This window comes from Thalassospira sp. MCCC 1A02491, assembly GCF_001613785.1.
In the GTDB taxonomy this organism is placed as follows: Bacteria; Pseudomonadota; Alphaproteobacteria; order Rhodospirillales; family Thalassospiraceae; genus Thalassospira; species Thalassospira povalilytica.
Genome location: NZ_LPVX01000032.1, coordinates 1 through 57,671, shown reverse-complemented (window position 1 = coordinate 57,671; position 57,671 = coordinate 1). Strand labels below are relative to the sequence as shown.

General features: G+C 54.8%; 52 protein-coding genes, 1 tRNA gene and 1 CRISPR repeat array (1 of these 54 running past the window's edge). Of the genes, 33 read left to right on the top strand and 20 right to left on the bottom strand.

Translation table 11 applies throughout. The features are described 5' to 3' along the window. From smc to AUQ42_RS14375, 7 genes are all read left to right on the top strand, one after another. Window positions 1-1,915, top strand: the 3' portion of a protein-coding gene (smc, locus tag AUQ42_RS14405) for a chromosome segregation protein SMC (protein WP_068519790.1). It extends 1,619 nt beyond the left edge of the window; only the last 1,915 of its 3,534 coding nucleotides appear in the window; its start codon lies off the left edge, out of view; its stop codon occupies window positions 1,913-1,915. A gap of 109 nt (window positions 1,916-2,024) precedes the next feature. Continuing rightward, on the top strand, window positions 2,025-3,356 hold the full coding sequence (locus tag AUQ42_RS14400) for a bifunctional 2-polyprenyl-6-hydroxyphenol methylase/3-demethylubiquinol 3-O-methyltransferase UbiG (RefSeq protein ID WP_068519789.1): 1,332 nt from the start codon (window positions 2,025-2,027) through the stop codon (window positions 3,354-3,356). Between the two features lie 442 nt (window positions 3,357-3,798). Then, window positions 3,799-4,152 carry an AtpZ/AtpI family protein gene (locus AUQ42_RS16025; RefSeq protein ID WP_068519788.1) on the top strand — a complete coding sequence of 118 codons (354 nt, stop codon included), beginning with the start codon at window positions 3,799-3,801 and terminating at the stop codon, window positions 4,150-4,152. 34 nt (window positions 4,153-4,186) lie between these two features. After that, window positions 4,187-4,909 carry a F0F1 ATP synthase subunit A gene (locus AUQ42_RS14390; RefSeq protein WP_068519787.1) on the top strand — a complete coding sequence of 241 codons (723 nt, stop codon included), beginning with the start codon at window positions 4,187-4,189 and terminating at the stop codon, window positions 4,907-4,909. Window positions 4,910-4,969: 60 nt separating this feature from the next. Further along, complete coding sequence (locus tag AUQ42_RS14385) at window positions 4,970-5,194, top strand: ATP synthase subunit C family protein (RefSeq protein ID WP_033068123.1); 225 nt, start codon at window positions 4,970-4,972, stop codon at window positions 5,192-5,194. A gap of 74 nt (window positions 5,195-5,268) precedes the next feature. Next, the gene (locus AUQ42_RS14380; RefSeq protein WP_068519786.1) at window positions 5,269-5,754 is read left to right on the top strand and encodes a hypothetical protein; all 486 of its coding nucleotides are present in this window, start codon (window positions 5,269-5,271) and stop codon (window positions 5,752-5,754) included. A 4-nt stretch (window positions 5,755-5,758) separates the two neighbouring features. Then, window positions 5,759-6,262: a F0F1 ATP synthase subunit B gene (locus AUQ42_RS14375; protein WP_068519785.1), complete on the top strand. Its 504-nt coding sequence runs from the start codon at window positions 5,759-5,761 to the stop codon at window positions 6,260-6,262. A 150-nt stretch (window positions 6,263-6,412) separates the two neighbouring features. On the opposite strand, the gene AUQ42_RS14370 is transcribed toward AUQ42_RS14375, so the two are convergent. Next, window positions 6,413-7,369 carry a glutathione S-transferase family protein gene (locus AUQ42_RS14370; protein ID WP_068519784.1) on the bottom strand — a complete coding sequence of 319 codons (957 nt, stop codon included), beginning with the start codon at window positions 7,367-7,369 and terminating at the stop codon, window positions 6,413-6,415. Between the two features lie 176 nt (window positions 7,370-7,545). On the opposite strand from AUQ42_RS14370, the gene AUQ42_RS14365 reads away from it, so the two are divergent. Beyond that, window positions 7,546-8,511 carry a LysR family transcriptional regulator gene (locus AUQ42_RS14365; RefSeq protein ID WP_068519783.1) on the top strand — a complete coding sequence of 322 codons (966 nt, stop codon included), beginning with the start codon at window positions 7,546-7,548 and terminating at the stop codon, window positions 8,509-8,511. A 180-nt stretch (window positions 8,512-8,691) separates the two neighbouring features. Here AUQ42_RS14365 and AUQ42_RS14360 read toward each other — a convergent pair whose 3' ends face one another. From AUQ42_RS14360 to AUQ42_RS14345, 4 genes are read right to left on the bottom strand one after another with little or no spacing between them, the layout of a single operon-like run. Next, entirely contained in the window at window positions 8,692-10,767 is a 2,076-nt protein-coding gene (locus AUQ42_RS14360) for a hypothetical protein (RefSeq protein WP_068519782.1), read from the bottom strand. Beyond that, window positions 10,764-13,478: a DUF4159 domain-containing protein gene (locus AUQ42_RS14355; RefSeq protein ID WP_068519781.1), complete on the bottom strand. Its 2,715-nt coding sequence runs from the start codon at window positions 13,476-13,478 to the stop codon at window positions 10,764-10,766. Before AUQ42_RS14355 ends, AUQ42_RS14360 begins: the two co-directional genes overlap by 4 nt. Next, on the bottom strand, window positions 13,475-14,428 hold the full coding sequence (locus AUQ42_RS14350) for a DUF58 domain-containing protein (RefSeq protein WP_068519780.1): 954 nt from the start codon (window positions 14,426-14,428) through the stop codon (window positions 13,475-13,477). Before AUQ42_RS14350 ends, AUQ42_RS14355 begins: the two co-directional genes overlap by 4 nt. Beyond that, window positions 14,429-15,469: a MoxR family ATPase gene (locus AUQ42_RS14345; RefSeq protein WP_068519779.1), complete on the bottom strand. Its 1,041-nt coding sequence runs from the start codon at window positions 15,467-15,469 to the stop codon at window positions 14,429-14,431. It lies immediately after the preceding gene. An 11-nt stretch (window positions 15,470-15,480) separates the two neighbouring features. Between AUQ42_RS14345 and AUQ42_RS14340 the strand changes: the two genes are divergently transcribed. From AUQ42_RS14340 to AUQ42_RS14320, 5 genes are all read left to right on the top strand, one after another. Then, the gene (locus AUQ42_RS14340) at window positions 15,481-16,164 is read left to right on the top strand and encodes a DUF1285 domain-containing protein (protein ID WP_228196122.1); all 684 of its coding nucleotides are present in this window, start codon (window positions 15,481-15,483) and stop codon (window positions 16,162-16,164) included. Continuing rightward, the gene (locus tag AUQ42_RS14335) at window positions 16,161-16,805 is read left to right on the top strand and encodes a CoA pyrophosphatase (protein ID WP_068519777.1); all 645 of its coding nucleotides are present in this window, start codon (window positions 16,161-16,163) and stop codon (window positions 16,803-16,805) included. The genes AUQ42_RS14340 and AUQ42_RS14335 overlap by 4 nt, the downstream gene beginning before the upstream one ends. Window positions 16,806-16,843: 38 nt before the next feature. Continuing rightward, window positions 16,844-17,131: a hypothetical protein gene (locus AUQ42_RS14330; protein ID WP_068519776.1), complete on the top strand. Its 288-nt coding sequence runs from the start codon at window positions 16,844-16,846 to the stop codon at window positions 17,129-17,131. A 73-nt stretch (window positions 17,132-17,204) separates the two neighbouring features. Further along, complete coding sequence (locus tag AUQ42_RS14325) at window positions 17,205-18,524, top strand: CCA tRNA nucleotidyltransferase (RefSeq protein WP_068519775.1); 1,320 nt, start codon at window positions 17,205-17,207, stop codon at window positions 18,522-18,524. Further along, the gene (locus tag AUQ42_RS14320) at window positions 18,521-19,171 is read left to right on the top strand and encodes a GDSL-type esterase/lipase family protein (RefSeq protein WP_068519774.1); all 651 of its coding nucleotides are present in this window, start codon (window positions 18,521-18,523) and stop codon (window positions 19,169-19,171) included. Before AUQ42_RS14325 ends, AUQ42_RS14320 begins: the two co-directional genes overlap by 4 nt. Window positions 19,172-19,192: 21 nt before the next feature. On the opposite strand, the gene AUQ42_RS14315 is transcribed toward AUQ42_RS14320, so the two are convergent. The 5 genes from AUQ42_RS14315 to AUQ42_RS15945 form a co-directional block, all read right to left on the bottom strand. Beyond that, window positions 19,193-19,546 (bottom strand): hypothetical protein, encoded by a 354-nt coding sequence (locus AUQ42_RS14315; protein WP_068519773.1) that lies wholly within the window; start codon window positions 19,544-19,546, stop codon window positions 19,193-19,195. 139 nt (window positions 19,547-19,685) lie between these two features. Further along, on the bottom strand, window positions 19,686-21,524 hold the full coding sequence (locus tag AUQ42_RS14310; RefSeq protein WP_068519772.1) for a GGDEF domain-containing protein: 1,839 nt from the start codon (window positions 21,522-21,524) through the stop codon (window positions 19,686-19,688). Between the two features lie 213 nt (window positions 21,525-21,737). After that, the gene (gene xerD, locus AUQ42_RS14305; protein ID WP_068519771.1) at window positions 21,738-22,688 is read right to left on the bottom strand and encodes a site-specific tyrosine recombinase XerD; all 951 of its coding nucleotides are present in this window, start codon (window positions 22,686-22,688) and stop codon (window positions 21,738-21,740) included. A gap of 12 nt (window positions 22,689-22,700) precedes the next feature. After that, window positions 22,701-24,758 (bottom strand): antifreeze glycopeptide, encoded by a 2,058-nt coding sequence (locus tag AUQ42_RS14300; protein ID WP_068519770.1) that lies wholly within the window; start codon window positions 24,756-24,758, stop codon window positions 22,701-22,703. Window position 24,759: 1 nt separating this feature from the next. Next, complete coding sequence (locus AUQ42_RS15945) at window positions 24,760-24,897, bottom strand: hypothetical protein (protein ID WP_170310220.1); 138 nt, start codon at window positions 24,895-24,897, stop codon at window positions 24,760-24,762. A 431-nt stretch (window positions 24,898-25,328) separates the two neighbouring features. Here AUQ42_RS15945 and AUQ42_RS14295 point away from each other — a divergent pair, with 431 nt between their 5' ends. The 6 genes from AUQ42_RS14295 (at window position 25,329) to AUQ42_RS14270 (ending at window position 31,441) form a co-directional block, all read left to right on the top strand. Next, window positions 25,329-25,940, top strand: coding sequence for a shikimate kinase (locus AUQ42_RS14295; protein ID WP_068519769.1), 612 nt, complete (start codon window positions 25,329-25,331; stop codon window positions 25,938-25,940). A 2-nt stretch (window positions 25,941-25,942) separates the two neighbouring features. Further along, a complete protein-coding gene (aroB, locus tag AUQ42_RS14290; protein ID WP_082817882.1) occupies window positions 25,943-27,058 on the top strand; it encodes a 3-dehydroquinate synthase in 1,116 nt (371 codons plus the stop codon). A gap of 163 nt (window positions 27,059-27,221) precedes the next feature. Next, on the top strand, window positions 27,222-28,496 hold the full coding sequence (locus tag AUQ42_RS14285) for an HlyC/CorC family transporter (RefSeq protein WP_068519767.1): 1,275 nt from the start codon (window positions 27,222-27,224) through the stop codon (window positions 28,494-28,496). Window positions 28,497-28,727: 231 nt separating this feature from the next. Further along, window positions 28,728-29,177 (top strand): CBS domain-containing protein, encoded by a 450-nt coding sequence (locus AUQ42_RS14280; RefSeq protein ID WP_068519766.1) that lies wholly within the window; start codon window positions 28,728-28,730, stop codon window positions 29,175-29,177. 174 nt (window positions 29,178-29,351) lie between these two features. Beyond that, the gene (locus AUQ42_RS14275; RefSeq protein WP_068519765.1) at window positions 29,352-29,939 is read left to right on the top strand and encodes a DUF2889 domain-containing protein; all 588 of its coding nucleotides are present in this window, start codon (window positions 29,352-29,354) and stop codon (window positions 29,937-29,939) included. A 122-nt stretch (window positions 29,940-30,061) separates the two neighbouring features. After that, window positions 30,062-31,441, top strand: a complete 1,380-nt coding sequence (locus tag AUQ42_RS14270; protein ID WP_068519764.1) for a transporter substrate-binding domain-containing protein — start codon at window positions 30,062-30,064, stop codon at window positions 31,439-31,441. 25 nt (window positions 31,442-31,466) lie between these two features. Here AUQ42_RS14270 and AUQ42_RS14265 read toward each other — a convergent pair whose 3' ends face one another. The 3 genes from AUQ42_RS14265 to AUQ42_RS14255 all read right to left on the bottom strand — a co-directional run bounded on the left by AUQ42_RS14265 (window position 31,467) and on the right by AUQ42_RS14255 (window position 33,748). Continuing rightward, entirely contained in the window at window positions 31,467-32,057 is a 591-nt protein-coding gene (locus AUQ42_RS14265; protein WP_068519763.1) for a cytochrome c, read from the bottom strand. After that, window positions 32,057-33,310 (bottom strand): sorbosone dehydrogenase family protein, encoded by a 1,254-nt coding sequence (locus tag AUQ42_RS14260; RefSeq protein WP_068519762.1) that lies wholly within the window; start codon window positions 33,308-33,310, stop codon window positions 32,057-32,059. Before AUQ42_RS14260 ends, AUQ42_RS14265 begins: the two co-directional genes overlap by 1 nt. Window positions 33,311-33,451: 141 nt before the next feature. Beyond that, window positions 33,452-33,748, bottom strand: coding sequence for a BolA family transcriptional regulator (locus tag AUQ42_RS14255; protein WP_068519761.1), 297 nt, complete (start codon window positions 33,746-33,748; stop codon window positions 33,452-33,454). Between the two features lie 159 nt (window positions 33,749-33,907). Between AUQ42_RS14255 and AUQ42_RS14250 the strand changes: the two genes are divergently transcribed. From AUQ42_RS14250 to gluQRS, 4 genes are all read left to right on the top strand, one after another. Continuing rightward, window positions 33,908-34,552 (top strand): J domain-containing protein, encoded by a 645-nt coding sequence (locus AUQ42_RS14250; RefSeq protein ID WP_068519760.1) that lies wholly within the window; start codon window positions 33,908-33,910, stop codon window positions 34,550-34,552. A gap of 211 nt (window positions 34,553-34,763) precedes the next feature. Next, entirely contained in the window at window positions 34,764-35,771 is a 1,008-nt protein-coding gene (gene cobS, locus AUQ42_RS14245) for a cobaltochelatase subunit CobS (protein ID WP_068519759.1), read from the top strand. Window positions 35,772-35,822: 51 nt separating this feature from the next. Next, window positions 35,823-37,748 carry a cobaltochelatase subunit CobT gene (gene cobT, locus AUQ42_RS14240; protein WP_068519758.1) on the top strand — a complete coding sequence of 642 codons (1,926 nt, stop codon included), beginning with the start codon at window positions 35,823-35,825 and terminating at the stop codon, window positions 37,746-37,748. A gap of 18 nt (window positions 37,749-37,766) precedes the next feature. Further along, window positions 37,767-38,606 carry a tRNA glutamyl-Q(34) synthetase GluQRS gene (gene gluQRS, locus AUQ42_RS14235; RefSeq protein ID WP_068519757.1) on the top strand — a complete coding sequence of 280 codons (840 nt, stop codon included), beginning with the start codon at window positions 37,767-37,769 and terminating at the stop codon, window positions 38,604-38,606. Here gluQRS and AUQ42_RS14230 read toward each other — a convergent pair. Then, window positions 38,597-39,532 (bottom strand): LysR family transcriptional regulator, encoded by a 936-nt coding sequence (locus tag AUQ42_RS14230; RefSeq protein WP_068519756.1) that lies wholly within the window; start codon window positions 39,530-39,532, stop codon window positions 38,597-38,599. The genes gluQRS and AUQ42_RS14230 overlap by 10 nt on opposite strands. 102 nt (window positions 39,533-39,634) lie before the next feature. On the opposite strand from AUQ42_RS14230, the gene AUQ42_RS14225 reads away from it, so the two are divergent. Together AUQ42_RS14225 and AUQ42_RS14220 are read left to right on the top strand one after the other, a co-directional pair. Beyond that, a complete protein-coding gene (locus tag AUQ42_RS14225) occupies window positions 39,635-40,234 on the top strand; it encodes a short chain dehydrogenase (RefSeq protein ID WP_068520000.1) in 600 nt (199 codons plus the stop codon). 180 nt (window positions 40,235-40,414) lie between these two features. Next, a complete protein-coding gene (locus AUQ42_RS14220) occupies window positions 40,415-42,499 on the top strand; it encodes a bifunctional diguanylate cyclase/phosphodiesterase (protein WP_068519755.1) in 2,085 nt (694 codons plus the stop codon). Between the two features lie 118 nt (window positions 42,500-42,617). Here AUQ42_RS14220 and AUQ42_RS14215 read toward each other — a convergent pair whose 3' ends face one another. Both AUQ42_RS14215 and AUQ42_RS14210 read right to left on the bottom strand, forming a co-directional pair. Further along, a complete protein-coding gene (locus tag AUQ42_RS14215; protein ID WP_068519754.1) occupies window positions 42,618-42,806 on the bottom strand; it encodes a hypothetical protein in 189 nt (62 codons plus the stop codon). Between the two features lie 82 nt (window positions 42,807-42,888). Continuing rightward, complete coding sequence (locus AUQ42_RS14210) at window positions 42,889-43,227, bottom strand: hypothetical protein (RefSeq protein WP_068519753.1); 339 nt, start codon at window positions 43,225-43,227, stop codon at window positions 42,889-42,891. Window positions 43,228-43,313: 86 nt separating this feature from the next. On the opposite strand from AUQ42_RS14210, the gene rpmB reads away from it, so the two are divergent. Both rpmB and AUQ42_RS14200 read left to right on the top strand, forming a co-directional pair. Further along, window positions 43,314-43,607: a 50S ribosomal protein L28 gene (gene rpmB / locus AUQ42_RS14205; RefSeq protein WP_008889909.1), complete on the top strand. Its 294-nt coding sequence runs from the start codon at window positions 43,314-43,316 to the stop codon at window positions 43,605-43,607. 374 nt (window positions 43,608-43,981) lie between these two features. Next, a complete protein-coding gene (locus tag AUQ42_RS14200) occupies window positions 43,982-44,548 on the top strand; it encodes an HNH endonuclease (RefSeq protein ID WP_068519752.1) in 567 nt (188 codons plus the stop codon). Window positions 44,549-44,647: 99 nt separating this feature from the next. On the opposite strand, the gene AUQ42_RS14195 is transcribed toward AUQ42_RS14200, so the two are convergent. From AUQ42_RS14195 to AUQ42_RS14180, 4 genes are all read right to left on the bottom strand, one after another. Beyond that, the gene (locus AUQ42_RS14195) at window positions 44,648-46,804 is read right to left on the bottom strand and encodes a TonB-dependent siderophore receptor (RefSeq protein ID WP_197460862.1); all 2,157 of its coding nucleotides are present in this window, start codon (window positions 46,802-46,804) and stop codon (window positions 44,648-44,650) included. 167 nt (window positions 46,805-46,971) lie between these two features. After that, window positions 46,972-47,859: an AraC family transcriptional regulator gene (locus tag AUQ42_RS14190; RefSeq protein WP_068519750.1), complete on the bottom strand. Its 888-nt coding sequence runs from the start codon at window positions 47,857-47,859 to the stop codon at window positions 46,972-46,974. 297 nt (window positions 47,860-48,156) lie between these two features. Beyond that, window positions 48,157-48,663 (bottom strand): disulfide bond formation protein B, encoded by a 507-nt coding sequence (locus AUQ42_RS14185; protein ID WP_068519749.1) that lies wholly within the window; start codon window positions 48,661-48,663, stop codon window positions 48,157-48,159. A 43-nt stretch (window positions 48,664-48,706) separates the two neighbouring features. Then, window positions 48,707-49,294, bottom strand: coding sequence for a YqaA family protein (locus tag AUQ42_RS14180; RefSeq protein WP_068519748.1), 588 nt, complete (start codon window positions 49,292-49,294; stop codon window positions 48,707-48,709). A gap of 217 nt (window positions 49,295-49,511) precedes the next feature. Here AUQ42_RS14180 and AUQ42_RS14175 point away from each other — a divergent pair. From AUQ42_RS14175 to cas2, 6 genes are all read left to right on the top strand, one after another. Beyond that, window positions 49,512-49,597 (top strand) — tRNA-Leu (locus tag AUQ42_RS14175). A gap of 527 nt (window positions 49,598-50,124) precedes the next feature. After that, window positions 50,125-51,132 carry a replication protein RepA gene (locus AUQ42_RS14170; RefSeq protein WP_197460861.1) on the top strand — a complete coding sequence of 336 codons (1,008 nt, stop codon included), beginning with the start codon at window positions 50,125-50,127 and terminating at the stop codon, window positions 51,130-51,132. A gap of 11 nt (window positions 51,133-51,143) precedes the next feature. After that, window positions 51,144-51,434: a helix-turn-helix domain-containing protein gene (locus AUQ42_RS14165; RefSeq protein WP_156480889.1), complete on the top strand. Its 291-nt coding sequence runs from the start codon at window positions 51,144-51,146 to the stop codon at window positions 51,432-51,434. Window positions 51,435-52,531: 1,097 nt separating this feature from the next. Beyond that, window positions 52,532-55,684, top strand: coding sequence for a type II CRISPR RNA-guided endonuclease Cas9 (cas9, locus tag AUQ42_RS14160; RefSeq protein WP_068519745.1), 3,153 nt, complete (start codon window positions 52,532-52,534; stop codon window positions 55,682-55,684). After that, the gene (gene cas1, locus AUQ42_RS14155; RefSeq protein ID WP_197460860.1) at window positions 55,684-56,586 is read left to right on the top strand and encodes a type II CRISPR-associated endonuclease Cas1; all 903 of its coding nucleotides are present in this window, start codon (window positions 55,684-55,686) and stop codon (window positions 56,584-56,586) included. The genes cas9 and cas1 overlap by 1 nt, the downstream gene beginning before the upstream one ends. A 22-nt stretch (window positions 56,587-56,608) precedes the next feature. Next, the gene (gene cas2, locus AUQ42_RS14150) at window positions 56,609-56,917 is read left to right on the top strand and encodes a CRISPR-associated endonuclease Cas2 (protein ID WP_231856780.1); all 309 of its coding nucleotides are present in this window, start codon (window positions 56,609-56,611) and stop codon (window positions 56,915-56,917) included. A 74-nt stretch (window positions 56,918-56,991) separates the two neighbouring features. Continuing rightward, a CRISPR array of direct repeats spans window positions 56,992-57,620; the repeat unit is 36 nt; unit sequence GTTTTAGCAGAAGAGAGATTGTGGTCCAACCGCAAC. Window positions 57,621-57,671: the final 51 nt, after the last annotated feature.

The window sequence follows — 57,671 nt, the reverse complement described above, 5'->3', positions numbered from 1 at the left end:
CGAAGATCTTGATGCGCCCGATGCCGCCGATGCGCCGATGCATTGGTCAGCGATTGATCCGGCAACCGATGATCCGGCCTTGCCCGATGGTGTGACCGCACTTGCCAAATTTGTCGAAGCCCCGGCACTTTTGAACCGCCGTCTTTGGCAGATCGGGATTGTTGACGATGATGCCACGGGTAACTTCCTGTCCAAGAATTTGAAAGTCGGGCAGCGGCTGGTGTCGCGCGAAGGGGCGCTTTGGCGTTGGGACGGGTATCGCATTCTGGCCGGGGCCGAATTGCCCGCAGCAGTGCGTTTGCGCCAACGCAATCGGCTTGAAGAATTGCGCGGCGAACTTGAAGAAGCCGATGCCGTGGTCGAAGCCGCACATGAGCGTTCGGAAATTGCGACTGAAAATGTCGAACGGCTTGATGAAGAAATCGAAGCCGCCCGCACCGCCGAACAGGAAGCCCACCGTGCAGTGCGCGAGGCCGAAGGAACGCTGTCGCGTGCACGTGAGGAAATCGCCAATATCAAACGCGACGCCAGCGCCATTGAAAGCCGCCTGCAAAACGCCGAAGAAGCCGAGAAGCGCGCCAAGCAAGACCTTGATGAAGTTATCGCCGAACAGGAAGAACTGTCAGCACTGCCTGAAGAAAGCAGCGAAGGTCTGATGGAAATCAAGGCCGAGCTGATCGAACAGCGTGCCAATCTTTCCGATGCCCGTGCCGATCAGATGGAAGCAAGAAGCATGCTGGAACGCATGCAAAGTGCAATGTCGGGCCGGCGCAAGCGTCTTGAATTTGTTGAAAACGAAATTGCGACCTGGAACGAACGTGCGTCAGGGGCGGGGGAACGTGTTGCCGAATTGCGCGCCCGTCAGGAAGAAGCCCGCATGGAGATCGAGGAGCTTGAACTCAAGCCCGAAGAGATCGAAGAACGCCGTGCGATCCTGTCGGACCGGATCGAACTGGCCGATCAGACCCGCAAGGACGCGGCCGACGAATTGCAAAAGGCCGAAAATGCCCAGCGCGAAGCCGACCATAATCTTAAGGAAGCTGAACAGAAACTGGCCGAAGCCCGCGAGGGTCGCGTGCGCTGCGAGGCCTTGCTTGAACAGGCCGAACAACATCGCCGCGATTTGATCGAGCGTATCCGTGAACGCGTCAATGCAACGCCAGACCAGCTGGTTGAACTTGGCCAGATTGATCTGACCAAGGAACTCCCGGCCGAGGCCGATATCGAAGCCCGCCTGCAACGCCAGTCGCGCGAACGCGAAAATCTTGGGGCGGTGAACCTGCGTGCCGAAGTCGAACTGGCAGAATTGCAGGAACAGAAAGACACCATGGTGTCGGAACGCGATGATTTGATTGCTGCCATTGAAAAGTTGCGCAATGGCATCAATCAGCTCAATCGTGAAGCACGTGCACGTCTCAAGACGGCGTTTGACGAAGTCGACAAACATTTCCAGCAATTGTTTGTCCGCCTGTTTGGTGGCGGTGGTGCGCATCTGATGCTGACCGAGGCCGACGATCCGCTTGAAGCCGGGCTTGAAATCATGGCATCCCCGCCGGGCAAGAAGCTTCAGCATCTGTCGCTGTTGTCTGGTGGTGAACAGGCCCTGACCGCGGTTGCCTTGCTGTTTGCAGTGTTCCTGACCAACCCGGCCCCGATCTGCGTGCTTGACGAAGTTGACGCACCGCTTGATGACGCCAACGTTGACCGTTTCTGTAAACTGCTCGAAGCAATTGGCCGTCATGCCAATACCCGCTTCCTGGTCATTACGCACCACCGTATGACCATGGCCCGCATGAACCGTCTGTTCGGGGTGACGATGGCCGAACGCGGGGTGTCGTCGCTGGTATCGGTCGATCTGCATCAGGCCGAAGTCTATTCGAAAAAAGAACAGACCGAGCTTGATTTCACGAGCTGATGATCGTGCCCGTGAACACCATCCAGTGATTAGATTATCGGAAATTAATGAACTGATAGGACCGTCAATGTTACACCGGCATTGAAATTCAATGACGGTGAATAGATTGATGTCCCAGAAAGTGCGCGAACTTTACGAACAGTTTCCCTATCCGCTGCGCGACCCGCAGGAGGAAAAAGACCGTTTGTTGATGCCGCCGCTTGATACCCTGTCGCGCGTCAATCATTACTGCTTTGGCGGGATAAAGGTGATTGATGCATCTTTCCGCGCCCTTGTTGCCGGGGGCGGAACGGGCGATGCGATGATCTGGCTTGCCGAACAGCTGCGCGACGTTGGTGGATCGGTGACCTATCTTGAGCCGTCCGAGGCAAGCACCCGGGTCGCACGCGCCCGTGCCGAGGCCCGCGGTCTTGAAAATGTCATCTATGTCAACGCGACCATTTCCGAATTCGCCGCCTCAAAACCCGACCGGTTTGACTACATCAATTGCGCCGGGGTTCTCCATCATCTTGAAGACCCGCAGGAAGGGCTTCGTGATCTGGCGTCGGTTCTTACGCCCGATGGTGCGATGGGGGTGATGGTTTATGGTGAACATGGGCGTCTTGCCGTGACCGAATGGCGCAAAATGATCGAACCGCTTCTGAACAACAAGGACCTGTCCGAACAGCTTGCCATGACCCGCAAGCTGCTTGGCAATTTGCCCGAAGACAACATGTTGCTCAAGATGGGGGGCGGTCCGGGTTTTATCAAAGGCTTGCTTGAAAACGATCCCGAAATTGTCGATTTGCTGTTGCATCCCGTTGAATGTGCCTACGACGTGCACGGGGTCTATGACTTTGCTGCGTCCGCTGATCTTCATGTTGCGGCCTTCACCGGATTTTTCGGTTTTGGTGGCACGGGAAAGGCGCATTATGCGATCGGCAATCTGGTGCGTGATCCGGCTTTGTTGCGCGAACTGTCGGCGATGCCGCTTCGTGATCAGCAGGCATTTTGTGAACGATATAGCGGTGCGATGCCGCTTCATGCTTTTTACCTGACCCGGGATGATCGCGCCCAGGCGGCTGAAATGCTGCCAGATGGGGATCTTGCGCCTTATTTCTTTGTCAAACCGACCCCGTCCTTCTTTGATGATCTTGTTGCCCTGGCCGGGCAGCCCGTTCTGATCGAAGATGGCAGCGGCAACGCCGTCGACCTGACGGGGGGACCTGATCTGGCGCGGCTTTTGGCGGTCTTTGATGGCAAGAACACGGTCGCCGATCTTGTCCGGATCTTGCGCGATGACATCCTTGATAAACAGCCGATCGATATGAATTCGATTGCCATCAACACGCTTGGCGCTGTGTGGGCACTGTTTCACAAGTTCGACTGGATGCTGGCCAGCAGGCCGGATGGTTGGCAAAAAGCCGAAAGTGAACGCCAGCTGACGGTTCGTAAGCAATAGGCACGCCGGTACTGATTCCCGATTGCGATATGCTGGCGGCGTGAATCGACCAACCTGCGGTGCAATTGGTCGTCAAAACAGACGCCAAGGTCGTAAAATATCGACCAAAAAAGGTGAAAATCACCGGCCTGTGTGAAATTAGATCACATTGCAACCGGTTGTGCAGTTTCAGGCCAAACACATGATAACCAAGGGAAACTGCCGGTTGTAGCTGGCGTGATTGCCAAAGCCCGGGAAAATTCGTCTGCGACTATTGCCTAAGTGCAAAAGTGTTTTCCTTCACATAATTCAGTATAACTTATTGTAATAAAAAGAATTATTGGCGTTTTGACCCTCCTTCACAGGCGGGGTTTTACAGCTTGACAGCCCATGGGGTGCTAAGTATGTTGCCCGCGCATTTCCTTGCGACGTTTGCAAGGTTGCCAAAGCGGGGTTCACGACAATGAGCGATGACAAAGATCGCGCTTCATTAGAAGAGCTTGAAAGCAAGCTGGCAGCTGTAGCAGGCAAACGCGAAGAGAAGCACGGCCCGAACCGGGCGACTGGCAAACCATCCCAGGGGATGGCACTTGGCATGAGAATTTCGGCGGAAATGATCGCTGCTGTTCTTGTTGGCTTGTTGATCGGCTGGGCGCTGGATCGGGTGCTTGATACGACGCCTTGGCTGCTTGTTCTGTTTGTCTTTCTCGGGGCAGGTGCCGGAGGCTTGAACGCTTATCGTGTTGCCAAGGGCTATGACAGTGCTGTCGGGCTTGGTCGTGCGATGAGGGAGCACAAGCAGGGGGACGGGAAATAATCCCGAAGCCTTATAATATTGAGCGAGGATTACGGTGGCTGGACCGCTAGAGCAGTTTGAAATCAAGCCCTTGGCCGAGCTTTCGCTTGGCGGCATTGATATTTCCTTCACCAACTCCGCACTTTGGATGGTATTCGCAGCCGTTCTCGTAACGTGCTTTATGACGCTGTCCATGCGTCGCGGTGCATTGGTCCCGGGTCGCTGGCAGGGTGCTGCCGAGGTGATGTACGAATTCGTCGCCAATATGCTCAAAGATAACGTCGGAAGCGCGGGTCGCAAGTACTTCCCGTTCATTTTCACGTTGTTCATGTTTGTCATGTTCGGGAACCTGCTTGGCATGATCCCGCACAGCTTTACTTTCACGAGCCACATCGCGGTTAACTTCGCGCTGGCTCTGGTGATCTTCATCGGTGTGACGATCATCGGCTTCATGCGTCATGGCACGCATTACCTTCGGATGTTCTTCCCTGAAGGTGCGCCGATTGCGACCGCGATCATTCTGGTCCCGATTGAAATCATCTCCTATTTCTCTCGTCCGTTCAGCCTGGCTATCCGACTGTTTGCAAACATGACCGTCGGCCACATCATGCTGAAAGTTATCGGTGGGTTCGTCGGCCTGATTGGCATTCTCGGCGTGCTTCCGTTTGCTCTGCTGACGGGGATTACTGTTCTGGAGTTCGGCATTGCTGCGCTTCAGGCTTATGTGTTCACAATTCTCACCTGCATCTATCTCCATGATGCAATCCACATGCACTGATGTGTGTGGTTTGGTGTGATCTCTTCTGATTGCCTTTAAGAAATTCGAAAGGGTGAAGTTATGGAACTCGATGCTGCTAAGATGATCGGTGCTGGCCTGGCTGCTATTGGCATGATTGGTGCCGGTATTGGTGTTGGTAACATCTGGTCGAGCCTGATTGCGACTGTTGGCCGTAACCCGGCTGCAAAAGGCGACGTTGAACTGTATGGCTGGATCGGCTTTGCTGTTACCGAAGCTATTGCACTGTTCGCACTCGTCGTTGCGCTGATCGTTCTGTTCGTCTAATCGGCGCCTTTTGAGCGAATACACGGCCCGGCGAGGGACCCCCTCGCCGGTGTCGTTGAATTCGGGAGTAGGCTATGCCGCAGTTTGATATTGCGACGTTCTCTGCACAGATCTTCTGGCTGTTCGTCATTTTCGCCGTCTTGTATTTCCTGATGTCGAAAATCGCGCTGCCGAAAGTTGGTGAAGTGCTTGAGCGCCGTCAGAAAACCATCGAAGACAACCTTGGCAAGGCACGGGCGTTGAAAGACGAAACCGATGCCGCCATCGCGAAATACGAGGCTGCTTTGGCAGAAGCTCGTGATGCCGCCCAGGCAGACATTCGCGAAGCGTCGGAAAAGGCTGCTGCAGAGCAAGCCAAAAAAACCGAAGCAATGGTCAAGAAGCTGTCTAAAAAGACATCTGATGCCGAAAAGGCAATTGCGGATGCCAAAACGGACGCGCTGACCGGTGTTGCAGAAGCAGCTTCGGAAATCGCCCGCGAAGCAACCGAAAAACTTATCGGTGTCAAGGTTCAGGCCAAAACTGCCGACAAGGCTGTTTCGGCGATTGTAGGAGAGTAAGACAATGGCAACCCAAGAGGTTACTTTCCTTACCGATCCATACACCTGGACTACGCTTTCTTTCGTCCTGGTCGCCGGTTTTGGCGGTTTCAAGGCTGTTAAGGGCATCTCGAGCGCACTTGATAAACGTGCTCAGAAGATCTCTGACGAGCTGGACGAAGCTCAGCGTCTTCGCGAAGAAGCCCAGGAGCTTCTGGCCAATTATCAGGCCAAACAGCGCGAAGCCCTGAAGGAAGCTGACGAGATCCGCGCGCATGCCAAGGCAGAAGCCGACCGTATGCTTGAAAGCGCCCAGGCTGAGCTCAAAGCGGCACTCAAACGCCGTGAACAGCAGGCTCTGGAACGTATCTCCAACCTTGAAAGCCAGGCCATTGCCGAAGTTCGTGCGCATGTCGCCGAAATCGCAGCAAAGGCAACCACCGCCCTTGTTACTGACAAGGTTTCCGGTGCCAAGGCAGACGAGTTGGTGAACAACGCGATTGCGGAAATCAAAGGTCGCCTGAACTAAGAGTTTCCGTTTTCGGAAATTGAAAACCCCGCAAGCATTGCTTGCGGGGTTTTTGTTTGTCCGGATGCCGGCGACTTATCAAATCGCGGCTCGGTATCGTTGTGGTCGGGCCGGCAGGGGGCGGGGTTCAACGTTCAGGTGACCGGGACCTTAAAAGCAGTCGCGATCATGGGGACCATCAAAATCAAGATCAGGACCGACCGGCACCACCCCGGATGGGTTAACGGACGGGTGGCTTTGGTAATAGTGGTTCTTGATATGGTCGAAATGCACTGTCTGGCGGACACCGGGATGCTGATAAAGCGCCTTGGTGTAATTCCAGAGATTGGGATATTCATGCAGCATCTTGCGATTGCATTTGAAATGCCCGTGATAGACCGCATCAAACCGCAACAGGGTCGGGAACAGCCGCCAATCGGCTTCTGTCAGCTTCTCGCCCGCAAGGTAGGGCTGTTGACCCAACCGGTCTTCAAGCCAGTCCAGCGTGTCAAAAAGGGTGGTGACGGCCTCTTCATAGGCCGACTGGCTGGTGGCGAAGCCCGATTTGTAAACCCCGTTATTCACATCGTGATAAACCCGGTCATTGACCGCATCAATTTCACTGCGCAGATCTTCGGGGTAATAATCGCCTTCCTTGGCGCCATGGCCATCAAAGGCGGTATTGAGCATGCGGATGATTTCTGATGACTCGTTACTGACAATACGGCCCGATTTCTTATCCCACAGGACTGGCACGGTGACCTTGCCAGTGTAGTCGGGCTTGGCTGCGGTATAGACCTGATGAAGCAGCGCATGGTTGCCCAGATCATCGATGAAACCGTCTTCTGGTGAAAATTGCCAGCCGTCATCGCCCATATGCCAATGCACGACCGAGACCGAAATCATGTCTTCAAGGCCCTTGATCGCACGAAAGATCAGGGTGCGATGTGCCCACGGGCAGGCATAGGAAACATAGAGATGATAGCGCCCGGGCTCGGCCGGGAATTCGGCATCGGGATCGACCGACAGCCAATTGCGAAATGCTGAATCCTGCCGGTTGAATTTACCGTTGCGGTTCTTGGCAAGCAGGGACTCCGTTTGCCAGACGCCGTCTACCAGTTGGCCCATTTCTCTCTCCGATTTTTTGGTTTGCCGGTGACCGATCGGGTCATATCAGGCAGACCGGAAATTTTGCTGTTTCAGCTATTGTTGCCATTTCCGCGTTGAAGACAATCCGCTGTTGTGAGATTTATTTGTTTCCCAATACGCAACAGTCGGGTTGCTATACGATCAGGAGTATCATCATGTTGATCGGTAATCTGGACGGAATGACCGTTTTCGCCCGTGTCGTCGAAGAAAGCAGTTTTTCCGGTGCGGCGCGCAAGCTTGGCATGTCGAAATCTGCTGTCAGCAAGCACGTGACCAAGCTTGAAGACAGTCTTGGTATCCGGTTGCTTAATCGTACCACCCGTCGTCTTAGCCTGACCGATGCCGGATCAACTTTCTATCAGCATTGTGCACGCGTCGTCGAAGAAATCGAAACGGCCGAACATGCACTGACTGATTTGCGCGGTACGCCGCGCGGCACTCTTCGTATTTCTGCGCCGCTGACATTTGGCCAGATGTATTTGCCGCAACTGGTGACCGAATTCATGGAAATGTATCCGGGGCTGCATGTGGATATTCATCTGGCCGACCATATGGTCGATCTGGTGGCCGAAGGGTTCGACATGGCGATCCGTATCACCCGGCTTAAGGATTCGAGCATGATCGCGCGCAAGCTTGCCGATTATACCGGGCATGTGGTTGCTGCACCGGCCTATCTTGAACAGTTTGGCGAACCCAAAACGCCCCAGGAACTGGCTGATCACAAGACCCTGGCCTATACCAATGTTGCCAGCCCGAATATCTGGGATTTCGAAGGGCCGGACGGTCCTGTTACGGTGCGGGTCAATCCGGTCATGTCGTGTAACAATGGTGAATTCACCTCGATCGCGGCCATTCGCGGGCTTGGCATTGCGCGCGAACCGGAATTCATTGTCGCCGAAGCACTAAGCGAAGGTCGCCTTGTCCGAATTCTCAAGGATTACGACCCGCTTAACAATGGCGGGATCTATGCCGTTTATCCGGAACGTCGCCATCTGCCCAGCAAGGTCCGTGTCTTTATCGATTTTCTGGTCGAGAAATTCCGCGGCGGCTTGTGCAATTTCCATCAGGCCGCCTGTCACGAATATAAACAGGGCCGCGGCCGTCAACGTCCCGCACCGTAACGGAAGCAGGCCTGTAAACACGGGCAAGCAACGGATCAGAAGGCGTGCAACATGGCAATCATCTGTGCGTCGGGGGCAGGGCATTGCAATCAGTGCGGTCCGTGACCGGGGCCGGAAGGCACGTATTGAATTGTCACATTGCGATACGTGATCGTGCGATCAGATGTGGCGACCGGCGGCCTAGTTGCTTTCGACCCGCCATCCCAACAGACAAATCCCCCCGATCAAAAGCGCGATTACAGGCAGCGGCAACATATTGGTGATGCCGCCAATGACGGTTTTGTAGCTGTCGGTTTCAACAAATCCGGCCCAGTTGCTGCCATGCCGGACACGGTCATCGGGCACCTGGCGGAAATCAGGAAGGCCGTCTTCGATCCGACCGATAAAGCCGTCATTCGCCGCGACAATATCGGCCAGAAGTTCCGGTGTTGAATTGGTGTTCTGGGTTTCAGGTGTCAGAACATCGCGGTCAACATGCAAGGCGGTTTGCCGCCGGTCATTGCGGTCGCGTACCCCCACCCGGATCAGACCGCGTTCGGCAATTGGAACCGTTGCCTGCCATGACTGATCGGGAAGCTGTTCGAACCGGGCATTGATCTGTTCACCTGTTTCCGGGTTGATGACATTGGCCATTTCCGGTGCCGCACCGATTTTACGCCAGTTCAGAATAAGGCTTTCGCCATCCGGGCTACGCGTTGTGGTGACGGTGTTTTCATCAAGGGCGGGCTCCTTCATCAGCCAGTGGGACAGGCGGCGCAAAAGTTCGGCCACCGGTCCGCCCCCGTCATGCCCGCGCTGCCACAACCACATCTGATCGGTACTCAGCATCGCGACCCGGCCTTCTTCGACCCGTTGCAAGGTCAAAAGCGGCATTTCATCGGTCCCGGTCAAAAGGGTCATAGCATCGGGGTCCGACACCCGGGTTTCGATCTGACGATACCAGCGGCCCCATTTGGGGGGCGTGGTCGGCGACCCGGCAATCGCGGCAGTTACCGGATGCAACCGGCCGGCCGCATTGACGCGCGGGACAAAGGGTTGTTCAACGATCCGTCCGGTTGCCTCGGCAGGCATCAGCTTGTCAAGCGCTGTGCTTGAAAGGCCATCCGGGCCGATATATTCGGGGCCGGCAACAACCAGTGCCGCCCCGCCCCAACGGACGTAATCCACCACCTTTTCAAGATAGTGGGGCGGTAAAACACCACGCATCTGATAACGGTCAAAAATGATCAGATCAAATTGCCGCAGACGGACTTCAAACAGGTCACGGATCGGAAACGGGATCAGGGCAAGTTCATTGATCGGGGTGTCATCGCCCTTTTCAGGGGGGCGCAAAATGGTGAAATGCACAAGATCAACACCTGGGTCCGCGCGCAATAGATTGCGCCATGCACGTTCCCCCGGATGGGGTTCGCCCGACAGCAACAACACCCGTAACCGGTCACGCACGCCGGTGGTTTCCAGGATCAGGCGATTGTTGCTTTTGTCGGTTTCTTCGTGGGCATCTTCCATGCGCAATTCTGCCAGAACCGAACCGGCATGCGGTACCGGAATGCTGACCCGGCTTTGTTCATTGGCCGGAAGAAGAATTTCGTCTTCGGTGCCGTCTTCCAGAAGCATCCGAACCGGAATTGCCGTTCCCGGCGGAAGGTCATGGTCAATGGCCTCAATCATGAATTCGGCCTGTTTGCCAACAATGCCGTAATCGGCACTTTGGCGAATGACCAGACGCCGGTCGCGTTCATCGCGCGCCCCGCTGATCAGGACATGCAACGGCGCGCCAAGGTCAAGACGGGTCGGGACATCATGGACCTGACCGTCGGTGATCATCATCACCCCGCCAAGACGTTCACGCGGAATGCCGCCCAAAAGCCGGTCGAGAACGGCAAACATCCGGGTGTCGGTTTCACCGCTGATTTCTTCGATGCGCAGTTCGACCGACGGGTCATCTGCGAAACGGTTCCTGATTTCGGCGATGGCGGCATCGGTTTGTGCCGCGCGGTTTGCGATGCGCTGACTGGCGGTTCTGTCGACCAGAACCAGTATAATGTCGCTAAGCTTTTCGCTTTCGCGGTCGGTAAATTGCGGTGCAAGCAATGCCAGCAACACCAGAACCATCACAATGGCCCGCCAAACCGTGCCGCGCAACCGCAACAGGGTAAATAGAATGATTGCCGCCAGACACAGCAATGCCAGACCTTGCAGCAGGGTGACGTCAAGCAACGGTGCAATCTGGAAATTCTGCCATCCCTGTTTCATCGGCCAAGCCTTTCAAGGATGGCGGGCAGGTGAACCTGATCGCCCTTGTAACTGCCCGTCAGCGCATACATCACAAGATTGATGCCAAAACGCACGGCCAGTTCGCGCTGGCGCGGGGCGATGTCTTCGGTGCGGATTTCATCGCGGCCTTCCGGGATCATCCAGGCCGATGCCCAGTCATTGCCGCCAAACAATACCGACGCCACCCCGTCCAGGCGCTGATTGGGCCGCGCATCAAGCCATAACGGCGCTGAAAACCGGCCATAGGCATGATCGAGCAAATAGAAACTGCGAAACAGGATATGGTCGCCCGGCGCCCGATCAAGAAGCGGAACTTCCAACCCGGCCAGCAAGCGTCGCAGACGGGCGGGCTGAACTTCGCGGTCACGGCTGTCGATCAGGATCATGCCACCATTATTCAGATAGCGGTTCAACCGTTCGCGCGCGCGTTCGGAAAACGCGGCCTGTCCATCAACAAGCGGCCAATAGATCAGCGGATAGAAACTGAGCTCGTCGGTTTCCGGATCAACCCCGTCCACCGTGTTAAGGTCCGCGGCACTGCGCCGGCGCAAATATTCCGTAAGGCCGGTCATCCCCGCAAGGCTAAGCCGATCGACCGGGGCAACACCGGTCTTGAGATAGGCAAGCCGCGGTTGCAGGGCGGCTTCCTGAACCGATGCCGCATGCCCGGTCCCGGTTGTTGCCAGAAGCATGGCAGTTGCAACACCGGAAATCCCGACGACCAGCAAGATGGTGGTAAATGCATTGCGTTTGCTGTTCCGGCGCAAGCTTAGATGATGAAGGGCAAGCAGGATCAACGCATCAGCCAGCAACAGCAAAAGTGCCCCCAACAGGCACAATGCCGCAAGGTCGACCTGATCCTGACTTGTGATCTTGCGCGTGGTGACCCCGGATGGCCAAACCACGGTATCGGCGATATTGGTCAATGACGGGCCAAGGTTAAGCGCAACGGCCTGTCCGTTTTCCCCATAGATGCCCGGCGGATGACGGGGATTGGGTACTGGCAGTGGTGAGCGCACCGGTAAAACCAGCGCATCAGGCTGATGGGTTTGCCCGAACCCGTCCAGAACCGATTGCGGCGGAAGGCTTGTGCTCAGCTCCGCATCGTTCCGGTTGCTTGGACTGGCAAGCGGCAGGATCTTTTGCCAAAGTTCAACAAACAGCCCCGACATCGGAAGGTTCGACCAGTCCGCCCATGGCGTTACATGAAACAGAACCACCCGGCCCGAATTGCGTGCTGCACTGGTGATCAACGGGGTTCCGTCTGTCAGGCGGGCCCATGTTTTGCCAAGGATATCGGGGTCCGGTTCGGCAAGAAGCTGACGGTTGACCGTGATGTCGCTTGGAATGGTGATGCCGTAAAACGGGCTGTTATCGGGGAAATCAAGCAGCCGTTTGGGTTTTTCCCACGACATCGACCCGCCAAAATCACGGTTGCCCAGCCGCAAGGTCACCGGAAGGAATTCATTGCCGATTTCAGTGGAACTGTCACCGGCAAAGCGCACCAGCATCCCCCCGTCATTGACCCAGCGTTCAAGGGTTTCAAACTGGCTGCCAAGACCCGAAATCGGCCCGGTTGCCACCAGAATATCGACCTTCTGTTCAAGCAACTGGCCAAGCGGGGCATATGTAACATCGGCATAGGGCGACAAGGCCCGATCAAGGAAGAAATACTGATCGGACAATACGCCGGGACTGTCGCCCGAACTGACAATCACACCAACCCGCCGTTGTTGCCATCGTGCCCCGGTCTGATACATGGTCGCGGCACTTTCAATGCCTTCGATGCCGACTGCCTGAATGGCATTGGCGATGTCGCTTGGCAAAAAGATCGCAATGTCGCTTTGATCGGTATTCGCGGCAAGCTCCGCACTGTGGCGCAAAAGAACCGTTCCCCGATCCCCGCGCGCCAGAAGATTGACCACACGCGGGGTATCGCTGCGATCATGGGCGATGGTTGCAACCATTCCGGTGCGCGACCGGGTCAAAGCCCGAATGGCGATCCGGTCAGTGCGCGGCGGTGAAATGACGGTGATTGGCGCAACATCAAGAAGTTCCCTGGCAATGTCGGCTTTGCCCGGGCTGTTCATATTATCGGTCAGCCACAAAATACTGCCGATGGCATTGGTCATTTCAGGATTTTCGGAAATCAGGTCCGACAGGGCGGCATAATCGGAATTCCAAGGGCGCGGATGCAGCCGGTCAATCAGGTTTTCCGTTCCTTGTGACGATATCGGTCCGACAATTTCCGGCAATTTCCAGGTGGATGCCCCGGCGGCCTCGGTGGCGGTTTGCGCCAGATAGACGGTCTGCAAATCAAACCGGGCCTGATTGGCAATCTGTTGCAGGGCGGTGCGGTATTGCGTCCAGTTCGCGGCACTTTCCCAACCGTTATCGGCAATGATCAGAATGGCCCCGTCATTGGCGGCAAAGTCATTGCGGTTCATGACCGGGCGGGCGGCTGCAACAATCAGCAAGGTCAGAATGATACAGCGTAAAATGGTCTGCCAGATCGGTGCGCGCTGAATGTCACGGCGCTGGCTTTTAAGGCCGCGCAACAGACGTGCGGCCGGAAAGATCACATTTTTGGGCGCGCGCGGGGCCGACCGGATCAAAAGCCAGACAATCGGCAAAACCATAAGGCCCGCCAGCATCGCCGGATGCAGGAATGTGATGGCCGCAAGGCTCATGACGTCTCCTGCTGGTTATGGCGATGCAGGGTCGGGCGTCCCCGGCCGTTCGATCCGCTTTGATTTTGCCGTTCGCTAAGATGCTGATACAGCGCAAGCAATGTCGGGCTTGCACTTTCCGATGTGACATGCCGGTCATAAAGCCAGTCATTGTGGCGTGCCGCATCGCGCACCGACGCCCGCCATTTTTGCGCCCGTTGTCTGAAGCCATCGGCGATGTCTTCAAAACGTTCGCTGCGATAGATCATCTGATCTTCGGTATCAAACAGATTGATCCGCCCGCGAAATGGCGGGGATATTTCGGCCGGATCAAGAATTTGGACCAAGGCACCGTCATTCTGGTACTGGCCCAGACGGCGGATCACATTGCCGGTTTTTTCCCCCTGATCGGAAAATTCCAGAAAATCACCAAGCAACAGGATTGAATGTTTGCGACCGGCATGAATGGTTCCGCCCTGTTCGGCAATACTGTGCGGGGTTGCCAGCATCGCATGGGCAAGTTTTTCAAGATGTTCGGCCGATGTGATGCGGGTGCGTTCGCCATCAAATGTGCCAACGGTTTCGCCATTGCGAATCAGAAGGTCTGCCAGGGCGATCGAAATGATCAGGGTACGTTCGGCTTTGCTGGGGATCTTGTCACTTGATGACCAGTACATGGATGGCGATAAAACCGGCCAGATCCAGTAATTGTGGCTGGCCTGCCATTCGGTCTGGCGGATAAAGGTATGATCGCTGCGTGCGGATCGCCGCCAGTCGATCTGGTTGGTCGGGTCACCGGGGACATAGGGCCGGAATTGCCAGAAATCACTGCCCGGGCCGACTTTGCGATTGCCGTGCAGGCCGCTGCGCAAACTGATGGCAGTGCGACGCGACTCATCAATCAGCTGGGGCAGCCGGGCGGCAAGTGAACGTGCGGCAGCAACATGATCATGCACGGCAGTGACGGCCAATTATGGTTTCTCCTGCAAGTGGGCAAGCGCATCGGTAATCAGGCCCTTGGCGGTGAAGCCTTCGGCACGGGCCCCATAGGTCAGGCCAAATCGATGACGCAGGACCGGGACGGCCAGTTCTTCGATATCTTCGAGTGACGGTGCAAACCGGCCAAACAGCATCGCACGTGCCCGACATGCCAGCGAAAGCGCCTGTGCCGCACGTGTGCCCGGACCCCAGGCGACATTGTCGCGAATATCGGCAATCGATGTGCTTTCGGGGCGGCATTCGCGACACAGCGCGATGATGGTATCAAGTACCCGGTCGGGCATCGGCAAGCGGCGGACAAAATCCTGTGCCTCGACCAGATCGTCGGCCTGAAGAACCTGCCGCGGGCGGGTGGGATAGCGTCCGGTGGTCTCGGTCACGATTTTGCGTTCTTCATCCGCATTCGGATATCCCAGCCGCACTTCAAGCAGGAAGCGGTCAAGTTGTGCTTCGGGCAGCGGATATGTGCCTTCCTGTTCAAGCGGGTTCTGGGTTGCGACCACGTGGAACGGTTCGGGAAGCTTGTGACTGTATCCGGCAACCGATACTTCGCGTTCCTGCATCGCCTGCAACAGGGCGGACTGGGTGCGCGGGCTGGCACGGTTGATTTCATCGGCCAGAAGCAACTGGCAAAATACCGGTCCCTTGATAAAGCGGAAGGCACGTTTGCCGTCGGCCCCTTCTTCAAGGACTTCGGAACCCAGAATATCGGCCGGCATCAAATCCGGGGTGAACTGAACACGTTTGTCCAGAAGCCCCAGAACCTTGCCCAATGTGTGGGCCAGCAATGATTTGCCAAGCCCCGGCGCACCGACCATCAGGACATGGCCACCTGATAAAATGCCGATAAGTGTTTGCTCTACGGCGTCATTCTGCCCAAATATAATGGATGAAACCATTTTGCGGGCTTCGGCCAGCCGCGCGACGCATTCGTCCAGGCGAGCGGCGTCGCGTTCCAGACTGCTATCTTGGGAAAAACCCATTTCTTCGGGGAAACGTGGCGCGTTTGTCATGATGCGAAACTTTGCTTCCTTTGTTGCAGCGTGGATGTCAGCAGATCGAAGAACGCAGATGGGATCACATAAACCTTACGGGAACACGTCTGGCTCGGGATCAACTGTACAGCATGACTGATAACCAACAAACCATCGATCTCGCCGAAAAATTGTGGTCGCGCCTGCGCGGGGGTAAACCTGGTAACGGCCGACATCCGCAAATCTGCGGCGATATTCCTATGTCTATAGGTCGGGATGGAACCTGGTTCTATCAAGGTGGTCCGATTGGTCGAATTGAACTGGTGAAACTTTTTTCATCTGTGTTGCAACGTGACGATGAAGGCGGCCATTGGCTGGTCACCCCGGCCGAAATGGCCCGGATCGACGTCGAAGATGTCGCCTTTATCGCGGTCGAGTTGCAAAATGATGGCAACGGCACCGATCAGGTCATCCGTTTTCGCACCAATATCGACCAGTGGGTCGATCTGGACGCGGATCATCCGTTACGCGTTGAACATGATCCTGAAACCGGTGAACCGTCGCCCTATATCGGGCTGGAACGCGGACTTGAAGCGCGCCTGAACCGCGCGGTATTTTATCAACTGGTTGAACTGGCTGATGAAATTAAAGATCCCGACAGTAATATGGTACGTATCGGTGTTTACAGTCATGGTCAGTTCTTCGAAATTGGCCGGATGGAGACGGTTGAATGAACCCGGATGATATCATAGCTGCCCTCAGGGCCCCACAGACCGACATTCTGCAACGGCGCGGTGATCATGCCGTGGATTATCCCGGATCGAAATCACGTGCGCGTGCCTTTGCCGAAGGCGAACTGGTGTCGCGCCCGGCTGCTGTTTTGGTGCCGCTGGTCAAACGCGATGCCGGTTTGCAGGTAATCCTGACCAGACGCACCGACCATCTTAGTGATCATGCCGGCCAGATCAGTTTTCCCGGCGGACGTCAGGAACAGGAAGACGCAACTCTTGAAGAAACGGCCCTTCGCGAAACCGAAGAAGAAATTGGTCTGGCACGCCGCCATATCGATCTGATCGGTCGTATTGACGATTACTATACGGTGACCGGCTATCAGGTGACTCCGGTGATCGGACTGGTGACGCCGCCTTTTGATCTGACGCCGGATGATCATGAAGTGGCCGAAGTGTTCGAAGTACCCCTTGAATTCATCCTCAATCCCAGAAATCAGAAATTGCAGACCGTCACGTTTGAAGGCACGCGCCGACGGTATTTTGCAATCCCGTATCGGGAATATTACATCTGGGGGGCGACCGCCGGGATGCTGGTGAATTTCAGTGAAGTGATCCGTGCCAACGCACCAAGCGTGCAATTATAAGCCAAGCGACCAACGCCAAGTGTTCGGGACGAAATAACATGTTGCGACAAATCATCCAGATCGGCCTGCCATTGATCCTGCCCTTTGTGATTTACGGGCTGTGGCTGAAATGGGCGCGCGCAAAGGCCATCCGTGAAGGCCACGATATCATTCCGCCCTGGAACAAGGGCCCGTGGCTTTTGCTGTTCGGGGCCGGGGTCGCCTTGACGGCGGCGATTTTGATTTTCACCGCATTGGGGACTGGTGCGCCACCCGATTCCATTTATCATGCCCCGGTATTGCGCGACGGTGTTGTCGAACCCGGCTATTTCGAGCCGAAAAAATAACACCTGTCTGACAGACAACCGTCTGCCCTTATTTCAGATTACACTCCGTAAACGGTGAAAGCCCAAACGTGCGATGACGGCACTTGAACCAACCGGAAGATTGCAGCCATACGGGATCATGGTTGCCGATGATACTGCCCGCGTTTTTGACGCCATCGCCCAGCATGGCGGTCAGGCGCGCTATGTCGGCGGAATTGTCCGCGATGCGTTGCTCAAACGTGATTTGCATGACGTTGATATCGCCTGTGACCTTAAACCCGAAGAAACCGTGATCGCCCTTGAAAAGGACGGCATCCGGGTTGTTCCGACCGGGCTCAAACATGGGACAATTACCGCGATCACCGATGCCGGTTCCTATGAAATCACCACATTGCGGGTCGATGTCGAAACCAATGGCCGCCACGCCGAGGTCGCCTTTACCGACAGCTGGTTTGCCGATGCCAAGCGGCGCGATTTTACCTTTAACGCCATCTACTGCGACCCGGACGGCACGGTTTATGACCCGTTTGACGGGGAAACCGACCTGCGCGAAGGGCGGGTACGCTTTATCGGCGTTGCCGAAAACCGCATCGCCGAGGATTATCTGCGTATTTTGCGCTTTTTCCGGTTTCAGGCATGGTTCGGGCGGCCCCCGATCGATCCGGTAGGGGCAGAAGCCTGTCGCAAGGGCGCGCAGGGACTGCTTGATATTTCGGCGGAACGCATCCGCGATGAATTGTTCAAACTGCTGCGCGCCAAAAGCCCGGCCGGCACGGTTGGCGACATGATCGGTTTTGGCATCTTGCCGACGATCTTGCCGCAACTTGCCCGCACCGACTGTTTGCGGATCATGCAATGGCTTGACAGTACGGCACTTGCTGTACCGGCCATTCGTCCCGATCCTTTGCGCCGCTTGGCGTCCCTGTTCGTCACGGGTGACAATGGTGCGGATGACAATCTTGAAGCCGCCGAACAGCTTGCCCGCGCCTTGCGTCTGTCCAACGAACAAACGGAACGGTTTGCGGCGATGGTTTCCCATGCGCCGCTGATTGATCCGAACATGTCGGATGATGACATTCGCCGCGATCTTTATCGCATCGGTGCGGATGCATTTCGGGATGCGGTGTTGCTGGCTTGGAGTACGCGCGCATCCGTGCCACCACGTTGTTCGCGTCAGGAAAACGAAGAATGGAAAAGCCTGATTGATGCGGCAACAAATTGGCAGCCGGTAAAATTGCCGATACAAGGGCGCGACATTCTTGCCGCCGGGCTTGCCCCGGCGGGACCCCGGATCGGCGACCTTTTGAAACAGGCCGAAAATTATTGGCTTGATCATGGTTTTGCGCCCGGTCCGGACGACTTGATGGCATATCTTGCCAGTCTTTCCAAAGCTGGCGAACAGGAGACGCAATGAGCACAGGCGCAATCGGACATCGCATTTGCTGTTTTGGAGACAGTCTGGTCAATGGTGTGCGCGACGGGGAAAAGGGCGGCTGGCCGATGCGTCTTGGCCGTCGGTTGCTTGACGAGGCCAAACGCGAAGTCACGATCTATAATCTTGGCATTCGTGCGGAAACCACCGATGGCCTAAAGGCGCGCTGGAAGTTCGAGGCCGAGCTTCGCATGGTGCCCGAATTCCCGACAGTTCTGATGTTCAGCTTTGGTGTCAATGATGCCAATCATGCCGAAGATCGCGGCGAAGAAACCACGATGCGGGTTTCACCGGCGAAATCTGCTGGGAATGCTGCCGAAATCATCGGTGCCGCAGCCGAGCTTGCCCCGACTTTGTGGATCGGTCCGCAGGCCGTGATCAATGGCAGCAAATCAAGCCAGGAAATCAATGAACGTCTTGAAGGTCTGAACCAGATTTATCTGGAAACCGCGCGCGGGTTTGATGTGCCCTATCTTGATCTGTTCCAACGAACACTTGAAGACGAAACCTGGCAGCGTGCCCTGCGTCGCGGGGATGGCTATCACCCGGACAAGGCCGGTTATGACCGGCTTGCTGAAATGATCTGGGATTGGGATGGCTGGAAACGGGCCGTCGGACTGATCGAATAGGGCCCGATGGGCCAAGCCCGGTCAGGCAAGAATATTGATATATTGACCACGTCCGGCCGCGTTGTTGGCACTGGCGGAATTTGCTGAACCGCTTTTGCCGTAACCCGACGGATCGAATTGGTCGATATAGTTCTCAAGGACGGTGTCCTGTGCGCCTTCCTTGACGAACCGTTGCTGTTCGTTGCGGTCGCGCTCATAGGCCTGAACGGCACGGTCAATTTCCTGATCCGATGTCAAAGCCGCACGGCTTGTGCGTTCAACAGCTTGATTCTGTTGCTGAAGTTCCTGTTCGGACTGCTGACGTTGTACAATCGGACTGGTCGGACGGACCGGAATTGCCGTTTGCAGATCAGAGGATGAGGAAACGCTGACCATTGATGCGGAATGCTCGTTCAGTATCGTTGATGTTGTCTTCTTTGATCGGAATATTACCCATCAATCTGATAAATTGAAGCGTTAATTTGTAGTTGGATTGTAATGCCAACCGGGAATGTGGCCGGTTGGGGATTGCGGCTTATTTCCCGCTGACCGGAATGGGGGCGCAGGGGGCGTCATAAATGCCGCTGGCAAAGCGGTTTTCGCTGTTTTTTGCAATCGCCTTAAGCTTTGCGGCCTCGACCGAAATGTGATCAAGGGTGATGTCGGTGCGTTCCGGGGGAATGCGCACAAGGGCGGCACTGACACTCATAAGATCAAACCGGGTGACATTATTGTCGCGCCCCTTGCCGATCAGATATCCGCGATCTCGGGTTTCCTGGTCATAGAAACTTTTGATCTGGGCATCGAACATGGCCTGGGCACGCTGGACGGCTTCGACCGCGACTTCGAAATCGATCGACTGGACATAGGCAAAGAAATCATCGCCGCCAATATGGCCGACAAACCAGTCATTCTGACTAAGCACCTTGCCCAGGATATCCTTGAACAAAAGGATCGCGCGGTCCCCTTGGCGGAATCCATAGCGGTCATTGAACGGTTTGAAATTGTCAAAATCGAAATAGACGGCAAATCGCCGTTTGCGCGGCTGTGACAGGGCATGGGCGGCATAGCGGTAAATCGCGCTGTTGCCGGGCAAACGGGTAAGCGGGTTTTCATCGCGCGCATTCAGGGTGTTGCGTTCATTGACCGCGCGCAACAGCGCACTTTGATCCAGCACACCGAGATAGCGGCCATTTTCCGTCAGGATCACACCATCAAGCGCATTGGTCGCAACAAAGGTTTCCAGAAGTTCTGACAGGCTGGTGCGAATGTCGGCAACCGGACAGCGGCGCAGAAACCGTTTGATATTGGCGCGATTGGCCGGGTTTTGCAGCAACTCGCGCCCGAACGGGGTATAGATGAAAGCCTTGAATTCGGAATCGCGCACAACCCCCATCGGTTCGCCATCCTGATTGACCACCGGAACTAGGGTGATGTCGGGGTTCTGCTGAAAATAGGTCAGGATATCGACCGGGTTGATGTCACTGGGGATGGCTGGCGTATCAAGAAGATAGGATCGCACAACATCATCGTCGCGATCAGACTGGCGGCGGGTATCGGCCGCGATGTCGGCTGCGACCTGAACCAGATCGGTGCGGTCGGGAAGATCGGTCGACGGACGGGCGATAAAGAAGCCCTGTACCAGATCACAGCCAAGCCGCCGGCAGCACAGGAATTCTTCGCGGGTTTCAACGCCTTCGGCAACGACCTGGGCTGCGATCATATGGGCAAAGGCCGTGATCTGGGTGACAAACAGTTCCTTGCGCCGGTCGCGATCAATGCCGTCGATAAAGAACCGGTCGATCTTGATGATATCCGGTTCGCATTCATAGAGCGCGCGCAATTGGGCAAAGCCGCTGCCGTAATCGTCAATGGCGATCTTGAACCCCTGACTGCGATAGCGCACCAGAATATCCTTGAGATAGGCGGCATTGCTGATTTCGTGGCGTTCGGAAATCTCAAGAAAGATCGTATCGCGTTCAAGACCGGCATCGGCCAGAAGTGCAGCCGTCTGGCCGGGTTGGTAATCTTCGGTTTTTACGACGCGATTGTCGAAATTGTAAAACAGCTTCAGACGTTTTGCGTCAGGCATGCGTGCGAATTTCTGAATGGCCTTGGCACGCAGCAACATATCGACACTGTGCAGGTTTCCGGTATCCCACGCGGTATCAAACAGGGCCTGAATGGATGGAAAACCGGCATCCTCCCAGCGGCGCAACAATGCCTCATATCCGAAAACATGACCCGTATGCGGGCTGACAATGGGCTGGAACGCAAAGTCGACTTTTTCAACGACCTGCTGCCAGTTGCGCAGCATGACCGGTTTGGTCTTGGGTCGATCCGATATCAATTCATCTTCTGCATCAAACGCCAATGCAGTTCCCCGATCTTCAAAAATGGCCTGAATTCCCGGATTGAAGGAGTCACATTAATATTTGATCATGCTCGTAGCTCAGGTTCGACAACAACTTGATGACAGTTAGATTACGAATATGTGACATCCGCAGAAAACGTCCGTTTTTTTGTCAAATAATCGACTTTTGCCTATGCAAAGGTATTAGACAAATCAGGTGATTCCGACCCCGGATCAGGTCGCATTGACGCGCGCAAGCGGATGATGTTCCTGCACCAGCCCGCGAAGCCGGGACTCGAGAACATGGGTGTAAATCTGTGTTGTCGAAATATCGGAATGGCCCAGCATCTTTTGCAGGGACCGCAAATCGGCCCCGTTGGCCAGAAGATGGCTGGCAAAGGAATGGCGCAACACGTGCGGCGATACACGTGACGGCGCAATTCCGGCTTCAATCGCCAGATCCTTGATCATTTTCAGAAACATCTGACGCGTGAGATGCCCGGTTTTACCGCGCGATGGAAATAAGTATGAGGATTGCCCGGGCCGGTCGGCATGGCCGGTTGATTTGTCTGATGGAATGAAGGCATCGCGCACATCAAGATAATCGCGCAGCGCATCGCGCGCCGGATCAGACAGCGGTACAAGCCGTTCCTTGCTGCCCTTGCCCCGGACAACCAGCATCCGCGGATCGCGGGCCGCAGCGGCAAAGGGCAGTTCGACCAGTTCGGAAACACGCATGCCTGTCGCATACATCAGTTCCACCATCGCCAGAAGACGCTTGCCCTTGATGCCCGGATGATCAGATGCGGTGGCAATCAGGCGGTCGATTTCGTCAATCGACAGGAATTTGGGCAATGTCTGGCCCTGTTGCGGGCTTTCGATATTTGATGACGGGTCGTCATTGCGATACCCGTCCGAATACAGGAATTTGTGAAACTGGCGTACGGCCGACAGACGCCGTGCCTGTGTCCGCGGGGCAAGCCCGGCCGCGCCGAGTTGGGACATATAACGCCGTACATCCGCATCACTTGCGCGGACAGGATCGGATTTTCCCGCCGACAGTGATGCTGCGTAATCTTCAAGATCACGGCGATAGGCATCAAGCGTGTGCGCACTGGCGCCACGCTCTGCTGCCATCATTTCAAGAAAGGCTGATATCAGCGAACTTGTCGGTGCCTTGGCCATGGCCGGGTTCCATTACTGATCAAATGACAGCAACAGTTCAGTCGCAAGATGCTGGGCATCACTATGCAGTCCAACCATTTCAAGGGCGGCAACCGTATCTGCCAGAACCTTGGGATCGGCATTCGGGGCATTGGCAATTTGCTGTGCCTGAATGGCCATGGCGACGGTTTTGGCCTTGTGCTGTGCGCTTGCTGAGGCCGCCAGATTATGGGCAACCGCACTGCTGATCGTCAGGCGGTCCTCGGCATAGGGCGCACTCAGAAGACTGTCCCAAAGCCCGGCGGGAACTTCGATCCCGAAGCCTTCAAACAGGGTGTAAACCAGTTCGGCATAGCGTTTTGCCGCGGCCTGATCACCGCGCGCGGCCTGCATTTCCTGCCATTCGACCATTCGTGCCCGGTGACGGGCAAGGGCAGCAGCCCGATCGGTTGCCTTCTGAATGTCTTCGGGGGACGTCGAATTGGGCATCACGGTTGCCGATGCCATCGAACTTGCAGGTGCAACCGCACCGCCCAGACCAAAGCTTTGGGTGGTCATCTGCGGGTTGGACCCGGTGGCGTCAAGGCCGAATGGCGCGTTGGATTCTGCTTGGGAAACCTGTTCCGATGCGGGGATGGCCCCGGTTTCTTCAAGTCTGGAAATGGCAAGAACCGGATAAAGCATGCTAAGCCGCGATGCGATGTCATTGCCCGGATTGGCACCATTTTTCGCCACAGAAAGCCAGTTGGCAGCGCGTTCCAGGCTGTTTGCCGCCAAGGATGCCTTAAGTGCGGCGACCGCAAACCATGAAAAATCACCATTGACCGGAATGTCAGCCAGCAATGGTGCGCTCAGTCGGGCGGCCTGCATGAAATCGCCTTCGATCTGGGCGGTGTCATACAGGGCGGCAAGAATTTCGGCGCGTGCCGCAGGCACGTCACTTTGGGCCGCAGCCTGATAGAGTTTGGCATATTGCCGCGCCTGGATGCCTTCGGGGGCATCATCAAGGGCATTTTCAAGCGCACCGGCATCGAAACTGACCGAACCATAGATTTCGCCAAGTTTGGCTGCATCAATCAAACCGAGGCTTTCGGCCTTGCGCGCGGCTTCAAGGCGAACATCGGTCGGGGTGGCATCGGCATTGGCAATGCCGATGATGGCCGTCGGGTTACCTGATTCAAGCTGGCTGGTCGGGATGGCCTGTTTGGCAATTGCCAGAAGGGCCAGATCGATCGGGCGCAATTCTTCAAGAAGGTCGGGTTTGACCGCCGTGCCGCTTCGAATGGCCGCAACCAGCCCAAAGAAGGTCGCGTCCTTTTCCCCGTCCATTTCACGAACAAGATCGACCGAAAACGCAGCAGCGGTCGGATCATTGGCATAAAATGCGCACATCGCCGCCGCTTTAAGCCAGAACATCTGGTCATAGCTTGCGCTATAACTTTCAATCGCAGCGCAGGCTTCATCAAGACGTGCCCCGATCATCAGAGCATTGACCTCGGCCTCGGCAAGCAATTCACCGCGCCCCCCTTGTGGAGTGGCGCGAACAAGTTCAATCGCCTCGTCAAGTGCGCCCATATTGATCAGCTTGGCGACGCGGGCATCAAGCAGGCTGATATCCCTGGAATCTTGTGGCAGGGCCGCCGCAGACAGCAACAGACGGACCTGAAGGTCGCGTGCAGCATGGGTTGCCGGTGTGGCAGGCAAGTCGGAAATCAGCTTGGCCGCGGATTTGCGGGTCGCCCCGTTCCACATGTCAATGCCCAGTCCGCCGCGCGAACGGTCAAGGGTCCCGACCGCCTCGGCATCAACAGCACCAAGTGACAGTGACTGAACCGCGTTCGGATCGGACGGGAAGGGCGATGGTTGCGTCCCGGTTGCCGGGGCACCAAAACCGCCCTGGGATACCGTGCCAGTGTCCGGGGAAGATGCCGGATCAGAAGATCGTTGTTCTGCGTCCCGTTCTGCTTCCTGTTTGAGAAACAGCGGCACAGGGGCCGATGTCTGGGCATGCGCAGAAGAGGCGATAACACCCGTTCCCGTCATCATGGCCAGTAAACAGGTCTGTATCAGCAGGCGGGAACGCAACGTCATCTTAGTTGAACCTCGAATTCGGGATGGTTTCTTCGATTTGGGTGGTCGGTGCCGGAATGTCCCAGGTCACAAGGAACGTCGCACCGCCAACAATCACAGCGATGACCAGCAACAGGATGATGCGCGATAAGATTCTCATTTTAATCCAGACTTCGAAGCGTTTAAGCAAATGACGCAGCTACCAGTATGGCCACGAAAATCAAAGATGCAAGAAACGGAAAGTAAGGGCCGATCATTTGTTCTCATGACCGCCTGACCAGCCTGCATCAAAGATATTTTCCCACCGGTTTTCTTCGCGCCGTGGCGTTATCAAACCGCGTGGATGGCATTTCAATCCGGCAACTTCAAGGCAGTATAGGGCGCTGTTCCTCACAGAGGGTTAATAAACGCCCCGCAACATCATTAGCCAAAATGCGCAGTCAACATCTTCGATATGACGAAGAACGCAAAATCGACGGATGTTTTTTGTCGTCGATCATGTGCGGTTTGCTTGCGTTCGGGGTTCAGCTGCCCTAAAGAATTGGGTAATTTGTATATCAACCGATTGAACTACAGGACTGCAAACCGAACATGGACAGCAACATTGCCGAGTCGGGTTTGCACGAAGACGTGATCGCCAAAATCCGTAACGGCCTTAAGGGCCGGACACTGGTTTTCATCGGGCTTATGGGGGCTGGAAAAAGCTGCATCGGCCGGATGGTTGCCAAGGAACTGAAACTGGATTTTGTCGATGCCGACCGCGAAATCGAAGAAGCCGCCGGCTGCTCGATTGCCGATATCTTCAAGCTGTATGGCGAAGAGGCATTTCGCGATGGTGAGGAACGTGTAATAGCCCGTTTGCTTGATGGCGAACCGATTGTGTTGGCAACCGGTGGCGGCGCGTTTATTCGCGAACGTACCCGCGACCTTATTCTTGAAAAATCCATATCTGTCTGGCTGCGTGCCGATCTTGAATTGCTGCTGCATCGAACAAGTGGCCGGACCCACCGTCCGTTGCTCAATAGCGGCGACCCGCGCGAGATTCTGGCGAACCTGATCGAAACGCGTTACCCGGTCTATGCCGGGGCAGACATTGTTTTTGACTGTGATGAATCTTCAAAGGAAGCCACCCGGGACGCCGTTCTCGAACTGTTGGCGAAATCCTTTGACGATGACGGTCAACTTATCAAGACAGGAACCTGAGAGTGAGCAATCACGACACCCTTCGCGTCGAACTTGGCGCGCGCAGCTATGACATCCTTGTTGGCAGCAACCTTTTGGCCGATACCGCCAAATATCTCGCACCGTTCGTCAAAAAGGCCGGTGTTGTCGTGATCAGTGATGCTGTGGTGGCCAAACATCATCTGGCAACGGTTCTGACATCGCTTGACGGAGCAGGGATTGCGCATCGTGAAGTCATCGTGCCGTCGGGTGAAAAATCCAAAAGCTTTGCCGTGTTCGAAGATGTCGTCGAACAGATCCTGGCTATGGGGATCGAACGATCGACCCTGATCATCGCCCTTGGTGGCGGTGTTGTCGGTGATCTTGCCGGTTATGTTGCCGCATCACTGCTGCGCGGGCTTGATTTCGTCCAGATCCCGACGACCCTTCTGTCGCAGGTCGACAGTTCGGTTGGTGGCAAAACCGGGATCAATTCCAAATCGGGCAAGAACCTTGTTGGGGCGTTTCATCAGCCGCGTCTGGTGCTGGCTGATACGGCGGTGCTTGACAGCCTTCCGGCACGCGAACTTCGTTCGGGCTATGCCGAGGTGGTCAAATACGGTCTGATTGATGATCCGGAATTTTTCACCTGGCTTGAAGAAAACGGTCAGGCGGTTCTGTCGACGGACGGCCCAGAACGCCGACAGGCCGTAATTAAAAGCTGTGCGGCAAAAGCACGTATCGTTTCAGAAGACGAACGCGAAGGCGGCAAACGTGCGCTTTTGAACCTTGGCCACACATTCGGTCATGCCTTCGAAGCCGAAACCGGCTATGGCGAAAAGCTTCTGCATGGCGAAGCCGTTGCCATGGGCATGGTGATTGCCCATGACGTTTGCGGTGCAATGGGCTTGGCCCCGGCCGGTGAAAAGGACCGGATCGTTTCCCATCTGAAATCGGTCGGGCTTCCGGTTGCGGCTTCTGAAGTTACCGGCATGCATTGGGATATCGACAAGGTGATCGGTCACATGTCGCGCGACAAAAAGGTCCGCGATGGTGAAATCACCTTTGTCATGACCCGCGGTATCGGCAAGGCATTCACTTCCAAGGCAATGGATGTCGAGAAAATGCGTGCCGCGATTACCCGTTCCTGCCGCCGCTAACGATAACGATCCCGACGGCTTGTCGCCTTTTTCGGGCGAAAGGACGTCGGGATTGCTTTTTTGCAATTTGTGATGTCGTTAACTTGTTTAACGACAATTGACCTTATAGGTGAACACAGGACAAAGTAGTCCGGCTGAGATCACCCTTTGGAGACGACCCTGAATGACAATCACGATTATCGTGATTTTTTTCCTGCTGATGTTATCGGCATTCTTTTCTGGCTCGGAAACCGCGCTGACGGCTGCGTCACGTCCTGTGATGCATCACAAGGAACAGGATGGTGATCAGCGTGCAGGGATCGTTAACAGACTGCGCCAGTATCAGGAACGTCTGATCGGGGCGATCCTGCTGGGCAACAATATGGTCAATATTCTGGCCTCGGCCCTTGCGACGTCGGTGATGATCGAACTGTTCGGGGAAAACGGCGTTGTTTATGCGACCGCCGTGATGACCGCCCTTGTTCTGATCTTTTCGGAAATCCTGCCTAAGACCTATGCCCTGCAACATGCCGATACCATGGCCTTGCGGGTTGCGCGCCCGATGAGCATCCTTGTCGTGATCTTTGCCCCGGTCACCCAAAGCATTCAGGTGATCGTGCAGGCAACCTTGCGCCTGTTTGGCAGTGGCGAAGGTCCGGGACTGGACAGCGAACGCGAATTGCGTGGCGCGATCGAACTGCATGCCGATGACGTCGTGGTCGGAAACCACCATGCCGAACGCACCATGTTGCATGGCGTGCTTGATCTGGAAGATGTCGGTGTCTGGGAAATCATGGTTCATCGTCGCAAGGTGCAGATGATCGATATCACCCGCCCGATGGAAGAAATTCTGGATACGGTTCTGGCAAGTCCGCATACCCGTATTCCGATCTATGAAGAAGACCCGGACAATATCGTCGGTGTTCTTCATGCCCGCGAGGTTCTTAAGGCGATTGTTCGCGGTGCAAAGCCCGCCAATGCATCAGATGTGCGCGCACTAAGTGCCGAGCCATGGTTCATTCCGGATTCAACAACCCTTGCCGACCAACTCAAAGCCTTCAAGGAACGGCACGAACATTTTGCCATCGTCGTTGACGAATACGGTGCGTTCGAAGGGGTTGTGTCGCTCGAAGATATTCTTGAAGAAATCGTGGGCGACATTGCCGATGAAACCGATGTCGAGGTTGTCGGTGTCCTGCCGCAGGCAGACGGATCGGTGATTGTGCGCGGTGATGTGACGATCCGCGACCTGAACCGACGGTTTGGCTGGCGTTTGCCAGACGAGGAGGCCGCAACGGTTGCCGGTCTGTTGCTGTATGAAACCCGGCGCATTCCCGATGTCGGTCAGCAGTTCCGGTTCCACGGGTTCGAATTCGAAGTTCTGCGCCGTATCCGCAACCAGATCACCCGCGTTCGCATGAACGAAGTCACCGATCTGGCCGCCGAGGATCAGGAATAAAACCGCCAAAACGGCATCGCCAACCGGTGATGCCGTTTGATCCTTTGTCGCGCAAAATGTTTTAAGTTTCTCCACTTATGGGTTAGAATCTTGGTTCAAGGTCTTGACCCAAAGGATTGCAGGGCCACTTGCAAATGAGGGCCCCGTTGCATTGCAATGACTTGCGATGCAGAACTAGATGATCCGATCGGGTTTGGGCATGTGGCAACAGCAATCTGCAGAGAGAGATGAATGGATACGAAAATCGTTCCAGGTGTGGTCAAGGAGCAATCGCTCGCGACACTCAATCCCGCCGATTCCGTGATGGATGCCGTGAACCTTATGACCGAACGCAAGATCGGGGCCGTGATCATTGTTGATAATCAGGCCAAGCTTGCCGGAATTTTCACAGAACGCGATCTGGTGAACCGTGTGGTGGGCAAGGGGCTTGATGCGGCCAATGTGCCACTTTCCAAGGTCATGACAGCCGATCCCGATACCCTTGGTCCCAACGATACCGCAATGAACGCACTCGATCTGATGAGTGCGCGGCGATATCGTCACTTGCCCGTTGTTGACGGGGACAAGGTCATTGGCATGGTGTCGATCCGCGATCTGTTTAACGTGGTGAAGGCCCAGCTCGAAGAAGATGTTCGTGAACGCGAAAAGTTCATTTTCGGGTCCGATTACGGCGTCGCCTGACGATTGTTTCCCATCACAGTTGCATCGGATCGCGCCGTAATTCGCCGATCCGGCATGGCGGATTTCGGGGTGCGCAGTGCCCCGAAACCGCGCGGATGTCGCACTGCGGCACGCTTTGTTGCTTGACAGCGCATAGGGGAATGTCTTTACGTTTACGTAAAGGAGAGAGTTCCCATGCCATTGTCCCGCCCCGCAGATCGAGACCATATTCATACCCGCACCGTCACCTGTAAGGGGTTTCGCCGCAAGGACGGCCTGTGGGATATCGAAGGTCACATTACCGATATCAAAACCTATGCCTTTACCAATGATGATCGCGGCGAAATTCCGCCCGGCGAACCGGTGCATGGCATGTGGATCCGCGTGACAATTGGTGATGATCTGGTGATCCGTGCTGTCGAAGCCGTCACCGATTACGCGCCGTTCCATGGCTGCGACGCAATCACCCCGAATTACGAAAATCTGGTCGGTTTGAAACTTGGTCCGGGGTTGCGCAAACAGATCCGCGATCGGGTCGGCGGCGTGCATGGCTGTACCCATCTCAATGAATTGATGGGGCCGGTGGCAACCACCGCCTTTCAGACCGTGTTTCCGATCCTCGCCCGCGAGTCACTTGAAGCCAAAAAACAGGACGACCCGTCATATGACGGCGCATCAAAACCGGCCCGCCGGATGCCATTGATCAATACCTGTCATGGATGGCGTAGTGATGGTGCTGCGGTCAAACGCATCGCCCCGGAATTCTATACGGGCGACAAATAACTACCGGGAACTGGTGGCAACAAGCATCGACCTCGTCCCGGGAAATGGCCCGATCTTGCAAGTTCCGTTGACGGGCCCAATATCAACAAAATCGGTCCGTCACGTGTTTTTGCGGGTTACTCATGACAATCCTACGGCGTGCTGGAATAACCAAAAACAACAATAAGGGAAGAAACGGTCGGCTGCGCGATGCGGCCCGCCACGCGCTGGGCGCGGGTCTGGTCGCGATGGCGGCTCTTGGTGTTGCTGCCCCGGCGGTTTTGGCCAACGATATCGTGTCACGCCTGGTCGAGGTCGCCCAACCTGATAATGACAGTCAGGACAATTTCCTGATCCTGCAAACCAACCTTCATCCCCCGTATCAGGAACTTCGCAACGGGACGCTTGGCGGTTATTCCGTTTCGGTGCTTGATTGCGCCTTTGATCATATCGGTGTCGGTTATGGTCTGGCTGTCGCACCGCGCCAGCGCAATCGGGAAATGGTACGCAACGGGCAGGCCGATGGCTTCTTTTTGGCGCGTATCAGTGAATTCATGGATGAATATGCGGTGGCGTCAAACCCGCTGGCATTGGAAAAGTGGGTGTGGGTATCGCCATCGCGCCGCACGGCCGAACCGGTCAGTGCCAATGTGCCCAAACCCGGCGGGTTCGAAACAATTGGTGCCATTCTTGGATCAAACGAAGCCGAATGGCTGGCCGAGCAGGGATATGGCGACCTTGTTCGTGTGCCATCGATTGCATCCCTGGTTGGACAGGTCGCGGCCGGACGGGTTGATTACGCGCTTGTCGACAAGCACAGTTTTGAAATTGCGCGCAATGAACTTGGTATCGGTGCAGAACAGTTTCAGGTCCAGTTTGAACGCTATGCGCCACTGGTTGTCTATTTCTCGAAACGGTATGTGGCGGAATTCCCCGACCTTGTGAACCGTCTGAATACGGTGCTGGAATTTTGCGAAACCAGTCCGATGCATCTTGAACCCTGGGAACGCGATGCGATTGAACGGGTTCAGTTGCCGATGGTACGACAATTGGCAAAGTCCCCCGATCTGATCCGCAATGTGCGCGGGGCGCTTGGTCCCGGGCGGTTGCCCGCTGATCAGCGCCGTCTGATTGACGAAGAATGGTCAACCATGGGAAGGCTTGGTCAACCAAGCAACAGGGCGCGCGAAATATTGGGCAACAGTTTGTCGGAATTCCTGCGCGCCTTTCAGCTGGCAAGCGGGGAACAGGTCGCCGAGGCCTTTGTTTTTGATATCTATGGCCAGACGATCGGCATGAACCGGTTGACGTCGGACTATGATCAGTCCGATGAACCGCAATATCAAATGGCGCAAAGCATCAATCGCGAACATGCCCTGATTGATGATATCCGCTTTGATGCATCGACCCGTACTTTCCTGTCACAGATCACCGTCCCTGTTCTGGATCCGGAAAACGGTCAGACACTGGCGGTGCTGACCGTTGGATTGGATGTTTCGGCGGCCTTGCGTCCGGAAAGCTGATCCCATTTACCGGGGTATCGGGGCCTTACTTTGGCGCCGGGTCGGTGATGTCGATGGTGATCTTGCTATACCAGTCGGCGGCTTCCTGCATTTCGGTTTCGTCAAGATCCTGGGCAATCGGGGTCATGACATCATGCGTCCGTTTGCCGGTCCGGAATGCCTTAAGCTGCGTTTCGATATAGATGTTGGTTTCCCCGGCCAGATTGGGCGCATCATCAAGCTCGGAAATACCGTTTACACCATGACACCCGACACACAGTTCCGGCGCGTCGTCTTCGGACGTACCGGCGGGCAGGGTGGCATTGATCGTGAAATGATTGAACCACAGGGCGACCTTGCCGATCTGATCATCGGATAATCCGCGTGCGACCACCGTCATCATTTCATGTTCGCGGCTGCCGGTTTTGAATGCCTGAAGCTGACTGATCAGATAATCGACCGGTTCGCCGCCAATATGCGGGGCAATCGGAATACGGGCCTTGCCATCCAGTCCGTGACAGGTGCGGCACATGCCCGCAACCTTGCGCCCGTCCTGAAGGTCTGTGGATGCGTCCTGGGCCATCAAGGTCCCGGCGGGCAAAAGCCCGCCGAGAAGTGCGATCATCACAATACGCATCAATTGCCCTCATACCAGATGCGATACAGCGCACCGGCCAGATCATCGGAAACAATGATCGATCCGTCACGCAACTGGGCAACATCGACCGGACGACCAAGATATTCTTCATTCTCGTCGATCCAGCCTTCGGCGAATGGTTCGGTGCTGGCGTTTCCTTCGGCATCAATGAAGGTCACCATCACGCGTGCACCGACCGGTGTCGTGCGGTTCCAGGACCCGTGCTGGGCCGAGAAAATCGCATTCTTGTATTTGGCCGGGAACATCTTGCCCGTATAGAACGTCATGCCAAGATCGGCGGCATGGGCCACGGTTTCAACCGCAGGCATCACCACGTCATAGGGCACTTCCTGACCGGCATATTCATTGGTGCGAACATCGCCACCGCCATACCACGGATGACCGAAATGCTGGCCGGCGGCCGTCTGACGGTTGATTTCACCGGGCGGGATATCATCACCCATGCCGTCAACCTGGTTATCGGTCCACCACAGTTCACCGGTTTCCGGGTGGAAGTCATGGCCGACAGAGTTCCGCACCCCATAGGTATAAACTTCGCGCCCTGATCCATCGGTATTGATACGGATGATGCCGCCAATCCCGACTTCGCGATACAGATCAAGCTTGTCGGCGGGCGCAACGTTGAAGGGCTGCCCCAACGAGATGTAAAGCTTGCCATCCGGGCCGATTTTGCAGACGCGTGCCGTGTGGTTATAGCTTTCCTCGGATGGCGGGATCAGGTCGCCCTGTTTGACAACATTAAAGGCCGCGACATCCGGGCTTTCATAAAAGAACTCGGCCGCCGGGAAGGTTAGCACGCGGTTCTGTTCGGCGATATAAAGCATCCCGTCGGGCGAGAAGCACGGGCCGTTCGGAATGCTGAAACGAAGCGACGGGGCAAAGTCCTTGACCTCGTCGGCGACCCTGTCCTTGTTACGGTCAGTGACGGACCAGACCTTGTCCTTGCGCGTGCCGACGAATGTCACGACACCTTGCGGGCCAACGGCAATATGGCGTGCATCTGGCACGATGGCATAAAGGCCGATTTTGAAACCGGCTGGAAGCTTGATACGTTCAAGTGTCCTTTTGATGCCTTCTGCGTAATCGCCGCCCTGTTCGATGACGGTGAATTCCGTGGTGCCGGTGGATTGGAAGTTTGAAAGTTTTTCGAGATTGTCCGGTGCAGGTGCCTGGGCATATGCAGATCCGGAAATGGCAAGCGCAATACTCGCCATCAGCAGGCGTTTAGTCATTACGTAGTCCTCCCGATTGAAACAGATGCCATTGGCGGGCATCCGTGCCGGTCCGGCAATGCTTGCGGACCGGCTTGTGTCACAAGCATTGCGCCTAATCGGGGTGAACGTCTAGGTTGATTTCACGATATGGAATTGTATTTAATTGGTTCTATTGGCAAGCGCCGCCTTGTATTCATCGGGCGTCATGGTTTTCAGGGCCAGCGCATGCACGCGTTCCTTAAGCAGGGTGTCAAGCGCGCCATAAACCAGGCGTTGACGATTGACACGGTTCTGACCTTCGAATTTTTCAGACACCACCAGGACCGAAAAATGGGACTCGCCGCGCGGATCGGCACCGGAATGACCGGCATGTTTGGAGGAGTCGTCGATGATCTGTAACTCGACCGGGCTGAAATGTTCGGTCAGAATGTCACGGATCTGATTGGCTACCTGCATGATAAGGGCCTCTGTTTTCTGCGGATGTTTGCAATCGGGTGCAAAATTTGAGCTGTGTGACAGGTTCTGGCACGCAATGGCAGTTTTTCAAGCCTTTTATCGCATTTAATCGATCCGTATGATATTGCGTGCATCGATTTTCAGAACATATAGACCCAGATGAACCGAGGACACCGCAACAAGCGCAAGACGCTGTATCACAATGAACCGATCCTGCCCGATTGTGATTGGCCGGGCTGTGACGGCCATGGTGAATTCCGCGCGCCCAAGGATCGCAAGCTGCGTGACTATTACAAGTTCTGCCTTGATCACGTGCGCGAATACAACAAATCCTGGAACTATTATGAAGGCATGAAAGCCGAGGATATCGAAAACGACGTGCGTCGCGATACCCACTGGCAGCGCCCGACCTGGAAGTTCGGACATATTCGCGGTTCCAAAAAGCCGTTCAATTTCAAATTCAAGGACGGGTTCGGCTTCTTTAACGAAGACGGTGAGCAGACCCATCATGGTCCGGGCGGCGATGCCCGTGCCGAACAGCGCCGCAAAAGCGAAGATGCCCAGCGCCGTGCCGGTGCCCTTGGCATGCCCAGCGAACAGCAACAGGCGATGGCGACCCTTGATCTTGGCTGGCCGTTCACCCGGGACGAGCTCAAGGCCAAGTACAAGGCACTGTCCAAAAAATACCATCCCGACGCCAATGGCGGTGACAAGGTTGCCGAGGAACGCTTTAAAAAGATCAGCGCGGCCTATAGTTCGCTTATGAGCTATATCCGCGATCTTGAGGCCCGCGTGACCCTGTAAGCGGGCAGGTTCCGCTGCAATAATTCCAAAAAATCTGGTCAATCTGGTTGCGGTTTGCGTATCGGGGATGTCTTATCGAGCAAACCTTTTGCGGTAATAGAGATTTTTTGCGCATCTTCCCTTTGAGTGATGCGCCTAAACCGCTATTAATGAGCAAGTTTAACGAAACGACCGCGTCACCAGCGTCGGTCCGAGAAATGCGCGAGTACTTATGAGCCAAGGTTACGAAGCGACGGGTGCGGCGGCAGAACATCCGCTTGATGCCCCAGATACCACCATTTCCGTGCGCGAAACGTTCGGGATTGATGTTGATATGGAAGTCCCGGCATTCAGCCAGGGCAGCGAACATGTGCCGGTCGCTGATCCGACCTATCGTTTTGACCGCGACACCACGCTGGCCATTCTTGCGGGCTTTGCCCACAACCGCCGTGTGATGATCCAGGGGTATCACGGTACGGGCAAATCGACCCATATCGAACAGGTGGCATCGCGTCTGAACTGGCCGTGTGTGCGCGTCAACCTTGACAGTCACATCAGCCGTATCGACCTGATCGGCAAGGACGCAATCGTTCTTCGGGATGGCAAACAGATCACCGAATTCCGCGAAGGCATTCTGCCCTGGGCGCTCAAACGCCCGGTCGCGATGGTGTTTGATGAATATGATGCCGGTCGCCCGGACGTCATGTTCGTGATCCAGCGTGTTCTGGAAGTCGACGGCAAGCTGACCCTTCTTGATCAGAACAAGGTCATCCATCCGCATTCGCATTTCCGCCTGTTTGCAACGTCAAACACGGTTGGTCTTGGCGATACCACCGGTCTGTATCACGGCACCCAGCAGATCAACCAGGCCCAGATGGACCGCTGGTCGATTGTCGCCACACTGAACTATCTGTCGGTTGCCGATGAAACCAACATCGTTGCCGCCAAGGTTCCGGCGTTCGACACCGCCGAGGGCCGCCAGAAGATCGAAGCAATGGTGGCTCTTGCCAACCTGACCCGTCAGGGATTTGTGTCTGGCGATATTTCGACCGTCATGAGCCCGCGTACCGTGATTACGCTGGCCGAAAACGCCAAGATTTTCGGTGATATTTCCTATGCGTTCCGGGTGACGTTCCTTAATCGTTGCGACGAGGTCGAACGCCCGATCCTGGCGGAATATTATCAGCGTTGCTTTGGCGAAGAGCTGCCTGAAGAAGCCATCAATGTGATGGTGCGCTAAGGCGTGTCCTTAAAGCAGATTGGCGAGCTGGTCCCACAAGCGAGTAGTAAGATGAAGAATGATGAGGCTCTTTCCGGGTTCTTGCGCGGCACGGCGGCGACATTTCGCGCGCTTGCCGGGCGCAATGATCTGGAAGTCGGCTTTGTCAAAGGCGGGCGCCCGGGCGGATATGGCGAACATGTCCGTTTGCCCATGCCCAAACAGGCATTGCCCAAGGACGAAGTCGCAGACCTGCGCGGCATTGCCGATGGCTGGGCGCTTAAAATGCGCCACCACGACGTTGCCCTGCATGCCAAACGCATGCCCGAAACAGCCGAGGCTCAGGCTGTTTACGATGCGCTTGAAACAGCACGGGTCGAGGCCGTGGGATCACGCTATTTCCCCGGGGTGCGCAAAAACCTGCGTGACCATGCCGAACAGGATTGCCACGCCAAGAACTTTCATCGTCTGACATCGCGTGACGATGCACCGTTTGCCGATGCGATCGGCATGCTGGCCCGCGAGATTTTTACCGGCGAACGCGCACCGGAAAGTGCTCGTCCGCTGATTGATCTGTGGCGGACCCATATCGAAGAAAACGCCGGGGCTGATCTTTCGGACCTGCGTGATGTTCTTGATGACCAAGAAGCTTTTGCCCGCGGCATGCGCCGTTTGCTTGATCATTTGTCGCTGGAAGACGACCTTGATGACGCCCCGCCCGAACAGGAAGGCGAGGACGACGAAAACAAGGAAGGCGAAAACGACCCGGAACAGGAAGAAATGGAAAGTCAGGGCGGTCAGCAGGGCCAGAATGACGATTCCGAACCCGATGGCAGTGACCAGCAACAGGAAGCCGGGTCCGAAGATGCCGAAGCCGGCGAAGGCGATATTGACGACCAGCAGCTTGAAGCCATGTCGCAGGAAGAAAAGCCTGCCGGACCGGGCGAACAGCCGGAATTTGATGGTCGAAACGAACCGGTCGAACGCGGCTATGAGCCCTTCACGCGCGAATATGACGAAGTCGTAACCGCCGATGACCTGTGCGAAAATCTTGAATTGTCGCGGTTGCGCGCGATGCTTGATAAGCAGCTTGCCAACCTTCAGAACGTGGTGTCGCGTCTTGCCAACCGGTTGCAGCGTCGCCTGATGGCGCAGCAGAACCGTGGCTGGGACTTTGACCTGGAAGAAGGCATTCTTGATGCGGCCAAGCTTGCCCGTATCGTGGCAACACCGTCGACGTCACTGTCGTTCAAGCAGGAACAGGATACCGATTTCCGCGATACGGTCGTGACCCTTCTGATCGACAATTCCGGCTCCATGCGGGGGCGTCCGATCACGATTGCCGCCCTGTCGGCAGATATTCTGGCACGCACGCTTGAGCGGTGCGGTGTGAAAGTCGAAATTCTCGGTTTCACCACCCGTCAGTGGAAAGGTGGTCAGTCACGCGAACGCTGGGTCGATAGTGGCAAGCCTCCCAAACCGGGACGTCTGAACGACCTGCGCCACATCATCTACAAGGCGGCCGATACGCCGTGGCGTCGGGCCCGCAAAAACCTTGGTCTGATGCTGCGCGAAGGGCTGCTTAAGGAAAATATCGACGGCGAAGCACTGCTTTGGGCTCATGAACGTTTGCTTGGTCGTTCCGAACAACGCCGGATTTTGATGGTAATTTCCGACGGTGCGCCGGTCGATGATTCGACGCTTTCGGTCAATTCCGGAAATTATCTGGAACGGCATTTGCGCGAAGTGATCGAATGGATCGAAACAAGATCACCGGTCGAACTTCTGGCGATTGGTATCGGCCATGACGTGACACGCTATTACCGGCGTGCCGTGACGATCAATGATCCCGAAGAACTTGGCGGTACAATGCTTGCCGAGCTTTCGGACCTGTTTGATGAACAGGGTGCGCGCCAACCCAAACGCCCGATGCGCCATGTCCCCGCCGATGGCGGGCAGGCACGCGACCGCGCTGCGGGTGACCGCGACCGCTGGTAAGGGCAGGGTGCGCAAAGGATGACGGCGATCACCCGATTTGCACCAAGCCCGACCGGATATCTGCATCTTGGCCATGCGGCCTCCGCGCTGTTTTCAATGAAACAGGCCGGGCCGTATGGCCGTTTTCTTTTGCGGATCGAAGATATCGACCAAACCCGCTGTCGCCCGGAATATCTGCATGCGATTTTTGAAGACCTGGCCTGGCTTGGCCTGCGATGGGAAGAACCGGTGCGTGTTCAGTCAGAACATTTCGCCGATTACCAGGCGGTGCTTGATCGCCTGACGGAAATGGGGTTGCTGTATCCTTGTTTCTGTACCCGCAAGGACATTCAGGCCGAAATCGAACGGATCGGCAATGCACCGCACGGACCCGATGGGGCGCTTTATCCCGGGACATGTCGTCATTGTTCCGCCCAGGAACGTTCAGACAGGATTGCGGCCGGGGAAAGCTTTGCGCTGCGACTGGATATGGATGGCGCGATCAAACGTGTCGGGCGCGAACTGGTGTGGTTTGACCGCGCCGCCGGTCGACAGATCGCAACCCCGGAAATCTTTGGCGATGTGGTTCTGGCGCGTAAGGATACACCAACCAGCTATCATGTTTCCGTGACCCATGATGATCATCTTCAGGGGATCAGTCTTGTCACCCGCGGGCAGGATTTGTTCTTTGCCAGCCATCTGCACCGTTTGTTGCAGGAACTTCTGGGCTATGACGTTCCGGAATATCACCACCACGGGCTTCTGACCGGTCCTGATGGCAAACGGTTTGCCAAACGCGACAAGTCAAAGACGCTGCGATCAATGCGCGAAGATGGCATGAACCCCGATGATGTCCGGCTGTTGGCGGATCAGTTCTGATCGCTTTGCGATGTCGATGTGGTTTCAAGCAAGTCCGGGCGATCGGCAAACCAGTTGCGGATGAAATCGATCATCAGCCGGTTCTTGATCGGCAGGTTCCCCTGATAGGGATAAACAAGATAGATCGGCCGCAAAGGTGACCGATAATTTTCAAGGGCTGTTTCAATCCGACCGGCGCGAATTTCAGGCATGGCGACATATCGCGGCAAACGCGCAACGCCCAGTCCCTGAACCGTGGCATTGCGGATCAGCGGATAGTGGTTCAGGCGCAAATTGCCTTCGGCCGTGATGGATGTTGGTCCGTCATCGGAAAAGAACACCCATTTGCGATCCTTGTAATACTGGAAATTGACCAGACAGTTGTGATGGACAAGATCGGCCGGCGTTTGCGGTTTGGGATGGGCTTGCCAGTATTCGGGGCTGGCACAGATCAATTCGGAAAGTTGACCGAGCGGAATGGCGACCTGATCGGGATCATCGGTCAGCCCGGCGCGAATGGCAATATCAATATGGGCTGATTGCAGGTCGCGGAACGTGTTTTCCAGTTCCATTTCGATCTGGATACGTGGGTGGGCCTGTTGAAAGGCCACGATGATGTCTTGCAAAAACATTTCGCCAAACGACACGGGAACCGTGATGCGCACAGTGCCGACCGGCTCCCCGCGCAGGGCTTCGACCGCCTCGAACGCGGCATCGGCGCTTTGGGTGATCGTTTCGCAATATTCCAGAAAGGTCGCACCGATTTCGGTCAGTTCCAGTTTCCGGGTCGACCGAAACAGCAATTGCGCGCCAAGAGCATCTTCAAGCCGTTTGACATGTTGGCTGATCAGGCCCTTGGACACGCCGGTGGCGCGGGCGGCATCGGTGAAACTGCCCTGTTTGATAACCGCAGCAAAGCTGCGCATTTCGCTGAGATAATCTTTCATTGTTTAAAATACTAAACGAATGGTTCGGGATTATCCAGATTATCGCGCCAACTGTTCTGTGAAATCATCCAGTCAGTGCAGTTTTCATCTATGGAGAATGACATGAAGGTTCTTTTGATCGGCGCATCTGGGATTATCGGCAAAGGTGTTGATGCCGAATTGTCGCCGCGTCACGAAATCATCCGCGCGTCACGCAACAGCGGTGATGTGAATGTCGACCTGAAAGACAAGGCTTCCATTCGTGCGATGTTTGAAAAGGTCGGAACGGTGGATGCGGTGGTTTCAACCACCGGCAAGGTCCATTTTGGCGATTTCGCCGACATGGACGAAGACAAATACCGCATCGGGATTGATGATAAACTGTTCGGGCAGATCAATCTGGTCCTGATCGGGCGGGACTATGTTGCGGACCGGGCATCCTTCACCCTGACCACGGGCATTCTGGCCAAGGACCCGATCGAGTTTGGCAGTTCGGCCTCCATGGTGAATGGCGCAATCGAAGGGTTTGTGAAGTCGGCGGCCATCGAAATGAAGCCGGGACATCGAATCAACGCGGTCAGCCCCGGCGTCATTACCGAGGCGATGGAAGGCTACGCCCCCTATTTCCGCGGCCATGATCCGGTGCCAGCTGCCCGTGCGGCTCTTGGCTATGCCAAATCGGTCGAAGGTCTTCAGACCGGTCGGGTCTTTGAAATATTTTGATTTTCTGATGTGAACGAACAGGATCGGGGGCTGAAGCCCCTGATCCCGTTCTTTTGATGGCCAAATCAGGAGGCCGGATTTATCCGATCTTTGTTGTTGTCGATATTCTCGTTGTCGTTGAATAGTACCTATCTATAGGATTGTAAGTTCAAGCGACGATGTCAGAGGCAACCAGACCAGATGGAAAAATGTGCCGGTTTGGTCAAAAAGATCGCAAGCCGATTTGTTGATCCCCAAATTGCACTACAAGCCGGTGACGAGATCACCGGCAAGGTCCGCCGTGACCTGCTGGATCTGGCCTATCGCAACAACTGGGCAAATATCATTGTCAATCTTGCGGCGGCAGGCGGCCTTGTGATCATTCTGGGGTTGCTGGGGGATCTGGTTGCGATCACCGTTTGGTGGTCTGTAATCCTTGCTTTTTTATGCGCTGTTCGTCTGTGGGGCGGGTATCTTTATCATCGTGAACGCGCAAAGGTCGCGGAACTCGATGCCGATGCCTTTTATATCTGGCAGCGGCGATATGCGCTTGGTGTCCTGTCGGCGGCCATCTTGTGGGCAGTGATCGGTATTATTGAAATTCCGATCGTGCGCGGCGAAAGCCAGTTCATGACATTGATCATGTTTGCCGGTCTGGCGGGCGGTGCCACGGGGATTCTGGCGCCGATATTTCTGGTCGGGCGGCTCTATCTGACGGCGCTTCTGTTTCCGCCGGTGATCATTTTTACGGTTATGGCCGATGCCAACTATGTTCTTGCCATCATGACCATCATCTTTTTGATGGTGATGCTGGTTACGCATCGGAACAATCACGTTGTCCTGTTCCGGTCACTGGTGCTGAAACATCGAAATGACGGTTTGGTCGAAGATTTGCGCCAGAAGAACCGCATCATGGAAAACTGGAATGCGACGCTTGAAGCACGGGTCGAAGAACGGACTGAGGAACTCAGAAATCTGGTCGAACATGACGCGCTGACCGGCATTCTGAACCGCGATGGCATTGCGGCTTGGTTCAATCAGAAACGCCAATCATCCGACGATCTTGATTACGCGGTTCTGTTCATCGATCTTGATCGCTTCAAACAGATCAATGACGGGCTTAGTCATGCCATCGGTGACGAGGTCCTGCGCATTGTCAGTGACCGTCTAAAGGCTTATGTCGATGATCAGCACGCGGTGGGACGCTGGGGCGGGGATGAATTCCTGATGGTGCTTGCAGCTCCGCATGACGAGCTGCATGGGCTGGTTGAAAATACGATTGAAAAGGCGCGTGCTTCAATCAGTCAGCCCATCATGATTTGCGGGCATTCGCTTCATGTCGGGTTCAGCACCGGTGTGGCGTTTGCTGCGGCCAAAAACCCGGGGATTTCCGAACTGATCCATTGGGCCGACCTTGCTGCGGCCGAGGTCAAACGATCCGGGCGTGGCAGTGTGCGCAACTATGACAAAACGCTTCTGACCGAACAGGAACGCCGCCTTGCCATCAATCAGGCCCTTCGTCGTGCCCTTGGCATTGGTGAGTTCTATCTTGAATATCAGCCGGTCATCGATGCCGATGATGGCCAGATCGTCTCTTACGAGGCCCTACTGCGCTGGAACAGCAATGAGCTTGGCCTCGTGCCGCCTGACGAATTCATCCCGATTGCCGAAGAAAGTGCCTTGATCGTTGAAATTGGCGAATGGTGCATGCGGACAGCCTGTCGGGAAATCTGTGCTGCAACGGACAGGGCGGACGAAACAAAGATCGCTGTTAATGTCTCGATCCGTCAGCTTGTGGCACCCGGATTTACCGAAATGGTGGCGCAAATCCTGAGTGAAACGGGAATGGTACCAACGCGGCTTATTCTCGAAGTTACCGAATCAATCTTTGAAGAACGCCAGCGATCGATGATTTCCCGGGTAATTGATGATCTGTTCGATATGGGTATCGGCATTCACATTGACGATTTCGGGACCGGATATTCATCCCTGTCGCGTCTGCATCAAATTCAGATCGATGCGGTCAAGATCGACAAATCCTTTATCCTTGAAATGGACGAGAATGCCCGTGTGGTGATCGAAGGCGCGATCCTGATTGCGCATCGTTTCGGTTTGCAGGTGATTGCCGAAGGTGTGGAAACCGACCAGCAGCGAAACCTTCTGCAATCATTGGGGGTTGATGCCTATCAGGGGTATTTCTTTGCCCGTCCGGGCGCGCTTCCCTGTCTGGATTGCCATTGGCAGGTCGAAGATGCCCCGACGCTGAAATCCCTTTCCGACCGTTAGGGGCCGGCTGATATCACGGGTATCCTGAGTGCGGGCATAAAGTCTCTGTGCGCATAAAAAAACGGCCTGTCACATCATGTGATCGGCCGTTTTTGTGCTGTTCTGTCTTGGGGGCAGATCAGCGACTGAAATCAATCAGCACAAGGAAGCAAACCGGAACAAGTGCCAGGGCGACATAAATCCAGAAGGAAGCGACAGGCACGCCGAAATGCGCCAGAACGTACCCGGCAAGATAAAGAACCAGGCCTGCGACCGCGACCAGCAGAATGCCCAGAAGGGGCAGTGATACTTTGCTATCTGTTTTCATGTTCCGTCATGCTCCCCAAACGGATTTCTTAACTCATGGTGCTGAAGCTACCATTCTTTACAGCTTTGCGTTTTGATCCGTGTCAATAAGCTGTCCATATCGACCATTGATCCGCCAGTGGGGTCGTTTGGGGCCGTTGCGGACGGAATGTGGAATCGAAGCTGTGTGCGGGCGTTGAAAACACGATTCTGGCGGGTATCGGTTGCGGGCCGTCGGGGAATCGGTTGATTTGTGCCTGGAATATGGGGTGATTGCTGCGTTTTGTGGCCTTTGATATTGTCGCGCCGGTTTGAAAAGACGCAGATTCCGTGCGGTTGAGTTGGGTAAAAACCGACCCAAACCACGGATTATCGTCAAATCCGCTCGGATAAGCGTTTTTGTCGCGGTTTTCGGTTGATGAAGGCTTGACGACATTGGTCATAGGCAGTATTAACCCGCTTCCAAGCGCGGGCCTGCATGTTCAGGCCAAGCGTCCTTTTGCGAATTTATAGACCAGGAGATCAGGTCATGGCACGTCGCTGCCCGGTATCCGGCAAAGGCGTTTTGGTCGGCATGAATGTGAGCCACGCCCACAATCGTACCAAACGTCGTTTCCTCCCGAACCTGCAGCCGACCTCGCTGCTTAGTGAGTCGCTCGGTCGTTCGGTGCGTCTGCGTCTGACCACCAATGCTGTCCGCACCATCGAAAAACGTGGTGGTCTGGATGCATATCTGCTCAGCACTGCAAATGCAAAGCTGCCGGCAGATTTGGTGAAAATCAAACGCCAGGTCGCCAAAGCTGTTGAAGCAAAAGCTGCCTAATTCAGGCTTCTGCTTTACAGACAGATTTTACGAGGGCTCGCTTCTGGCGGGCCTTTCGTTTTTCTGATCACTGGCCTGTCAGAAGGCCACGGAACAAGCTGTACCATCACCGGTGGTGCAGCTTTTTTTGTGCCGCGCACAAGCATGGTTCCCGCGCTGTTCGGGGGAGATGGTCCGGCATGACGCCGATAAAACGCGACTCGGCGGAACACGGGCTTTGCGCTTTTGCTAAATTGGTCTATACTTTGCTCTATCAGTGGTTTACGTCGCCGCGTCGCCCGGTTTGGTGAAACGTCATGATATGTTCATCACCAGCGATTCCCGAACCTGCTAAATAAGGCAAGCGACTCGGTAAACACGGTGGAGCGGATGATATGCATTTATCGCCCAATGCGTGTCCGGCACTTGTTCTTAACGCCGACTTCCGGCCGTTGAGCTACTTCCCGCTGTCTCTTTGGTCCTGGCAGGATACGCTCAAGGCGGTCTTTCTTGAACGCGTCGATGTTCTTTCCGAATATGACCGCGAAGTACGTTCCCCATCCTTTAAAATGAAGCTGCCCAGCGTCATATCGCTCAAGGAATATGTCCCGCTTAAAAGCAGCCCGGCTTTCACCCGTTTCAACGTGTTCCTGCGTGATGAATTTTCGTGCCAGTATTGCGGTGATCGTCTGCCGACAAATGAGCTGACCTTTGATCACGTGATCCCGCGGGCGCGGGGCGGGCGTACGAACTGGGAAAACATCGTCACGGCCTGTTCTGACTGCAACCTGTTCAAGGGTAGCCGATCGGTCCGCGAGGCGGGCCTGCGACTGCGCAGGACGCCGGGACAGCCCACCATGCACGAACTCCAGTCAACAGGACGCCGCTTCCCGCCAAACTATCTTCACGAAAGTTGGCGGGATTTTTTGTACTGGGATACGGAACTGGAATACGACTTCTGATCGCGGGTTTTGCGATACGCTCAACAAAAAAGCCGACGGAAATTCCGCCGGCTTTTTGTCTGGACCGTTTGGTCATTAATGTTCGGTGAAGACCGTGTCCTACCAGCGGTATTTAACCGTTGCCAGGACCGTACGACCCTGACCGTAATAGCAGGTGGTATCCGAGCCGGCGCACGAAGCAACCCAGCGTTCGTCGGTCAGGTTGGTTGCATTAAGCGCAAACAGGTACCCATCAAGCTCATAATGGATCCCGGCATCAAACAGGGTGGTTGCCGGTACCTGGAAAGTGTTGCTCTTGTTGCCGTACTGCTCACCAAGGTAGCGAACACCCCCGTTAAAGCCGAAGCCTTTAAGGGCACCGGTCTGCAGGGTGTAGTCAGCCCAAAGCGAAGCCGTGTGCTCTGCGACGCCATCAGGGGTGTTGCCCTGGTTGCCGTCATTGTCCTTGGTAATTTCGGAATCGTTGTAGCTGTAAGCTGCCTTGGCAACGAGACCCGCAACCGGTTCAATTGTGCCTTCAAGTTCCAACCCGCGTGAGCGTACTTCGCCGGTCTGAACTTTGCGTGCGCTGTCGTTGGGGTCGGTTGTCACGACATTCTGGCGGCGCAGGTCATAGATAGCGGCACTGAGCATACCCTTGAAGGATTGCGGTTCGTACTTGGCGCCGAATTCGACCTGCTGGCCGGTTTCGGGTTCGAAGTTCTGGCTGCCTTGGCTTGCGACCGGATTAAAGGATTCCGAGTAGCTGAGATAGGGGACAAGTCCAAACTCGGTTTTATAGACAAGTCCGGCCTGACCAGAGAAAGCATGATCGTTTTTGCTGCTTTCTGCACCGTTTTTGGTGTTGTCGTATTTCTTCTCGTCCGACCAGTCCTGACGACCGCCAAGGGTCAGGGTCCAGTTCTCGTCAAAATCGATCTGGTCCTGTGCATAAAGACCCAGCTGACGCAGTGTCACGTCATCGTCATACCAGGTGGTCAGAGCGCCGATTGCGCCGCCATAACTCGGATTATAGACATTCAGGTCCGCCGCCGAACCATAGGCGGCATAACGGTCATAGATGTAATGCTGATAGTCAACACCAGTCAGAAGCGTATGGTCTACGCTGCCCGTATCGAAACGGGTTTCAAGCTGGTTATCAATCGTGATGGCATGTGCATTCTGATCGCTGCGCAATGTGCTGCGTTTCAGGGTGCCGGCATTCACATCACGCCAACCCGTGCCATAGGCGGTTTTGTAGTCGACATCGACAAAGGCATAGCGGGCATTCTGGCGGAAGGTGACGTCATTGGTGAAGTCATGGCTGAGTTCGTAACCGACAGATGTCTGGATACGCTCATATCCTTCAAAGCCGGGCTCGCCGGTGAAGACATCGACCGGAATGGCACCATTCGGGCCGGCATAGATGGTGCCGACCGTTGGCAGCCAGTTGTTGGCTGACCCGGTTTCATCGTGCTGGTAATGGCTAAGAAGGGTAAGCGACGTGTCGTCACTCTGCCATTTAAGGGATGGTGCGATGTAAACGCGATCGTCATCGACCATGTTGGTTTGGGTTCCTGAATCCTGAACCAGACCGGTCAGGCGATACAGAACGCTGCCATCTTCAATCGCCTTGCCACCGACATCAAAAGCGCCCTGTTTGTGGTCGAAGTTGCCAAGCTGCAGGGCGACTTCATTGACCATATCTTCATGCGGGCGTTTGGTAACAACGTTTACGAGGCCACCCGGGGCGTTTTGCCCATACATGACAGAGGTCGGCCCGCGCAGCAATTCAATGCGCTCCGCACCATAGGCTTCCTGACGGAAGGATGCATAGCCCGACGAACGAAGCTGCATACCGTCACGATACAGACCGACATCCTGCTGGGAAAAGCCACGGACCTTGAACCAGTCATAGCGGGTGTCAAAGCCCGACTGATCGGCCTGAATGCCTGGGGAATATTTCAGTGCGTCCATAACGGTTTCGGCCTGGCGGGCTTCGATTTCATCCGTGCCGATCACCGAAATCGAACGCGGAGTTTCGACAATCGGGGTGCTGGTCTTGGTTGCGGTTCCGCTTTGGGTTGCAACAAAACCTTCTACTGGCGAGGTTGATGTCTCGGCCTGTGCCTCGGCTTCAATCATGATCGCCGGTGTTTCGGTCGCATCGGTTGCTTCGGTCTGATTTGTGGCATCTTCACCCGATTGCGCGCGCGCAAATTGCGGCGCAGCAAAGCTCAAGGCAAAGGCAGTGCTAAGCAAAAGTGTCTTAGACAATTTATGTCCTGTAAAACGCATCTGAATTCCCTGTCTCGGTTGTCTTTGGCGACGACCTGCTGGGCGGGAACCTGCGGGCCATCTTCATGATGGGCCCTTGGTTATCACGCGCGCGACGGGAAAATATTGAACCGGATTTTGGTGGATTGAACAGATTTTGGCTAAAATTAGGCAAGCTGTTCCTTGCGCCAGGCGCCAGGCGTGGTTCCGACGATTTTGCGAAATACCCTGGTCAGGTGTGCCTGATCAGCGAAACCAAGACCAACGGCAACCGACGCCAACGGTGTGTCGCCCTTTTTCAAAAGGTTTTTTGCCCGCTCGACCCGTGCTTTCATCTGCCATTGCTGGGGTGGCATGCCGGTGGATTCCCGGAAGGCCGAGCAGAAATAGGACTGTGACAATCCGGTCAGTTGCGCCAATTCATCAAGGCGGATCGTGCGACCGCAATTCTGTTCGATATAGTCGACGGTCTTGCGCAACTGATAAGGGGCAAGTTTGCCGCGTTTGCGTTGGGGTTCCTCAGTCTGGCTTGGTGTCAGAAGGGCCGCAGTCAAGGCGGTGACCAGTCCTTCGCCATAAATCTGGGGCCCGGTCATGCCGTTCTCCAGGTCGTTGGCCAGAAGTCGGACCAGTGTATTGATGCGCGGGTCGCAGAAACCCATGCGCGGTGTTTCAAGAACGCTCAGGTCAATTGTATTGCCCATGCTGTTTTCAAGCGCATCGACATCAAGATGAATATCAAGATGGCGTAACCGGCATTTGCCGAGAATTTCCGACGAAATTTCCATCCCGGCTGGGACGTAATAAAGGCATCCCTGTTTTCGGTCGGTGGTGCATGTGTTGTCTCGTGATGTTCGGACATTGACCTGACTGTCCCCGATACAGTCGAGGATCGCGACGAGCAACGGCGCACGCGAAACATAGGTGCCACCGGCTTCCTGTTCGCATTCGACATGCCACAAATCCGTGATGGCAGCGTTCCAGCGACGGAAACGCAAATCATCAAGAAGTGAAATACCTTCGATCCTGCTGGTCATTTGCGGATGGAACGTCATGTCGGGCAATCCTGGGTCGGTCCTTTGATCTGCGAGTGGTCCATGATGTCTGATGGCGATTCTGCATAGGGAATCGCTGCGCAAATATAACCGGGAATTTCGTGCAAACAATAACAATTCTCATTATCAAATAAAGAATCGTTCATTTTGTGGTCAAATGATCGCGTTATGCGGGTTTGCGATCAAAAACAAACCCGCCCAGGATGTGGGCGGGTTCAAGTGGTGTTTATGAGGGCGGTTCAATACCGCCAGTTTCAATACCGGCGGTCTGATGTGACTTCGGCCTAAGTTATATGGTTACTTTTTCATCCAGCGCGACGGTGCGATCAGGCAAAATACCGTCAGGGCTGCCGAAAAGAACACATTGACCGTCGGCATGGTGATGCCAAACAGGGTCCAGTCGATCTTGTCACATCGAATGATCGGCTGGGCGAGAAGCTGCGCCTTGAGCTCGGCAAGGGAGCTTGCACCACTTTGCACGCCACCACACATGGCCGGGCCCTGCCACCACAGTTCCTGTACCCCGACATGGTAAATCGCAATGCCGGTACCGACCGCAAAGGTCAGCCCGCAAAGATAGACGATGGCACGTGCAGCCTTGGGAAAGCGGATCAGAAGGAGTGCCAGAACAGACAGCCCGATCACGATATAGAACGGCTTGCGCTGATAAAGGCACAGGATGCAGGGCAGCAATTTCTGCACATATTGGGCATATAGGGCAAAGCCGATGCTTCCGACTGACACCAGAAATAGCACAATCGGCGCAAAGGCCGGCATGTAGTGCGGGCGAAGCAATTTTAACATCAGTAGATCCGAATCCCGTCTTCCTTGAAATGTCTTCATCGAACTAGCCGTGCGGAATCAGTTTGATTGCGGCAAATCCACCAACAAGAACCACGATAAATATGGTGAAAACGAGGCCCAGACGCTTTTCGATGAAATCACGGATCGCCGGGCCGAATTTCCAGATCAATGCCGCAATGACAAAGAACCGCAAACCGCGCGCGGCAATCGATGCCACGGTAAAGACCAGCGGATCAAGGGCGGTTACGCCAGACAGGATCGTAATCACCTTATAAGGGAATGGTGTGACCCCGGCGATAAATACAGCCCAGGCCCCCCAGTCATTATAATAGTCCCGGAACTGGTCAAACTTGGCACCATAGCCATAAAGCTCAAGCACCGGGCGCCCGACCGTTTCAAACAGAAAATACCCGATGCCATAACCGATCACGCCACCAAGGACGGATCCGACAAGGCAAATCAGCGCATAGCGCCACGCCCGGGTCGGGGCGGCAATGATCATGGGGATCAAAAGGATGTCAGGCGGGATCGGAAAAACCGAACTTTCAATGACGGCAATAAAAAACAATGCCCATCCGGCATGGCGATGGCTGGCCAGATTCATGGTCCAATCATAAAGACTGCGGATCACGGCAAATGCGCCTTATCTTGTTTGACGATGGTTTGACGGGTGGCGCTTGGCCTGGAAACTTGGCGCGATCAAAGCGCATTTTCCCGATGATCGCAATGACGCAGTTCGGGATCGCAAAATCAGTAACATTTTTGCACAAAGCCCCATTGACCCCGCGAAATTTACAGCTATTATCCCGCCCGTCGATGGACGGTGCGCAACAGCACCTGTATTGCCTGCCCCTGTGGCGGAATTGGTAGACGCGGCAGACTCAAAATCTGTTTCACCTAGTGAGTGGGAGTTCGATTCTCCCCGGGGGCACCATCGCACTTTTCCTAGCTTTCAGCGCTTTTATAATCACGCCAAAAGATCTCATTCCGTAAATTCAAAAAGCCTCATTCCGGAAATGGCATTCGGAATGACCCAGAATTTATGAGCTCTTGTGCTTAAATTTACCCGCCTCAATTCCTCAAAATACCTCTAAAAATTAAACCTTTGATTGAATGTCTTGATTCTGGTCATGGCTGGTCTTTGGTGATTAGGAGCAAGCTAGTTGATATTGAAACTGCATATTTCTGAGAGGATTTTAACCAGTTGACATCGCAATGACCTCGCTCCTCTGCGGGCAATACAATACTTTGGGTGTTTGCATTGTTTTGTTGGCATAGGACTACTGCTATGCCTTTTGCACGCTTCAACCGTGTCCTAGTGTCTAGCTTAATCCGTCAAAATGCTCATTGCTTGAGTGTTATCAGGCCCCCCAATCTTGGGGATAAAACACAGGTTTTAGTCCCATTCCTGAGTTAATTTGAGAATCTGGCATGGCTCGGAATAAAAACGGGGAAATAAAGATGCAGTCACCAAAGCAAGGAGGTTTTTTCAAAGAAAGCCTTGCTGAGGAAACTCAGCAGGGGGTCAGCTATCGCACCTCATTTGTTCGCCACACTTTTACAATGTCTGGGCTGCCACATCGCAAACCTGAAGATGATAGTGCGCCCTTCATGCGCAACATGGACAATCTTGTGTTTTCGGCTTCGCCAATACCTCTTGGGGAAGAGTATGGGGAACATAAGGATCTGAACTATATTGGCGTTCCATACGGCTCTAAAGCTCGGATGGCCCTGATATGGCTCTCTTCTCAAGTGAATATGCCAGGGCGTTTTCCAGGAAACCGCGAAATTGAAATACCCATCATCAAGGAATGGGTCTCGTCTCTCGGGCTTTCCGTTAACGGTTATTCGCTTTCGCAGTTGAAAGAGCAAATCCTCAGATTGACCAAAACACACTTTTCTCTGGCCTATCAGGATGAAGACAACCAAGAGGTTAAGATATTCAACCCTGATGGCATGATTGAGGGCGCGACCTACTCCAGGGACGATATCGAGCATTACCTGAATGGCCATCCTGAAAAGATGAAATGGCCAGCATCAATTGTTCTGACCAAGCAGGCATATGAAGGATTTCTCAATCACTCGGTCCCGATACCTACTGAGGCCCTGACAAATCTATCTGCCTCATCAATGGCCATCGACCTTCTGATGTTCTTGTCCTTCCGCCTGCCACAAGTAGATCCAGGGGCAAAAGAACTGGTTGACTGGTCTGACTTGGCCTCCCTGTTCGGCTCTGGCGAAACACCTGGAAAGTTCAAGCATCGGCACATCAAAGCGATAACAGCCGCTTCTGCTGCATCTGGCAAGGGTGCCGTTAAAGTGACCGATTTAGGATTGCTGCTTCACTATCGCGATCCAGAACAGCTTAAAAAAGCCTTCTACGTTTCGACGCCTGTAGAGGCGCGTCTTCAAGATCGCAAACGTCGAGTCAAGCTTCAAAAGGAGGATGCCGTCAACCTTAACAAATAGAGAGGCCCGCCTTGCAGGGCCGACCTAAATCTAACTTACAGTACGCGAAGTCCAGCAAGGCGCTGTTTGCCATGGTTCCCTTCTCTTTGATCCAGCGCTTCGACTTTTCACTATCTGGATATGGGTTGCTTACAGCCTTTGCAGAATATGCCAACACACAGGTGTGTTGCTGGCCGAGCCAATCCACCTTGGCAAAATATACCGGCCGTTCCCGCGCTTGGGTCAATTCGACCTTGAAGAAGCTTGCTGAGAAAAACTCCGATCTGATTCAGCTGCGCAAAAGCCTCAATGCGGAAGTGTAAGTTAACTGAAGAGCGCGACAAAAGTCCAAATCTTAAATGCGCCGGTTTTCTGCGGTCTATCGGGCATGCGCGACAAAAGTCCAAGTATGGCTGAGGTGATGGTTGTTTGAGGGACGCGACAAAAGTCCAAATCTCAGATGCGCCGGCTTTCTGCGGTCTATCGGGCATGCGCGACAAGAGTCCAAGTATGGCTGAGGTGATGGTTGTTTGAGGGACGCGACAAAAGTCCAAATCTCAGATATGCCGGCTTTCTGCGGCCTTGGGTGTTGCGCGACAAGAGTCCAAGTGTGGCTGGGGTGATAGTTGTTGGAGGGGCGCGCCAAAAGTCCAAACCTCAGATATGCCGGCTTTCTGCGGCCTTTGGGTGTTGCGCGACAAGAGTCAAGGTGTGGATGGGCTGATAGTTGCTGGAGCAGCGCGACAAAAGTCCAAGCCTCAAATGCGCTGGTCTTCTGGGGCTTCTGAGCATTACGCGACAGGAGTCCAAATGTTGGCTGGGTCGTGCGTTGTTAGAGGCCGGCGATAAGAGTCCAAGTTTACGCTGAGGCGTGCATTGGCAGAGTGGCGTGCCGAAAGTACGACAATTCGTTAATCAAATGTTTGGTTCAGTAAGCTTTCAGTCATGTTCTGTTTGATTGGAGCTCTTGTTTCTGAGCTTTGAAGTACACTTTGATTGCTCATGAGGTGAACTGGTTCCGGCCTTCCAGTTCCTTTCTACGGTGTTCAATTTATCTTTCTTATGAGGCCGTTGATCGGCCTGACCACCTTTTTGTGGGCTTTCTGCCGATACAGATAGTTCTGAGAAGCGTCTGCGCTTCAAACCAGCTTCATTTTTCGGTTAACAGAACAAGGCAGGCCGGAGCCTGCCTTGTAATTTTGTGCTCTAAAGCTTGTTAACAGCCAGACCACAACCTGTCTTCTGCTAAAAGACATCCCTATTGTCTGCAGAACAGTTTGGAACGTCAAGTCCCAGTCATACTAGCTATAAGAGTAATATGCCTATCTTTTTACCCCAAAAGAATAGGGGACGTTATTTCCCTGCTGCTTTAGCATCAAGAAATATTAAACAAGGGATGCAAAACTCGCGGGGAATCACAATGTCGTCTTATCGTTTTTCATTCGACCTTGGCACAAACTCGATTGGTTGGGCGGTTTTTGAACTTGATCCCAAAACTCGGCCCGTCGCCCTTGCAGATTGCGGCGTGCGCATTTTTCCTGACGGACGCAACCCAAAAGACAAACAATCCCTTGCAGTTGCCAGACGCGAAGCCCGCGCGGTGCGCCGCCGCCGCGACCGTTATCTCAAACGACGCAGCGAACTGATGGAACGTCTTGTCGCAAAAGGTTTGATGCCGGAATCACGTGACGACCAAAAGGCACTGGAAGGCCTCGATCCTTATGCCCTGCGCGCAGCCGGGCTGGACGACGCCTTACCACCCCACCATTTCGGGCGCGCCCTGTTTCACCTTAATCAACGACGCGGTTTCAAATCAAACCGCAAGACAGATCGCGGTGAAAACAGTGAAACCGGCATTACCAAAATCGGGATGAAAAAACTGCATGAAGCCCTTCTTTCCGAGGGATGCCGCACCCTTGGCGAATTGCAGCATCGACATCACGAGGCCAACCAGACCCCGGCCATGGATACCAATCCAAAGTCCGTGCGCTCCAAACTGCGCGGCGAAGGAGCCAAGGCCGTCTATGATTTCTATCCGTCCCGCGACGCCGTTGAGGATGAATTCAACAAGTTATGGGACAGTCAGAAGCGTTTTCATCCCGACCTTCTGACCGATTCTGCCCGCGACGCCATCCGTGACGCCATATTTTATCAGCGCAAACTCAAAACACCCGATGCCGGCAGATGCAGCTTCAACCCGGCAGAGGAGCGGGTCGCCCGTGCTATGCCCATTGCACAGCATTTTCGGATTTTGCAGTTTGTCGGTGATCTGCGATTGATTGATAACGATCTGGTTCGTCACCCGCTCAACAATGATCAGAAAAAGGCGCTGTATCGCGACCTTCTGGCCAAAGGTAAGCTGACCTTCAAAGCCATGCGTAAAACCATCGGCATCGGATCGGAATATGCCTTTTCCCATGAAAGTGAAAAGCAATCGGAATTCAGGGGCGATGAAACCGCCGCAAGACTGGCCGGGCCAAAATATTTCGGACCCAAATGGCGCGAACTGTCATTCAATGATCAAAGCGAAATCGTTGACAGGCTGTTGCACGAGGAAAACGAGGAAACCCTGATCCAATATCTTCAGGATCGTTTCGGCTTTGATCACGACCGCTGCGAAGTCATTGCCGATGCGCCACTGCCCGATGGCCACACACGCCTTGGTAAAACCGCGCTTGAAACCCTTGTTGAAATCATGCGCGATGATCATCTTCCCTATGATCAGGCCTGCACGAAGGCCGGATACGAGCACGCCTTGCCGCCTGATGGCGTCATCCTTGACGACCTTCCCTACTACGGCATTGCGCTCGAACGCCACGTCGCTTTTGGCGATGGAAAAAGTGAAAATCCCGAAAAGCGTTACGGTAAAATCGCCAATCCCACCGTGCATATCGCCCTTAATCAATTGCGCAAAGTCATCAATGCCCTAATTGCGCGATACGGCCATCCGGATCAGGTTGTGATGGAAATTGCCCGCGACCTGAAACAAAGCAAGGCCAAACGCGATGACATTAGTAAGGAGCAAAAGAAAAATCAGGACAGGAACGATCAGCGCCGCAAAAAATTGCAAGAGGCCCATATTGCCGTAAATGCCGAAAACATGTTGCGCATGCGACTTTGGGAGGAACTTGACGAAGACAATGCTGCCGCCCGTGCCTGCCCGTTTACCGGGGAGACGATTTCAATGGCCCGCCTGTTCTCGCCCGAAGTTGAAATCGAACACATCCTGCCCTTCTCCCGATCCCTTGATAACAGCCCGGCCAACAAGACACTGTGCATGGTATGGGCCAACCGTGCCAAGGGCAACCGCACCCCTTGGGAGGCGTTCGGACGTGACCGCGAACCCGGATTTGACTGGCCGGAAATCGCCGCCCGCGCCGCGCGCCTGCCCAAAAACAAATCATGGCGTTTTGGCCCTGATGCCATGGAACGCCTTGAGCGCGAGGGCGATTTTCTGGATCGTCAATTGACCGACACCCAGTATTTAAGTCGTATCGCCCGCGAATATGTCACCAAAATCTGCGATCCCAATCAGGTCTGGGTCACGCCGGGTCGGCTGACCGCCTGGCTGCGGCGCAACTGGGGCCTGAATGGCATTTTGCCCACCGGAAACGCGACCAAAAACCGCGATGATCACCGCCACCATGCAATTGATGCGATTGTTGTCGGCCTGACGGACCGTGGCATCCTCAACCGTGTTTCACGTAGCGCCGCCCTTGCCGAGGCCGAAGACCTTGATCGCAGTATCGCCGAAATGCCCGATCCGTTTGATGGTTTCCGCGACAACATCCGCCACATACTCGAGCAGATTATTGTGTCGCACAAACCTGATGCAGGATTTGTGCCGGGGCACCCCAAAGGTAATACAACACCGGGCGCACTTCATAATGACACCGCCTATGGCATCATCAAAACCGACGCCAAGGGCATGTCCGAGGTCGTGACCCGTAAGGATGTCCTGTCCTTCAAGGGAACAAAGGAGATCGAAAGCATCCGCGATGCGGCAACCCGACAAAGTTTGCTGGATGCCGTTGCCGGTGTGCCATCCGGGCTGGCCTTCAAGGAAGCCCTGCGTGACTGGTCAGTCCGAACAGGGACCAAACGAGTGCGTGTCACCTTCAATATGTCGGTTATTCCGATCCAAGACCGCGATGGCAAGGCCTATAAGGGCTACAAAGGGGATGGTAATCTGTGTGCCGAGATTTATGAACGCCCGGATGGCAAATGGGGCGATGAAATCATTTCACGTTTTGACGCGGTTCAGCCAGGGTTCACGCCGCAATGGCAACGCGACCATCCTGCCGCCCACCGGGTCATGCGCCTGTTTCGCGATGATATGATCATGGCCGAGATCGATGGGGTCATGACGGTTTGCCGAATTGTTAAAATGTCTCCTGGCAAAGTCGTATTCACCCCTCACCACGAAGCTAATACAGATAGTCGAAACCGGGATAAAGATGATCCGTTTTCGTTCCATACATGCAGTGGTGAGAGCCTTCGGAAGCGCAAAGCCCAAAAACTGTTTGTCGATCCGCTTGGCAAAATCCGGGGTTATCGGGCGAAGGAAGGATAATGGATCGGATCATAGAAATCGCCAGCGATGACCGCCATCTTGCAATTGCCCGTGGTTCGATGGAAATCCGATCTGGCAATGATGTGGTCGGGCGGGTGCCGCTTGATGATATTGGGGCGCTGATCTGTTCGGCGCATGGCCTGACCTATTCAAATAACCTGATTGCCAAACTGGCCGAACGGTCGGTACCGGTCGTGCTTTGCGGCCCCAATCACATGCCGATTGGCTATCTGATGGCGGCCAATGCCCATCATCAGCAATCAAAACGCATCATGGCCCAGGCCGAAGCCAGCCGCGCGCTGAAAAACCGGCTGTGGAAGCAGCTTGTCCAGACCAAGATCGAGGCACAGGCCGCCGTGCTTGGGACATTGGGTAAACCACATGTTCCAGTCGGTTCCCTGATCCGGCATGTTAAATCCGGCGATCCCGAAAATATTGAAGGTCAGGCGGCCCAGCGATACTGGCAATTAATGTTTGGCAATGAATTCCGACGTGATCGGTTTGGCAGCGGCCCAAACGCCGCGCTCAATTACGGTTATGCCGTTTTGCGTGCGGCCACCGCGCGTGCCACTATCGCGGCGGGGCTTCACCCATCCCTTGGCCTGCATCATCGCAGCGGGGCAAACCCGATGAATCTGGTTGATGATTTGATCGAACCGTTTCGTCCCATTGTCGATCTGATTGTTTTTCGCCTGTGGGTTGATGATAATGATATCGAACTGCAAGGCGAGACCAAACGCCTGCTGGCAAGCGTTACCGCGCATGACCTACCAACCGATGCGGGTGCGTCGCCGGTCATGCAATGCCTGCATCGCCTCGCCGGGTCGCTGGCGCAATGCTATCTTGGTGAAGCCCAAAGCCTTGCCCTGCCGCTGGCCCCACTTCCACTTGAACTGGGATAGCGACATGTTATCGGGATACCGAATGATGTGGATGATGGTGCTTTTCGATTTGCCGGTCACAACCAAAAAGGAACGCAAGGCCGCAACTGGTTTTCGCAACCACCTCCTCGACCTCGGTTTCGAAATGGCCCAGTTTTCCGTTTACCTTCGTTTCTGTGCCGGTAAGGAACAGGCAGAAAGCATGACGCGCAAAGTCCATATGAAACTGCCCGCTGGCGGCAAGGTCGATATTCTGTATTTCACTGACAAGCAATATGAGAACATCGTTTCATATACAGGTAGAACAAAACAGGATTCGCGCAAAAATCCCAGCCAGTTTGAAATGTTCTGAACGACGAATAAGAGGATTGTGAACCCGCCAGAACGTCAAAAAAGCCCCTGAAATCAGGAGCTTTTCCGAAGGTGGTTTTAGCAGAAGAGAGATTGTGGTCCAACCGCAACTTCTAAACCGAAAGAAAATCCTCTGCGCGAGTTTTAGCAGAAGAGAGATTGTGGTCCAACCGCAACGAAAGACCTGTTCTCATGGCTCTCGCAGAAGTTTTAGCAGAAGAGAGATTGTGGTCCAACCGCAACTCTTACGATGAGTGGAGCGGAAATGCTTGGGTTTTAGCAGAAGAGAGATTGTGGTCCAACCGCAACGTAATGACTGTGGTTTTGGTTGTCTGAAAGTTTTAGCAGAAGAGAGATTGTGGTCCAACCGCAACAGCAGGAGCAGGCGTCAGCAACACTCGCCAGTTTTAGCAGAAGAGAGATTGTGGTCCAACCGCAACTTGAGTCCGTATCGGCTGATATTCCGCGATGTTTTAGCAGAAGAGAGATTGTGGTCCAACCGCAACGCCTTAAGACGCATGTTCACGGCGGGGTGCGTTTTAGCAGAAGAGAGATTGTGGTCCAACCGCAACTTTATCGTTAGAGCGTTACAACCAGCTCATGTTTTAGCAGAAGAGAGATTGTGGTCCAACCGCAACTATCGCATAGAACTTGTGCGCTCCGATCACGTTTTAGCAGAAGAGAGATTGTGGTCCAACCGCAACTGTTTCGACGGATGCCAATTCAGAAACAGCGTTTTAGCAGAAGAGAGATTG

Bases quoted from the DNA above. Each gene is read 5' to 3' on its own strand.
- AUQ42_RS14365 (WP_068519783.1), top strand. From the start codon at position 7,546: ATGTTGATCGGTAATCTGGACGGAATGACCGTTTTCGCCCGTGTCGTC.
- AUQ42_RS14260 (WP_068519762.1), bottom strand. From the start codon at position 33,310: ATGACTAAACGCCTGCTGATGGCGAGTATTGCGCTTGCCATTTCCGGA.
- AUQ42_RS14315 (WP_068519773.1), bottom strand. From the start codon at position 19,546: ATGGTCAGCGTTTCCTCATCCTCTGATCTGCAAACGGCAATTCCGGTC.
- AUQ42_RS14295 (WP_068519769.1), top strand. From the start codon at position 25,329: ATGGACAGCAACATTGCCGAGTCGGGTTTGCACGAAGACGTGATCGCC.
- AUQ42_RS14170 (WP_197460861.1), top strand. From the start codon at position 50,125: ATGCAGTCACCAAAGCAAGGAGGTTTTTTCAAAGAAAGCCTTGCTGAG.
- AUQ42_RS14280 (WP_068519766.1), top strand. From the start codon at position 28,728: ATGGATACGAAAATCGTTCCAGGTGTGGTCAAGGAGCAATCGCTCGCG.
- AUQ42_RS14255 (WP_068519761.1), bottom strand. From the start codon at position 33,748: ATGCAGGTAGCCAATCAGATCCGTGACATTCTGACCGAACATTTCAGC.
- AUQ42_RS14250 (WP_068519760.1), top strand. From the start codon at position 33,908: ATGAACCGAGGACACCGCAACAAGCGCAAGACGCTGTATCACAATGAA.
- cas2 (WP_231856780.1), top strand. From the start codon at position 56,609: ATGATGTGGATGATGGTGCTTTTCGATTTGCCGGTCACAACCAAAAAG.
- AUQ42_RS14370 (WP_068519784.1), bottom strand. From the start codon at position 7,369: ATGGGCCAACTGGTAGACGGCGTCTGGCAAACGGAGTCCCTGCTTGCC.
- xerD (WP_068519771.1), bottom strand. From the start codon at position 22,688: ATGGCCAAGGCACCGACAAGTTCGCTGATATCAGCCTTTCTTGAAATG.
- AUQ42_RS14230 (WP_068519756.1), bottom strand. From the start codon at position 39,532: ATGAAAGATTATCTCAGCGAAATGCGCAGCTTTGCTGCGGTTATCAAA.
- gluQRS (WP_068519757.1), top strand. From the start codon at position 37,767: ATGACGGCGATCACCCGATTTGCACCAAGCCCGACCGGATATCTGCAT.
- AUQ42_RS14220 (WP_068519755.1), top strand. From the start codon at position 40,415: ATGGAAAAATGTGCCGGTTTGGTCAAAAAGATCGCAAGCCGATTTGTT.
- AUQ42_RS14345 (WP_068519779.1), bottom strand. From the start codon at position 15,469: ATGACAAACGCGCCACGTTTCCCCGAAGAAATGGGTTTTTCCCAAGAT.
- AUQ42_RS14360 (WP_068519782.1), bottom strand. From the start codon at position 10,767: ATGAAACAGGGATGGCAGAATTTCCAGATTGCACCGTTGCTTGACGTC.
- AUQ42_RS14265 (WP_068519763.1), bottom strand. From the start codon at position 32,057: ATGCGTATTGTGATGATCGCACTTCTCGGCGGGCTTTTGCCCGCCGGG.
- AUQ42_RS14185 (WP_068519749.1), bottom strand. From the start codon at position 48,663: ATGTTAAAATTGCTTCGCCCGCACTACATGCCGGCCTTTGCGCCGATT.
- cobT (WP_068519758.1), top strand. From the start codon at position 35,823: ATGAAGAATGATGAGGCTCTTTCCGGGTTCTTGCGCGGCACGGCGGCG.
- AUQ42_RS14335 (WP_068519777.1), top strand. From the start codon at position 16,161: ATGAACCCGGATGATATCATAGCTGCCCTCAGGGCCCCACAGACCGAC.
- AUQ42_RS14200 (WP_068519752.1), top strand. From the start codon at position 43,982: ATGCATTTATCGCCCAATGCGTGTCCGGCACTTGTTCTTAACGCCGAC.
- AUQ42_RS14285 (WP_068519767.1), top strand. From the start codon at position 27,222: ATGACAATCACGATTATCGTGATTTTTTTCCTGCTGATGTTATCGGCA.
- AUQ42_RS14375 (WP_068519785.1), top strand. From the start codon at position 5,759: ATGGCAACCCAAGAGGTTACTTTCCTTACCGATCCATACACCTGGACT.
- cobS (WP_068519759.1), top strand. From the start codon at position 34,764: ATGAGCCAAGGTTACGAAGCGACGGGTGCGGCGGCAGAACATCCGCTT.
- AUQ42_RS14355 (WP_068519781.1), bottom strand. From the start codon at position 13,478: ATGAGCCTTGCGGCCATCACATTCCTGCATCCGGCGATGCTGGCGGGC.
- AUQ42_RS14400 (WP_068519789.1), top strand. From the start codon at position 2,025: ATGTCCCAGAAAGTGCGCGAACTTTACGAACAGTTTCCCTATCCGCTG.
- AUQ42_RS14380 (WP_068519786.1), top strand. From the start codon at position 5,269: ATGCCGCAGTTTGATATTGCGACGTTCTCTGCACAGATCTTCTGGCTG.
- cas9 (WP_068519745.1), top strand. From the start codon at position 52,532: ATGTCGTCTTATCGTTTTTCATTCGACCTTGGCACAAACTCGATTGGT.
- cas1 (WP_197460860.1), top strand. From the start codon at position 55,684: ATGGATCGGATCATAGAAATCGCCAGCGATGACCGCCATCTTGCAATT.
- AUQ42_RS14225 (WP_068520000.1), top strand. From the start codon at position 39,635: ATGAAGGTTCTTTTGATCGGCGCATCTGGGATTATCGGCAAAGGTGTT.
- AUQ42_RS14300 (WP_068519770.1), bottom strand. From the start codon at position 24,758: ATGACGTTGCGTTCCCGCCTGCTGATACAGACCTGTTTACTGGCCATG.
- AUQ42_RS14325 (WP_068519775.1), top strand. From the start codon at position 17,205: ATGACGGCACTTGAACCAACCGGAAGATTGCAGCCATACGGGATCATG.
- AUQ42_RS14210 (WP_068519753.1), bottom strand. From the start codon at position 43,227: ATGACCAATGTCGTCAAGCCTTCATCAACCGAAAACCGCGACAAAAAC.
- AUQ42_RS14190 (WP_068519750.1), bottom strand. From the start codon at position 47,859: ATGACGTTCCATCCGCAAATGACCAGCAGGATCGAAGGTATTTCACTT.
- AUQ42_RS16025 (WP_068519788.1), top strand. From the start codon at position 3,799: ATGAGCGATGACAAAGATCGCGCTTCATTAGAAGAGCTTGAAAGCAAG.
- AUQ42_RS14270 (WP_068519764.1), top strand. From the start codon at position 30,062: ATGACAATCCTACGGCGTGCTGGAATAACCAAAAACAACAATAAGGGA.
- AUQ42_RS15945 (WP_170310220.1), bottom strand. From the start codon at position 24,897: ATGAGAATCTTATCGCGCATCATCCTGTTGCTGGTCATCGCTGTGATT.
- AUQ42_RS14330 (WP_068519776.1), top strand. From the start codon at position 16,844: ATGTTGCGACAAATCATCCAGATCGGCCTGCCATTGATCCTGCCCTTT.
- AUQ42_RS14215 (WP_068519754.1), bottom strand. From the start codon at position 42,806: ATGAAAACAGATAGCAAAGTATCACTGCCCCTTCTGGGCATTCTGCTG.
- AUQ42_RS14385 (WP_033068123.1), top strand. From the start codon at position 4,970: ATGGAACTCGATGCTGCTAAGATGATCGGTGCTGGCCTGGCTGCTATT.
- rpmB (WP_008889909.1), top strand. From the start codon at position 43,314: ATGGCACGTCGCTGCCCGGTATCCGGCAAAGGCGTTTTGGTCGGCATG.
- AUQ42_RS14275 (WP_068519765.1), top strand. From the start codon at position 29,352: ATGCCATTGTCCCGCCCCGCAGATCGAGACCATATTCATACCCGCACC.
- AUQ42_RS14320 (WP_068519774.1), top strand. From the start codon at position 18,521: ATGAGCACAGGCGCAATCGGACATCGCATTTGCTGTTTTGGAGACAGT.